This is a genomic window from Thioalkalivibrio sp. HK1 (genome assembly GCA_000583135.1).
Taxonomy (GTDB): Bacteria; Pseudomonadota; Gammaproteobacteria; order HK1; family HK1; genus HK1.
Map to the genome: position 1 here is coordinate 1 of JFBG01000001.1, position 57,671 is coordinate 57,671.

Below are 57,671 nucleotides of genomic sequence, written 5' to 3' on the forward strand. Positions count from 1 at the left end.
CATCTCGGTCTCGGCATCGGGCGGCGGCTATGACAACGCCACCGGCACGGTGAGCGTCTCCTTGTCGGATAACGATAGCGGAGGGACTTTGACCCTTCCGTCGGGTGCCGTGGCGCTTGCCGAGGGCGGCACCGCCACATTCGATGTGCAGTTGTCGGTGCAGCCCACCGGGGACGTGACGGTCACGCTGACCCAGCCGAGCAACGCCGACGTCAAGGTGGATACCGATCCATCGGTCAGCGGCGATCAGACGACGCTGACCTTCACGACCTCCAACTGGAACGAAGATCAAACGGTCACGGTCAGAGCGGCGGAGGACGGCGATACCGCCGACGAGAGCGCGAGCATCTCGGTGTCGGCATCGGGCGGCGGTTACGACAACGTCTCCGGTACGGTGAGCGTCTCCTTGACGGATAACGATGGGAGGAGTCTGACCCTTCCCTCCGATGCCGTTGCGGTCACCGAAGGCGGCACCGCAATCTTCGAGGTGAAACTGTCGTCGCAGCCGAGCGCGAATGTGACGGTCACCTTGACCCAGCCAAGCAATACCGACATCAGGGTGGATAGCAATATCGCAGCGAACGGCGATCAGACAACGCTGACCTTCACCACCTCCAACTGGAATACGGCTCAAGCGGTCGTGGTCAGGGCGGCCGAAGACGGCGATACCGCCGACGAGAGCGCGACCATCTCGGCGTCGGCAACGGGCGGCGGCTACGACAACATCACCGGTACGGTGAGCGTCTCCTTGACGGATAACGATACCGGTACCTTGTCCCTCCCGTCCGGCACTGTTTCGGTCACCGAGGGCGGCACCGCCAACTTCGATGTGAGGCTGTCGGCGCTACCGACCGGAACGGTCACGGTCACGCTGACCCAGCCGAGCAACACCGCCGTCAGAGTCGATACCGATCCATCGGCGAGCGGCGATCAGACGACGCTGACCTTCACCGCCGCCAACTGGAGCGTGGCTCGAGCGGTGACGGTCAGAGCGGCCGAGGACGGCGATATCTTGAACGAGAGCGCGAGCGTCTCCGTCTCGGCTTCGGGCGGCGGTTATGACAACACCACCGGCACGGTGCGCATCGATGTGACGGATAACGATTCGGGGAGCCTGACCCTCCCCTCGGCCGCCGTGAGCGTTGCCGAGGGCGGTACCGCCACCTTCGAGGTGAGTCTGGGGGCGAGGCCGAGCGGAAACGTCTCGGTAACCTTGACCCAGCCGAGCAACAGCGATGTGAGTGTGGACAAGACCCGGCTTACCTTCACGACCGGCGATTGGAATGCGGCGCAGACGGTGACGGTGAGTGCGGATCAAGACCCCGATGCCTCGAACGAGAGCGCGAGCATCTCGGTATCGGCATCGGGCGGTGGTTATAACGTCACAAACGGCCGCGTCAGCGTTTCCATCACGGACGACGACACGCCGGCCCTGTCCCTCGCATCGGGTTCGCTGAGCGTCACCGAGGGCGACAGCGCCACCTTCGGCGTGAAATTGGCGACCCTGCCGAGCGCGAGCGTTTCGGTGACGCTGACCCTGCCGAGCGGTACCGACCTGAGCGTGGACAAGACGACGCTCACCTTCAACAGCGGCAACTGGAATACGGCGCAGACGGTGACGGTGAGCGCCGGCGAAGACGACGATCTGGATCCCGATAGCGCCAGCATCGCCTTGTCGGCGACGGGCGGCGATTACGGCGATGCAAGCGCGAGCGTGAGCGTCAAGGTTGCGGACAACGACAGGGCGGATCTGACGGTCTCGCCGACCGCGTTCGATCTGACCGAAGGGGTGCAAGGCACCTTCACGGTACGGTTGACGCAGCAGCCGACCGGCGATGTCAGCGTGTCCTTGACCTTGCCGAGCGGTTCCGATGTGAGCGTGGACAAGACCTCGCTCACCTTCACCGACGACGATTGGGATACGGCGCAGACGGTGACGGTGAGCGCAGGCGAGGACGACGATGCTTGGGACGACGGCACGAGTGTCATCTCCTTGGCAGCCTCGGGCGGCGGCTACGACAATCTGAGCGAAAGCGTGAGCGTCGATGTGGCGGACGACGACGAAGAGTCACTGGTTCTTCCGCCGAGCGCGCTGAAGGTCAACGAGGGGTCGAGCGGACGCTTCGCGGTGAGCCTTGCGACCTTGCCGAGCGGCACCGTTTCGGTGACGCTCGCCCAGCCGAGCAACGCCGATGTGAGGGTGGATACCGACCCCGCCACCACCGGGGACCAGACCGGGCTGACCTTCACGAGTTCGAACTGGAACACCCCCCGATTGGTGACGGTGAGGGCGACCGACGACGACGACGCCTCGAACGAGAGCGCGCGCATCGCCCTGTCGGCCACCGGCGGCGGCTACGCGGGCAAGACCGGAGGCGTGGATGTCGATGTCGCCGATGACGATACCGAGGCCATGATCGTCGCCCCCGATCCGTTGAACATCACCGAGGGCGAGAGCGGCACCTTCACGGTGAGGCTGGCAACGCTGCCGAGCGGGGATGTGACGGTGACGGCGCGGCCGAGCGACAGCGAGGATATCTCGCTCGACAAGCGTTCGTTGGTCTTCACCGAAGCGAACTGGGATCAAGCGCAGTCCATCACCGTCAGGGCCCCCGAGGACGACGATATCGTCCGCGACGAACCGACCGTCGGGCTCACTGCCTCCGGTGGCGGCTACGACGGCGTGAGCGACACTTTGAACGTCGGCATCACGGATAACGATACCGCAGGGGTGACCGTCTCACCGGATGCGCTGCAGATCGTCGAGGGGGGCAGCGCCACCTTCACGGTGAAGTTGGCGAAGCAACCGAGCGAGAACGTGACGGTGAGCCTGACCCAGCCGAGCAATCCCGATGTGAGGGTGGACAAGATAGCCCTTGTCTTCACCCCTGCTACGTGGAATACGGTCCAAACGGTGAGGGTGAGCGCAAGCCAGGATATCGACAGGCTCGACGACGAGACGTCGATCGCCTATTCGGGCTCGGGGGAGGAGTACGGCGGGATTCGAGGCAGCGTGACGGTTCAGGTGCTCGACGACGATTCTTTGACCACGGCTCCGGGCGGCATTCAAAATACGATCGTCGTCGATCCCGGCTCGCTCGAGCTCGAAGAGGACTCGACGGGGTTGCTCCGGGTCAGGCTCGAGGGCATCCCCCCGACCTCGGATATCACCATGGTGTTGACGAACGACAACCCGGATATCACGCTTTCGCCGGGCTCTTTGACTTTCACGTCCTCGAATTGGAACCAAAATCAGAACATCTCCGTCAGCGCGGCCGCCGATGCGGATGCCGTCGACGATAGCGACACCATCACCTTGGCCGCCGCCGATTTCAATGCGCCGGTGATGAAAGTGAGCGTCAGCGTGAGAGACGACGACGAGCCCCTCGTACCCCCCGCACCGCCGCCCGTCGGCGTTCTGGGCACGATCGTCGTCAACCCCGGAACGCTGGTGCTCGGCGAAGGGACATCGAAGACCTTCACCGTCGGGCTTGACGGGAGAGCGCCGAGCGGGGCCGTGACCGTCTCGCTGAGCAAGACCAACGAGGATGTCACGATCACCCCGCAGTCGCTGACCTTCGATGCGTCGAATTGGGAGTCGCAGCAAACCGTCACCGTGGCCTTGGCGGTGGACGCCGATGCCGTGGGCGATAGCGACACCATCACCTTGACGGCGAGCGGTGGCGGCTACGAGGGAGCGACAAGCCGCCTTTCACTCGCAGGTATCGACAATCCGGGCACGATGACCATCACCCCCGGTCGGATCGAGTTGACCGAAGGCGGTGGCCCGGTCGCTTTCAACGTACGCCTCGGAGTGAGGCCGGTGGGCACGCAGGCGGTCATCGTATCGCTGACGAGTTCGAATCCGGGCATCGGGCTCGTTCCGCCCTCGCTGGTGTTCACCGCCGATGATTGGGATAGGGATCGAAGGGTGGAGGCCGCCGCCGCTGCGGGCAGCGACCGACAAGGCGGATTGGATATCATCGCCTTGACCGCCACCGGCGGGAACTATTCGAGCGTGAGCGGGACGATCTCGGTGTCGTATACCGAGGACACGCCGGAGACACCCCCCCGGGCGACGCTGCTGTCGCCGATCAGAGCGCAGGCGTTGGCGATGCCGCCGATGGTTTCGGGGGATCGCTTCGCCCTGTTCATCCATTGCAAACAGAGTGCTTCGTGCACGGTATTCCTCGATTGCGCAGCGCAAAGCGACGGTTCGCTCTTCCAAGGTTTGGTGCCGGGAGAGATACCGGGGTGGGGGACGATCATCTTGGATGCGAGGGATATCGAGACCCATACCGGCGGTTCGTGGTCCGGCAAGGGACGATTGGGATGCGCCCTTCGAAGCGTGGATCTGATCGACTCCCAGATCTGGTTGCGCTCGGGGGACGGGGTGTTGGTGAACAACAGCGCCTATATCCGCAGTCACGTGGAGGGTTCCGAGTATCGAGCGGATATCGAGTCGATCACCTCCCCGGATGGATTCGAGAAGTCGAATATCCGCATTCGCTGTACGGCGACGGGCGGGGAGCGCTGCACATCGACCCGATTCGCCTGCTACGAGGATGACGGAACCCTCCATGAGAGCGGGGCCTTCGAGATCGGCGCATCGACCGTGCGTCACCTGCAAAGCGTGGAACTGGCGCAGATGATCGGGCATCGCTGGCAGGGGATGGGGTTGTCGTGCGAGTTGCGCTCGGATGCTCCCTTCACGGTGCAGATATTGACCCGTACCGGGGGCGGCGGGGCGTTGGTGAACAACAGCGGCGGCGGCTAGACGAGGGACGGATTCGCAGTCCCCGATCCCCGCTCGGGTTCGTCGATCATCGAGATCGTCGAACAGGAAAAAGGCGGGTTCCCCGAGGGTTGTCCAAGGCCGCCGATGCCATGCTCGATGGAGAGTGAAAAACCACCGCCGGGGGATATCCGGCGGTGGCTTTTTCGTTAATCGAGGCAGTCTTTGCCTCGATCTTGCTGTCGAGGTCCGAATCGAGTCTCGGCCGGATCCGAGCAAGAGTCATCCCGTTCGATCGATCCTTTAAACACCGGTCATGGCGAGGATATCGCTATGCCGAGTGCCACGATATCCATCGACGATGCCGTCGGATGGGCGAATCCTCGAAACGATCCCAGGCGAGCGAGCCTCGATCGAGCATCCATCCGATCCCGCCATCGATCGCAGGGCAAGTCCCTCAAAGGATCGGCTCTTCCGGTAGGCGATTGACCAAGGCGCGTTGATAGAGGGGGTGGTTAAGGCTGCGTACTTCGTGCTCCACGCGAAAGAGGGGCTTGGCGTTGCGGCCAGAGCCGATATCGATGAAACGGAATTGCCAGGCGTTATCGATATCGGTGATAAGGCCGCGCTCGGCGAGTGCATGATAGGTACCGGAAAAATCGGCGATGTAGATTGCGAAATGATGGCCGTCGTATTCGTCTTCGATGGCTTGGGCTTGCTCGACGAAGATCAGTTGCTGTCCGGGGCCAGCGTTGATCGATGCCCGACCCTTTTCCGTGCGTCCCGGGGCTTTGAGGAACTTTCGGTAGAAGTGCTCGATCTTCGCCGCATCCCCTTGACGAACCGGCATCTCGAGGTAGACGAGAGCGGGGGAGGTCGGTCGCTTGCCGGAGATACAGGTGCCGGCGGCCCTACCCTTGGCATCGTCTCCGTGAATCCGAAATCGATTCCCCCAGGGACATCGCAGATCCAAGCGCTTGGGAGATTTCCTTTGCCATCGGAAGAGGCTGCCTTCGAGCTTGGGAGCGATGCGCCCCAAGCGTTTTTCCAGCGCATCGAGGCAAGGCAGACGAAGCCCGATGCACCCTCGCCAGCGTTGCGCATCGCCTTTGGGCAGGTGGAATTGATGACGGCCGCAGTTGACCCACATATTGTCGGTGCCCGCCATCAGATAGGGGTCTCGGGTCAGCCCGAGTCCGTCGATATAGAAATCGGTGGCGGTTTCCTGGTTCGGCACCGTGAGATTGACGTGCTCCAAGGAGACGATATTGCCCACATCTTGGGAAGCGGGATCGAATGGCATGGTGAGGGCCTCGGTTTGTTCGCGCATCGCTTTGCGCCGGTGTTGTCAAAGCCAGATTCGTCAAAGAATGAAACGTCGTCGGATGAGGATCGCCGCGACATAAAAACCGACGAAAGCGAACGCGATCAGAATCGCGATATGAAGGATCGGATTTTCGAGCGCAGCGCCGGTAACGATGGGGCGTACGAGGGCCACGGCGTGGGTCAAGGGCAAGACCTGTATCAGACCCTGCACGAATGCGGGCATCGACGAGATCGGATAGAACACCCCGCAAAGGATGAACATCGGGGTGATGAACAGCGTCATGTAATAGCTGAAATAGTCGTAGGAGGGAGCGGTGGCGGTAATCGCAAGGGCGAGCCCGGAGAAGGCGAGACCGATCAGCAGAAGGATCGGAATGCAAAGCAGGGCCTCGAATCCCGCAAAGGCCCCGATCAGCGTGGCCACGATCAACAAAGAAGCCCCGGCCATGCAGCCCTTCGTGGCGCACCAGAGCATTTCCCCGGCCACGATATCGTCGACCTCCACCGGGGTGGCGATGATGCCGTCGTAGGTCTTTTGCGGCACCATACGGGTATAGGCGGAATAGGTCGCCTCGTAGGAGGTTGACATCATGGTCGAGGAGGCGACGAGTCCCGAGGCGAAAAAACTCAAATATGAAATCCCGTCCATTCCCTCCATTCCGTCGATGAAGCGCCCGAGCCCGTAGCCGATGCCGATCAAGTAGAGCAATGGCTCCCCGAAATGAAAGACCAGGCTAGAGACGAACAAGCGCCGCCAAACCAGTGCGTTTCGCCGCCATACCGCAAAAGCGGCGGCCGGATGCAATCTCGGGATATGCCAACGGCGAGGGATCGAGCGACGAGGGATCGAGGTCGGATTCATGGTTCGGTTGGATATTCGTTCGAAGGATGCAAGGGGGTCGTGGCGATGCCATCGGCAATCGCCCCAAGATAGCGAACGCCCTTTTATTGCTCCGACAAGGGCACTGCTCGATATCTTTTTCGATCCTTGGTCTTTGCCGTCGCCTTGCGAGGATATCGATTCGGGACGAGTCGTCGTTTTCAGTATCGAGCCGGTCTCGAGTCGGTTTCGATCTAGTCTCGCAGCTCGCGACCGGTGAGATTGAGAAATACATCCTCCAAGTTGGCGGGGCGGTGCAGGTATTCGATCTCCGGATATCGAGGCAGATGCTCGAGCACGCGCTGTGGATGATGGGTATGGCAGTGCCAAGTCTCGTCGATACGCTCGATGCGGGCGTGGCGGGAGATCGCTTCGGGTAGGCCTGTGGGTTCGGCCGGCACATCGTCGGCGCTCGCTCGGTGGCCTGCGCCCCGTATTCTCAGCTCGATCACGCTCGGCTCGACCCTTTGGGCGATCAGCGTCTTTGGGGTGTCCTCGGCGAGAATCCGTCCTTGATCGACGATAGCCAAGCGATCGCATAGCCGCTCGGCCTCCTCCATATAGTGGGTGGTCAGCAAGATGGTCGAGCCTTTCTTGATCAGCTCGCGCAGCTTCGCCCAGATCAGATGGCGGACTTGGGGGTCCAATCCGGTGGTCGGCTCGTCGAGGATCAAGAGCTCGGGATCGTTGACCAATGCTCGGGCGATGACCAGCCGCCGCCGCATCCCTCCCGAGAGGGATTGGATGCGATCGGTGGCCCGTTCGTGCAGGGAAACGAATTCCAGCAGCGATTCGAGCCACGGTGTCAGGGGACGACGCGCCGGTTGCGGAAAATAGCCGGCGTAGATGCGCAGGTTTTCCATGACCGTGAAATCGGGGTCGAGGTTATCGTCTTGAGGAACGATTCCGATGCGGGCGCGCACGGATCGGGCGGCGGCGGGTACCGGCTCGCCGAGCACCTCCAAGGTCCCGGCATCCGGTAGGACATGGCCCAAAAGCATGCGAAGAAGCGTGGTCTTCCCGGCACCGTTGGGGCCGAGCAGCCCATAACAGCCGCCACGGGGCATATCCAGATCGAGATCGTCGATCACGGTCTTGGTGCCGAAACGCTTGAGGAGATTTCGCGCTCGCACCACCGAAGCGGCGGAGCCTCGCTCCGGTCGGCTATCGGATATCGTCATGCTGCAGATCTTGGTTCGGTCTCACGGACGAGGCCGGGAAGAGGTCAATAAGAGGGTGATGATACGTGTCGAATTCCGACAGGCCAATCTTTTCGCTCGCTTCGCGCTTCGCTTTACCATCTCGGCGCTCGCTTTGGCTTCGATGATCCGGATAGCCCGGCCTCGACGGATTCTCGGGCGGCCCATTCCCGGTCGCCGAAGATTTCCTCGATCCCCCGAATCCATTCGCGATGCGTAAGGGGCGTGGTGCAGATCCCGCGCAGATCGGCATAGAGGCTGCGAGAGATGGCCTCGTCCAACCCCGATCCGAGAAGGCGAGCGACGAAGGCGGTCGCATCGCCGACGGATCGACAACGCTCTTTGGCGCGCTCGCGCAGCGTCCTAGCCGATTCTTCCAATCCGACACCGGCGGCGACGATCGCGCACTCCGCCCCGGCCATCGGATCTGCGCTCATCGTCGATGCGCCCTCGAGCAGTCGCTCCACCCAAAGCGGCTGATCGAGATCGCGGGCGACGATGCGCGCAAGGCGAATCCTCTCTTGCGGGCCGCCGCCATCGGGGGATCTTCCCGCCGACATCCTTTCTTCCCATCCGGCGTAGAGTTCGCAGGCGATATCGATTCCCCGTGCCCGATCTTTCAATCGGGTCGATGCGAAGTGCCCGAGGGTCGCAAGGCCTTGGAGGCGAGCTACGTTCTCGGCCGCCCGCCGGATCAACGATAGGGTGCGCTCGTGATCGCCGAGATGACGATCGACGGCGGCGATCAGATCGAGGGCTTGACCCGGATCCGAGCCCTCTTCCCGCCAGCGATCCTCGGCCGCGCCGAGCAGTTTGTCGACATAGAAAGCATCGCCGATCCCCTCCATCACCTCGTCTGCGAGAAAGAGGAGATCGGGCAGCCCGCGGGCATTGCGCTCGCGCTCCAAGAAGGCGGTGTAAAGCGCTTGATTCGCCTCGCGCCGCTGCAACTTCTCCTCGATGCGAGCGACCCAAGGGGCATCGTCGGCAAAATCCGTCCGCACCCTTTTGGCTACATTTTGCATTTCGCCCAGACTTGCGACCCGCTCTTCCGCCTCCTGCAGGGATCGGCGGGCGAGGGCGCGCGCTTTTTCCGCCCCCTCCCCCTCGGACCGTTGTGCGATATCGCAGGCCAAAGCCACGATCGGAAGCAACTCATGGCTCCCCTTGGCCAGATCGACGGCCTTGGCCGCCGCTTCGAGGGCGAGGAGATGGTCGCTCAATTTTTCTTGGATCGATTCGGCAAGGCGAGCGAGCCCCGGTGAATCCCCGGCGCGATCGATGGCTTTGATCGCGGCGTTGCGGGCCTGTTCGGGATCGAGGGTTGCCAGCTCGCCTGCGATATTGGCCAGCTCCGAAGGATTCGATACGCGCTCGATGGCGCGCTCCAAGATCCCCTTGGCGAAGGTCGGCTCGTCGAGCGCGCTTGCGGCCTCGCTCGCCAACCGACAGATATCGCTCGCCGCCGTTGTGAGTTGCTCGATCTTGGCGTAGTAGCGTTTGGCCAGATCGGGGTTTTGCAGGGAGCGGGCGATCGTGCCCGCGATCTCCGACAATTTTTCCCGGTCGCTGATTTCTCCCAGCGCATTTTCGTAGGCGGCGGCCGCTCCCGCTTTATCGTCGTTGACTTCGAGCAGTCCGGCGGCGAGATCCAACTGCTCTTCGAAGGTCATGCAAAAGTCGCCGGCTTGCTCCATCAGCTCGCTTGCGCGCCCCGAGTCTTGGGCGAGATCGCGGTAGGCGGTGGCCAGCGCCACGAAATCCTTGGTGAATTGACAATCGATCTCCGCCTCGTCGAGCAGACGTCGGATCCACTCGCCATCGTCGAAGAGGGTATGAACGATGCCCGCAAAGGCGATCGTCGCTTGGAGGTCTTGGCAAAGACCGGCGCTGCCTTCGAGGAATTCGCGGGCCAATTCGACCTCTTTCGCCTCGTGCAGACAAGCGACGATCTCCCGCACGCCATCGAGGTCCTTGATCTCGCTGCGGATCTTGTCGAGGAGGCCATTTGCGAGATCGGTCCCTCCCTCGAGGGTGCGGGCAACACCGATTGCGGCGAGGGTTTCGCCCGTGGAGCTGGCATCGCGCAAGGCGATCTCGATATGTTCTCGGGCCTTGTCGGGATCGCCGCCTATCGGTCCGGCCAGGCTGCGGGCGAATGCAAGATGCTCTTGGGCATCGAAGAGCATCTCTTCGGCCTGATCGCGGATCTCGCAGGCGAACTCTCGATCGCCGATCTCGGCAACGGCGGTCTCGGCGACCCGGATATAGTCCAGCGGCATCTGACAAAGCGCTTCGGCTTGCCGGAAAAGATGCTTGGCATAGTCGATATCGGCGGGTTCGGCCGACGCTTTCTTTGCCAGCGATATGAAATCGTCGATCGATTGACAAGAGGCTTCCTCGCCTTCGATTCGCTCTTTGATGGCCATGAGATGAAGTCCGTTTTCGAATCGACGCTTTTTCGAAGGGTCGGTTTGGGAAGTCGCGGGGGGTAATCTTGCCAACGAGAGCGAAGGCGAGGAAAAAGCCTTCGTCTACCGCCGTCCACCGCAGGGGGGCGTGAGTGCCGATGGAGATCACTCCTCGTATTGTCGGCGCTGCAACTCCTCTCGCTGCTTTGCGATCTCATCCTCTCGTCTTGCCGCCCATGTTTCTTTTCGCTGCGCGATGCGTCGCTTGCGAGCCCCGTCCTTGACCGGGATGCTCATCTCGCCGAAGAGAATTTGCTGCAAGAAACGCATGCTGAAGGCGAGCAGTCGCTCCTCGTCGTCGGCCAGCGCATCGATCTCATCCGCATCGATATCGAAGATATCGCGAAAACTTCGAGCGCGAATGAAATCGCGGAAGCTGTCCAGATCGTAGCTGCACATATCGAAGAGCTGCAGACTTCGAGCGGAGGGGGCGCCGACCGTCGGTCCGCTCGAGCGTTTTTTCAGCACGATATCGCGCCATGCGCGATTATGGTCGTCATAAGGCTCGATGCCCTGTTCGGTGCGATATTCGGCGACGCTTCGGGTTTTCGCCTCCTCGTGCCCCAAGCAATGATCCTCTCGGACCACGAAGTAGATATCGTCGACGCTCGATTCATCCTTGCGTCGGACCCCCATATTCCCGAGGGCGTAATAGCGACAGGCGACCGGGCGATCTTCGTAGACGCTGCAGCCCGCATCGGTCAAAAAGGTGCATTCGGTGGTGCCCGGGCGGGTGCGCATCTTGAGCCCCGGCATCCCGTGAAAATCCATCTCGAAGGGGATGGTGTATCGGGTTACGAATTCCTTCGAATCCATATCCAAGCGGCGTTTGAGGCGCAGGATATCGTAAGGGGTCAAGGTGATATCGATATTCCGACAGCAGGCGTTGAAGCAGGCGATACCGGGATGGCAATTGAATCGGAATTCGCTTTCCAGCTGCAGTTCGGCGGGCTCGACCGGGCTGCTATGCGGTGGCGGTTGCCGATCGGGGACGGGGCGAGCGGAGGAAGGAGGGTCTAAGGGCATCTTAAGGATTCGCCGGGATATCAAGGAAAGGGGTCGGTGGGGGAGGCGTCGGTGGTTCTATCCTCGGTTGCGCTTGGAAGGGACGGGTGAGCCGATACGAGGGCTTGGTCCATCGGGGAAGATCGCCGGCGATCGATGCCTTCGACCAAGAGATCGAAGGCGTCGGTGGTTCTATCCTCGGTTGCGCTTGGAAGGGACGGGTGAGCCGATACGAGGGCTTGGTCCATCGGGGAAGATCGCCGGCGATCGATGCCTTCGACCAAGAGATCGAAGGCATCGACGTTCAACGATCCGGTCGGAAAAGAGAGCGGCGATGTCCGTTTTTCTTGGCCAAGATTCAAAGGCTTGGAAGAAAATCCGGACATCGCCGAAGACGGACCGGGCTTACCGCTCCGATCTCGAAGGGCGTCATTCCTTGACCAGCTGCTTCCAATCCACCTTTTTGAGGCTCCATTCGCCGGTGTCGCGATTGTAAGTGGAGTTGACGAAACAGCGCCAGTTGTCGTCGTCGAGATCGAGATGATCGGTGCGGTAGTAGTAGCCCGGATATCTCGTCTCCTCTCTGAACTGGATATGCTTCATGTGAGCGAAGGCGGCGAAGAGTCGGTGGTAATTCTCCCACGCTCGCAGCAGTTCGTGCAGATCCTTCGCCCGCATTTTCAGCGAATCCTCGCGCAGCATATCGAGTTTCTTCTCCGCCACTTTCAGCATCGCAGCGTTGGTCTGGTACATCGTCGAGACCCCGGCTACATATTCGTCCATCACTTTTTGCAGGCGGAACTGGAACATCTTCGGGGTGATGTAGTGGGGGTTGATATCGATCGCGGTGGTGTAGTCCTTGTGCTCCAAGAAGTTGCGCACCGGACGATAGATTTCCTGCACCAGATCGTCGACGCTACGCTCCATCTCCGGCTTCCAATCGCGATTGTCCATCGCGAACTTGACCAAGGCCTTGGCTGCGATCCGACCCTCGGTGAACGAGCCGCTCGAGAATTTATGCCCCGATGCCCCCACCCCGTCGCCGGCGCTGAACAAGCCCTTGACGGTGGTCATGCGGTTATAACCCCAGTGATAGTGCTCCGGGGTTCCCGGTACATCGTCGGGGCCGGAGCACCATATTCCGGCGCACCCTGCATGACTGCCCAAGAGGTAGGGCTCGGTGGGCATCAACTCCGACATTTCCTTATCCGGTTCGATATTCTCCCCCGCCCACACGCCGCACTGACCGATGGTCATGTCGAGGAAATCCTCCCATGCCTCGGCTTCCAAATGCTTGATCTCCCGCGGGGTCATATTGGCTGCGAGATTCTTCATGGCGGTGGGGGTATCCATGAAAATCGGCCCGCGCCCCTCTTTCATCTCATGCATCATCAGATGATTGCGCAGGCAGGTGCCCATCGCATGGCCTTTGACATATTTGCCGTAGCCGTTTTTTTGCAAAAGATCGGCGTTGCGGGTCTGGTAGTCCTCGCCTGCGGCATTCATCGCCTGGGCCTTGAAAAGGAGAAACCAAGCCCCGACCGGTCCGTAGCCGTCTTTGAAGCGGGCGGGCACGAAGCGGTTTTCCATCAAGGTCAGTTCCGCGCCGACCTCGGCCGCCATGGCGTAGGTCGAACCCGCATTCCACACCGGATACCAAGCCCGTCCGGTTCCCTCTCCGACCGAGCGCGGACGAAAGACATTGACCGCTCCGCCGGCGGCCATCAGGCAGCATTTGAAGCGATAGATATAGAGTTTGTGATCCCGCACGCTGAAACCCGCCGCTCCGGCGATTCGAGTGGGATCGTTCTTGTCGGTGACGAGGCGGATGATGAATACCCGCTCTTGGATATTTTCCAGCCCGAGCGATTTCTTGGCCGCTTCGGCGACGATCCACTTATAGGATTCGCCGTTGATCATGATTTGCCAGCGCCCGGAACGTACCGGTTTGCCGCCATCGGCCAAGGGTTTGCCTTCGTCTCCCGGCTGCTTCCAGATCGGGAGGCCCCATTTTTCGAAGTTATGCACCGAGTCGTCGACATGGCGGCCGACATCGAAGACCAAGTCCTCTCGCACGATCCCCATCAGATCCTGCCGGACATAGCGCACATAGTCGGAAGGATCGTTCTCGCCCATGTAGGTATTGATGGCCGAAAGCCCTTGGGCCACCGCTCCCGAGCGGTCCATCGCCGCCTTGTCCACCAACTTCACCTTGAGGTCGACTCCCTGCTTGCGAGCCTCTTCGATCCATTGCATGATCTCGAAACCCGCACCGCAAGCGGCCATGCCCCCGCCGATGAGCAGGATATCGACCTCCTCTTCGATAATCTCCGGATTACCGAAACCGTATTCTTCCGTCATTTTCCTCGCTCCTTATCGCAAGATTCGTGCGAAACCGAAAAAAAGCGCCTTCGACCACGATGGTCGATGAGCGCCCTTGTCTCGATTTCTCGCCCAAGCATCAGCTCTCGATGAACTGGCTCATATCGTACTGGTGGGTCTGTCTCGTGAACAGCAGGGAGTGGTTCTCGATTTCATCCATCACCGGTTCGGGCATATTCCCGTAGGGATCGGCGGATCCTTCGGGGGTGGTGCGGATCGGAAATTTGAAGCGCTTCATGGTCCCGTTGCGGAATTTGATGGACCACATGATCGAATCCGTCCCTCTAAGGGGCTGTACCGAGGCCCCCAAAGGAACGACATCGGCATAGTGGCGGACTTCGATTGCCTGCTGCGGGCAGATCTTGACGCAGGAATAGCACTCCCAGCATTGCTCCGGCTCTTGGTTCCAAGCCTTCATGGCATGGCCGGTTTCGGATCCGTCCATATCGAGTTTCATCAAATCGTGGGGACAGATATACATGCAAGCGGTCTTGTCCTGACCCTTGCAGCCATCGCATTTGTCGGTACGTACGTACGTAGGCATCGGGTTTCTCCTTGAAAATTCGATTCGGTGACCGGATCGGTCCACGCCTTCCAAGTCGGTGATCGTGATGCGGCGAGGCGAAAAGGGCCTTTTTCGAACGGGCGCGCAACGCAAAGATGCAAAGACGCAAAGACGATCTCAGGCACGATCACGATAGGGATCCGCAGATCCGAAGGCGAGTATAAGCATCCGAGCCCCGTCACGTCCTTAGATGATTCGATATGCCATAAACGTTTTTTATTCTTCGAAGGCTTGGGATGCACTCGTCGCTCATTACTTGAGCGCAAGGACGCCCGCTCGCCAGTCCCGGTCGCTCGCCCCCCCTTTTCGCTCTCGCCCCGAAAAGACCCCGGGCATGATCGCCGCATGAGCCTCGGAGCGTCTCGATCGCCCAAGTGGGCTACGAGGGCGCCCCCTTTGCGAATGGCTTGGCGAGTTGCCGTTAAAATCACCGGTACCGGAGCATCGAAAACCCTCGATACTCGAGCCTTCTTCAAGGTGGATGATGTATATCAGCAGGGTGAAACTCAAAAATTGGCGGAATTTCGTCGAGGTCGATGTGCCGCTGCGACGGCGACAATTCCTCGTCGGACCCAACGCCTCGGGCAAATCCAATTGCTTGGATGTATTTCGCTTCTTGCGCGATATCGCCAAGCCCGATGGCGGAGGACTTCAACGAGCGGTCAATAAACGAGGCGGGCTCTCGAAGATACGTTGTTTGAATGCGCATAGCAAGCGGGCATCCGAGGTTTTTATCGGTATCGAGATATCGCCAAACGATTCGGAATCGATCATGGATCGGCCTGAATGGATCTACGAAGTGGGCATCAAGCAATCCCGATCGGGCTCGGTTTTTATATCGAGCGAAAGGGTTGAAAAGAACGATCGCCCGCTATTGGAAAGACCGGATTCCTTGGATGAAGGCGATAAGGAGCGATTGCAGCAAACCCATCTGGAGCAGGTCAACAATAACAAGGATTTCAGAGAGATCTCCGATTTTCTGGGCAAGATCTCCTATATGCACTTGGTGCCTCAGCTGTTGCGCCACTTCGATGAAATCCAAGGCAATATCATGGAAGACGATCCCTTCGGCCAAGGGTTGCTGTATCGCTTGCAGCAGGCCAATAAGAAAAGCAGAGATGCCCGCCTGCGAAAGATCAGTGGTGTGATCAAGGTCGCCGTTCCCAATTTGGAGGAGATTCGCTTCGAGCAGGATCCCTTGGGCAAATATCACATCACCGGCAGCGATAACAATTGGCGACCGAGAAATGCCAAGCAATACGAGGATCAGCTATCCGACGGAACCTTGCGGCTGATCGGGTTGTTGTGGTCGCTGTTGGAAAATAATTCGGTGCTCTTGTTGGAAGAACCCGAGTTGTCGTTGCACTCGAGTGTCGTCGGCAATTTGGCCGGGCTCTTCCATAAAGCGCAAAAAGGAAAAAACCCGCGCCGGCAGCTTTTCATCAGCACCCATAGCGCGGAGTTGCTATCGGATTCGGGCATCGACGGCGGGGAAATTCTGGTATTGCAGCCCTCTCTTATCTCGGGCAAAGGGACGACGATCACTCCGAGCGTAGATATCAAGGGGATCAAGGCGCTGTTGAAGATCGGGGAGCCGGCGGGTCCGATCGTCATCCGGCGGACCGCACCCGAAAATCACCGGCAGACTTCTTTTTCCCTTTGACGGTCGATGCCGATGGGGATCGATTGAGCGAAGCGGTCGTCGGCAAGATATTTCGACAAAGTTACCGAGAAGTGATTTCAATGCCTGAAGAAGATCGAGGGCTCGCTATCAAAAAGCCCGATGGCGATCGGGTATTCGATCGGCTATTGGTGGCCTTGCGGGAGGTGGTGGGCGAGAGCGCCCGGGATCCGAGCGGGGGCGGATCGAAGATCGCGCTCTTGCATTCGCTGCTCGAACAACCCCTCGAACCGAAGTCCATCGAGGCCGCGCAGACCCCTTTGGTAGGGCAATGGCGGCGCCGGCTCGATGAATCGACACGGGATTGCGAGGGAGATCCCCTCGATCGATGCTTGGTCGAGGCTTTGATCGAGGCCTCGCCCGGGCTTCGCTGGATCGCCCCTTACGGTATCGGCGACGGGGCGGACGAGTTGTTTTTAGGATATACATCGACGCAGCTGATCGGCCCCGATATTGAGATGCGCAACTACCAAGCCCCTTTCCGGCATCCCGGAGGGTTGGCGATCTGGTTTTCCCTGCAGGCTCCTCATACCCTCTATCCCCGACATCGCCACAAGGCGCCGGAGATCTACCGCGTTCTTTCGGGGACTGCGAAGTGGCAGCAAGGAGATCGACTTTGGCGGATTCGCCGCCCCGGCGAATGGATCTTCCACCGAAGCCATGAGGGGCATGCGATGCAAACGGACATGGAGCCGCTGCTTGCGATGGCGGCATGGACCGACCATCTGGATGCTCCGATGTCGGTGCTCGATGCCTCGTCGAAGACTAAGATGGATGGCCAAGACCCAATGAAGGGCGGGCATCGGCGATGAGATGCGTCTTGACGATGCCGATGATGCCCCTGCCGGCTCCCATGTCGGCCCCCAAGTCGGCCATAAGGATCCACTTTTCGAGCCCGAAGCGCTCGGCTTGCCCTCAATACCGGCGGTGCGCCCTTTGAAAAGAGGCGATTTCAGTGAGTTGTCGTCATCGATGCTCGCTCTCGATCTCTTGGTGCCGGGTCTGCTCGGCCCCATCGGGCGCATCATCGAGGGAGAGGTCGGCCGCTTCGGCGGATCCGCAAGCGAGGATCGAAGCGCGGTGCAGGCCTTTTGCGCCGAGTTGGATGCGGGCGATCTGGATCGATTGCTCGATCGCTGCCGATATTCCAAGGACCTCGAAGACATCGGGGAAGACGAGCCGGAGCCATCTCTCGAATCGCGGATTTTCCGCACCCTCGGCTGGACGGCTCCGCGGGCAGGTCATGATTGGCCGGTGGCCGCCGTGACCGCCACGCTCGATCGTCCGAACCCGTCGAAGAGGCTCGAGGGCGAGGCCTTCGAAAGACAGGCCGCCGCCCGGCCTTTTCCCCAAGACCGAGACCAGACCGAAGGGAGGGATCGGGCATGGCTTCGCGCCGACCCCGTGCATCTGCTTGCGGGGGTCGGCGATCTGGTGCTAAGCGATCCTCGTTCGATGGATGCCGCCTCCCCCGATGCCCTCGATCGAGCCGAGGCCGACGCCCTCGCCCGAGTCATCAACGATGCCCTCGAACCCCAAGGCCCCTTCATCGTGGCCGCCGACCCCTTGCGCTGGTATATCGCGCTCGATGCCTTCCTTCGCATCGAGACCTCACCGCCGTCGACGGCCATCGGCAAAACGGTTTTTTCAAGACTTCCCCGAGGATCCGATGCCCCCTTTTGGCACGGATGGAGCAATCTGGTGCAGATGGCGTTGCACGAATGCCCGACCAATATCGCGCGTATCGAGCGCAAGAAGCTGCCGATCAACAGCCTTTGGCTATGGGGCGGCGGATATCTGCCGCCGGCGAACGAGATTCCGCCCAAGGAATTCGAGTGCGTATGGAGCGATGACGCCCTGGTTTGCGCCCTTGCCCGGTTGCCCGATGTGCGTGCGGACGTGCGTAGGAATGGGCGTGGGATCGAGCCCGATTCATCCGATCCGTCGCCTCCTCCCGCTCGGGTAGGCGAGGCGTCGGATATCGTTTGCCGCGCGGCTCCTTGCGATGCGGCCGACTGGTTGGTGCGAGCGAAAAGCGAGGGGACTCGCTCGGGAAGACATCTCATCGTGCACGATCGCCTTTTTTCGTGCGCAAAGCGAAGCGATCCGCAGCGATGGCGAGAGGGGATCGAGGATTTCAGTGCCAAGTGGGCCAAGCCCTTGTTCGATGAACTGCGCTTGGGAGCGCTCGATCGCTTGTCGATCATCGACGAATACGGTCACCGTTTCACCGCCACGGCTTCGTCGGCTTCTCAGCGCAGATGGTGGCCGGGGCAAAAGCGCGGCCTGGCGGGGGCGATGGTCGATGCCCTGTCCACGCATCGAGATCGAATCAATCCCCCCGACGGGGAGCGGATCGCCCGAAGGGCCGACCGGGATCGGAGCGATCGATGAAACGCAAAAGACGCATCGCCCGGCGCGAGCTAAGCGATCCGATGCCCGATTTCCTCCAAAACCACCACCCGGTCTTGCGTCGGGTGCTGTGCGCGCGGGCGGTGCGCTCGCAAAACGAGCTCGATCATTCGCTCAAACGCCTGCTCTCGCCGGATCGCCTGCTCGATATCGAACGCGCCGCGGCATTGCTGGACGAGGCCATCGACGCCGGTCGGCGGATCGTCGTCGTCGGCGATTACGATGCCGACGGCGCCACCGGTTGTGCCTTGGCGGTGCGGGCGCTGCGGCGCTTGGGCGCCGAGGATGTGCGTTTCGAAGTTCCCGATCGCTTGCGCCACGGCTACGGCCTTTCTGCCGGGATCGTCGATCGGGTGCATCGATGCCACGCCCCCGATCTCATCGTCACCGTCGATAACGGCATTTCGAGCATCGAAGGGGCGGCCAGGGCGAGGGCGCACGGCATCGACTTGTTGATCACCGACCATCATTTGCCGGGCGATCGCCTGCCCGAGGCGCAGGCGATCGTCAATCCCAATCGATCCGGCGATCCCTTTCCGAGCAAGCATCTGGCCGGAGTCGGGGTGATCTTCTACGTGATGTGCGCCCTTCGCACCCACCGTCGCCGCCGGAACCGAGAACCCGCCCCTCGGATGGACGGCCTTCTCGATCTCGTGGCCTTGGGCACGGTGGCCGATCTCGTTCCTTTGGACCATAACAATCGGATCTTGGTCGAGCAGGGGCTGAAAAGGATTCGCAAAGGAAGGGGATCATCGGCGGGGATCCGCGCCTTGTTGGAGGCGGGCAAGCGGTCGATCGAGCATGCATCGACCTCGGATCTGGGCTTTGCCGTGGGTCCTCGGCTGAACGCCGCCGGAAGGCTCGAGGATATGCGTATCGGGATCGAGTGCCTGCTGAGCGACGATGAAAACGAGGCCCGGCGAATGGCGGCCCGGCTGGATGCGATCAATCGGCAACGGCGGGAGTTGGATGCTCGCATGCAAGAAGATGCGCTCGAAGATCTGCTCGCCCTTTATGGCGATGCGCCCGTTCCCGAGGCGGCGATCTCCTTGTTCAAAGACGATTGGCATTCGGGGCTGATCGGCATCCTGGCTTCGAGGCTGAAAGAGCGGATTCATCGTCCGGTGGCGGCCTTCGCCCCGGATGCGGATCCGGATAGCCTGCGCGGGTCGGTGCGATCGATCCCCGGGGTGCATGTGCGCGATCTGTTGGCGGATGTCTCGGTGCGCAACCCCGGTCTCATCATGCGCTTCGGCGGGCATGCGATGGCGGCGGGGTTGACCATCGTCCGCTCGGGGCTGGAGCGTTTCCGGAGCGAGTTTGCGGACCATGCGAGCCAAGTGATGACCCCGGGGATGCGAGAGGCGGTCGTGGACAGCGACGGGGAGATCGCCGCCGCCGATCTGGGCCTCGATCTGGCGAGAAAGATCCGGGACATCGCCCCGTGGGGACAAAAATTCCCCGAGCCGATCTTCGACGGCATCTTCAAGATGACCGATCAAAGGCCGGTCGGCGCAGGCTCGCGGCACCGGCGGCTTCGCCTTCTACCGCCGGGCTCCGACCGAGCCCTCGATGCCATCGCCTTCAATCGCCCGGCGCCGATCCCCACCGATCCCCAAGGCATGATTCGCATCGCCTATCGCTTGGCCGTCAATCGCTTCCGGGGCTTGGAGCGGGCCGAACTGACCGTCGAGGAGATCGAGGAAGTCCCCGCCTCCTAGGGTTTTATCGACCGAACGATGAAGGGCGAGCGCCGCCAACCGAATTTCGATCGGCTTCGCCATCGGCGTGGATTTTCCCTCTGCGATATCGGTACTGCAAAAATCGGCATCGGAGGCTTCGCAGGCGATGCGCAAAACCCGCAGCCCGAGCGTTCACAAGCGCCGACGATCTTGTCCCCGCGGATGCCGCGCTTCAAGCCCCGGGATCCCTTCGGCGCAAGGAGCGACCGTCCTCGGGATCGAATAGATGGACCGATTCCTTTTCCAAGGCCGCCGCCAATCGCTCACCGGCTTTGACCGCGACTTGACCGGGCAGTTGCAAGGTCAAGGGCCCATCGCCCGGGGCCTTTGCATAGACGAAGGTCTCGCCGCCGAGTTGCTCGACGCTGCCGACCACGAGATCGAGATTGCCGCTGTCTCGGTCGAGGCGTAGATGATGGGCTCGAATGCCGAGCTGCGCAGGTCGCCCCGATGAGAGGTCGAATCGCTCCCGGGGCAGGGTGATGCGAGCCCCCCCGATGGAAACGAAAGCGGCGTCGTTGCCATCGCCCTCGATTCGACCGTCGAGGAAGTTCATCCGCGGCGAGCCGATGAAGCCGGCGACGAAGCGATTGGCGGGATCGTTGTACAAGTCCAGCGGGGCACCGAATTGCTCCAGCCGTCCCTCCCTCAAGACCGCGATCTTATCCGCCATCGTCATCGCCTCGATCTGGTCATGGGTCACATAGACCATCGTATTGCCGAGTCTTTCGTGCAAAGCGGAGATCTCGCCGCGCATCGTAACCCGCAGCTCGGCATCCAAATTCGAAAGCGGCTCGTCGAAGAGGAATATCCTCGGTTCGCGTACCACGGCGCGTCCGATCGCCACCCGTTGGCGTTGACCGCCCGAGAGTTGGCCCGGTTTGCGCGCCAAATAGTCGTCGATCTGCAGCATTTTGGCGGCGGCGATGACCCGCCGGTCGATTTCCGGGCGCGCAAGGTTCAGATTCTCGAGCCCGAAGGAGAGATTGTTGCGCACCGACATGTGGGGGTAAAGCGCATAAGACTGGAAGACCATGGCGAGCCCTCGGCGCGCGGCGGGGATCCGATTGACCACTTCTTCCTCGATGACGATCTCGCCGCCGCTGACGCTTTCGAGCCCGGCGATCATGCGCAGCAGGGTCGATTTGCCACAGCCCGATGGTCCGACGAAGACGCAGAATTCCCCCGCTTGAACGGTCAGGTCCATGCCGTGGATGACATCCACCGAATCGAAATTCTTGCGCACCTTGCGCAATTCGAGCCTGGCCACTTAAGGTCGCTCCCGATCAGCGGATCACTTCATGCCGGTATTGGCGATACCGGTGGTGATATAGCGTTGCAAGAAGACGAAGACCAGTGTGGTCGGGATCAGGCTGACCACGGTCATCGCCAAACGATAGTGCTCTTGGCTTAGGTGTTCGCCGCGGAATTCCAAGAGGCATAGCTGGATGGTGTAGGCCTCCTTGGTCGTCGAGATGGCGACCATGGGGATGATCAGATCGTTCCAGCGCCAGATGATCGACAGAATCGCCAACGCCGCGATCGCCGGCATGGCCAAGGGCAATACGATGCGCCAGTAGATCTTCCACTCCCCGGCGGCGTCCATGCGCGCGGCCTCGATCAGCTCGTCGGGAATCGTCAGCATATATTGGCGCAGCATGAACACCCCGGCGGGGGTCGCCGCCCCGGGAATGATCACCCCCCAGATGCTGCCCGACAACCCGGTGGCGTGGATGGCCTTGAATACCCCGACCAGCGTGATGGTCGCCGGAATCATCAAAGTGGTCAGGATGACCCCGAGGAAAAAGATCTGACCGCGAAAGCGATATTTGGACAGGGCGAACGCCGCCATCGAGTTGATCAGCAAGGTGATCAAGGTGGCGATGATCGTCACCAGCACCGAATTGGTGAGGCAAGTCGTGAAATCGACGTTGACGTTGTAGGCGCTGCCGCGCAAGGGATCGAGATAGTTCTCCCAAGCCGGCTGCACCCGTCTTTCGGCGATGACGGAATCGGCCGGCAGGCGAACCACCTTGCCGCCGTCGCCTTGCACCGCTCGCGCGGGCAGAAATTCCTGCCTCGTCGATAAATTCGGTACCGCCCAGCGTTGCATTTCCCCGGTCTCGGGGTGGGGGGCGCGCACCAGGACTTGCGAGACCAGCCGGTTCGCTCGGTAGGGTTCGACCCCGAGATATTCGCTCAGCAAGCGCACCCGCTCGGGGTCGAGCCCTTGCAAGGCGGCCTCGAGATCGTGGGCGTTTCGCGCGCTTGCGGTCATCGCGCCGTAGCGATTGAGCCAATCCGGTAGCCTAAGTTCGGCGATCAACGATCGAGCCTCGACGGCCACGCGATCCAAGTGGGATCGCAAGGCGTATCGCTCACGGCCTTCGAAGCGAGCGAGGAAAGCCTCGACATCGTGTCCTATCCGTTCGGCGTCATCGAGCCTGCGCCAGTTCAGCACCCAGTCGGGGAGATCGGGGATCACGAAAATCTCGCGTCCCTCGGGGCCGTTGACCGTTGCCCGGCCGACGCGCTGAAAATCCCCGGGGATCAACGAGATATCCTGTTTCTCGATCTGGAAGGCGGATTTGAGCGAATTCAACGCGATCCAGCTGACCGGCATGAAGATGATCGCAAAGCCCAGCCCGAGATAGGCGTAGGCCACCCAATCGGCCAGGTTCGGCCTTGCGAACCCTTGGCGCCGCGTCAAAAAACCCATCAGCCCGTTCATTGCCAGTTGCGGCGTCCCGATAGCGCGATTTGCCCCAAGGAGAGCAGGGCGAGGAAAACGGCGATGGCCAAGGATGCCGTGGCCGCGATACCCAGTCCGTGGGCCGTCGGCTGTCCGCGCAGGCCCGAAGTTTCGAAGATATAGGAAACGATGGAGATCCAGCCGACTTGCATCGCATAGAGCTCCTCGAAGGCTTGGAAGGCCTTGATCAACGACAGAACGGTCACCACCAGCAAGGTCGGCATCAGCAGCGGTAGCGTGATGCGCCATAGCATCCGCCAATCCGAGGTGCCATCCATTTGGGCCGCTTCGTAGAGATCTTTAGGTATCGCTTGGAGCCCGGCCAGCAGGATCAGCATATAAAAGCCCAAATGCGCCCATGTGTAGACGAAGACCGACCAGAACATGGTCCATGCGGGGTCGGTCAACCACTGGATGGGCTCGTCGATCCAGCCCCATTCGATCAGGGTCAAGGACAACACCCCTTGGCGCTTTAGGATCAGCGTCCACAGGAAGCCGACGACCACCGGGCTTAGCATGACGGGATAGAAGAAGACCGAGCGCCAAAAGCCGCGCCCGACGATCTTGCGATTGAGGACCAGCGCCGTCAACAACGCGAAGAACACCATGATCGGCACTTGGAAGACGACGAAGACCGCGGTATCCATGACCGAGCGGTAGAACTTGGCGACCTCGAGATTGCGCCCGGCGGTATCGGGATGGATATCCGAGAACAGCCGCGCCCAGTTGGCGGTGCCCGCCCAGTCCCGCTCGGAAAAAAGGATGCTTTGACCCTCGGTGGCGGAAAAGCCGATATTGATAAAAAAGGGAGCGAAGGTATAGATGCCGAATACGAGCAGATTAGGCAACAGAAAAAGATAGGGAAGCGGCCCGTGGCCTGCAAGCTTTTGCGCCAACTCGATGGGCCATCCCATGATCCCCATGAAGCGGGCACCGAAAGAACCGCGCGGCCGGGATACGATGATCCCGACCGCGCAGTAGGCTGCCGCTATCAAGGGCCAACCGGTTCCGGCGAAAGCCGCTTCGATGGCGGTGAACACCCCGACGGCGACCGATCATTCGGCGATCTTGGCGGCGACATCGGCATCGATCGCGCTCAAGCCTTCATCGAGCGTTATCTCACCGTTGATGACCTGCGTGAGGTAGTCGGGAACCACGCCGTAGATCACGAAGTTCTTGTGGTAGCCCTGAAAGGTGAAAGCCTGCGGCGTGGTCTCGGCGGCTTTGCCGATGGACGAGGCGTAGGTCGACAACGCCGAGGCGACCGCCGGAGAGGCATCTTGGTAGTCCACTCCCGAGTTTTGCAGGCCTTGGTGGGAGGTGATGGACTTGGTTCGAGCGGCATAAGCCTCGGCGTTCTCGGTGCGCGACATGTACTCGATGAATCCGGCGGCGGCTTGCGGGTATCGGGTCGATTTCAACGCGACGATGGCGGATCCGCCCGGCATCGCCCCGCAACCGCCCATGCCGCAAGGTGCGGGCACCACACGCCACTCGAAATCCTTGATGTTGTCGGAGTAGTTGCCGATCATCCACGAGCCCGACATGTGCATGGCGACCTTGCCCGATAGGAAGAGCGGGGCGGCATTGCGGTATTGGGTGCCTTGGCCTGCAGGCCAGCCCTCGGTCGGCATCAGGCCGTTTTTATGCCATGAGACGAATTTTTCCGCGAATTCGCGAAAGCCATCATCGACCAGGATCGGATTACCGCTCGCATCGAAGAATTTCGCACCGTGCGAGAAGGCGGGACCGGCCCAGCGATGGGTGGTACGGTCCATGGCCAGACCGGCATCCAAGCCCAATGCCTCCTTGACCTCCAGCAAAGCCGCGGCCCAGTCATCCCATGTCGCACCCTCGCCGGGCAGTTCGACCCCGGCATCGTCGAACATCGAGACATTGACGTAAGGGCCGGTGACGGTCAACTCCGTCATCCATCCATAAACCCCCATGTCCTCGCCCCCGGGCGCCCGGAACCAAGGCAGCGTGGCACTGTATTGTTTTTCGATCTCGGCGGTGTCGAAAAGAGGGCGTAGGTCGAGGTAGTACTTATTGAGCCCGCCCAAGTTGGTAACGCGGGCGAGATCCGGCGCGGCATCGGTTTGCAGCTGGTTTTCGAGTTGATCGCGGATGACCTCGTAGCCGACGCGCTCGGTGATCACGGTATGGCCGGATTCCTTCTCGTAGCCCTTGGCGAGGTCGGCGATGACATCGCATTCGTTCCCTTCCTGATAGCACAAAAATCTGATTTCATCGGCGCTCGCTTGGCCGGCGAAGGCAAGGCCGAGTGCCGCAAGCGCGGATTGCCACTTGGTAGCGGGTTTCATCGAGTTCCTCCTAAACGATTTCGTTGTCGGTCGACTTGTCGGTCGACGAGGGGTGAAGCGCCGGTCGCCGGCGGACTCGATCCGCAGCGACCGGAAGGGAGCGGGACTTTGTGGAATTTTCGCCCCGAATGAATTTTGCAACATCGGCAAAAGATAGTATCATTTATAAATCAATCCACACCGTTTCCCGGGTCATATCCCAATCTCAAAGCATCCATCGCACAGTGAACGAAGACGATCACCGTCGAATCGATAACGGCGAGACCATGCTCGGCCGCTTGCCCCTGCACGTGCAGGTCAGCGAGATGCTGGTGCGGGAAATCAAGGCCGGCCGCCTGCTCCATGGTGAAAAACTGGTTCCCGAGCGTCAGCTGGCCATCGATCTCGATATTTCGGTGGGGACATTGCGGCGGGCATTGTCCGACTTGGAGCAAAAAGGGTTTTTACGCCGCATCCAAGGCTCGGGGAATTATATCCACGATGCCGTCGACGGTGAGAATATCTACGCCTTTTTCCATCTTGAATTGTTGCGCGGAGGCGGATTGCCCACCGCTCGCGCCTTGAGCGCAACGCAGATGTCCAAGCCGCCCAATCTCCCGCCCTTCGGCACCGTCGACGAAGCCTTTCGTATCCGGCGTTTGCGTTATTTGGATGGCGTCGAGGCCGCGATCGAGGAGGTTTGGCTCGATGGCGCTTGCGCTTCGTCGTTGACGCTCAGGGATCTCGACGATTCGCTCTATCACTATTATCGCACCCGACTCGGGGTGGTGATCGGCCGGGTCACCGACATGGTCAGCATCGGCATGCCGCCGGCTTGGGCTCCGGTGGATTTCGGACTTAGCCGCGATCGCAATCGGGAATGGGGCTATGTCGAGCGGCGTTCCATCGATCAGCACGGTCGGGAGGTGGAATTCTCCCGCACGTGGTTCGATCCGGGTGCGATCCGCTATGTAGCCCGTTGGCGCTGAATCTATCGACTATCGACGCCGAACCTATCGACTCCATGACATCGCTTCGATATGCGATCGTCGGCTGCGGCATGATGGGCCACGAGCATATTCGCAATCTGCAGCTGATCGAAGGCTGCGAAGTGGCCGCGTTATTCGATACCGATTCGGCGATGGCGGCTTCGGCGCAGCGTTCGGCGCCGGTAGCTCGCCTTGCCGCCTCCCTCGACGATCTGCTCGAGATGGATGGCTTGGATGCCATCGTATTGGCCACCCCCAACTTTAGGCATGCCGAGCACCTTCGGCATATCGCATCGCGCCGAACGATCCCCTTGTTGGTCGAAAAGCCCTTGGTGACCGATCCCGGCGATCGAGAACTGATCGACGCCCTCGAGCGTGATTACGCAGCTCCCATCCAAGTGGCGATGGAATATCGCTATATGCCGCCTTTGCAGCGCTTCTTGGCCGAGGTCGAATCCATCACCGGCGGGATCCGCCACCTCTCGATCCGCGAGCACCGCTTTCCTTTCTTGAAAAAGGTCGATCACTGGAATCGCTTCAACGACCGCTCCGGGGGCACATTGGTGGAGAAATGCTGTCATTTCTTCGATCTCATGCGCCTGATGATCGGGGCCGAGCCCCGCCGGGTCATGGCCTCCGGTTGGCAAGCCGTCAATCACCTCGATGAAGCCTACGACGGTCGCACCCCCGATATCTGGGATGCCGCCTTCGCCATCGTCGAATTCGACGACGATACGCGGGCGATGCTCGATCTGTGCATGTTCGCCGAGGGTGCGGATTACCAAGAGGAGATCGTCGCCGTCGGACCGGCGGGGCGCATCGATTGTCTCGTTCCTTTCGCCCCGAGCCATTGGCCGAACGATTTGGGCGTGAGGCCGCAGCCGCGGGTCGTCATCCGCTCCCGCGATCGCCGAAAGCGCGAGGATATCCTCGTGCCCGTCGATGCCCGCTTGGACGATGCCGGCTCCCATCATGGCTCGACCTATTTCCAGCATCTCAAATTCCGCGATGTTCTGCTGGGTAAGCAAGCGCCCGAGGTCACCTTGCGCGATGGCTGGCGCGCGGTCGCCATCGGCATCGCGGCGCAGGAATCCTCGGCCACCGGGATGGCCGTGGAACCGCTCCTGTGAATCCTTCGTGAATCTTTGTCCATGCCCCCCCGTCCATGAATCCGCCGCCGAGGATTCTTTGCGTCGGCATCGCCGTGCTCGATCTGATCATGCGCGTCGAGGCGATGCCGCGGCGAGCGGATAAGTATCGCAGCCGCGATGCCGATCTCGTCGGTGGAGGGTGCGCGGCCAATGCCGCGGTGGCCATCGCCCGGCTCGGAGGGAGCGCGCATCTTGCGGGGTGTTTGGGGGACGACGGGATCGCCGACATGATCGAAAGCGATCTGATCGCCGAAGGGGTGGACTGCACGCGATTGCATCGCCTCGAAGGCCGGCGATCGTCGTTTTCCAGTATCTACATCGATTCGAGTGGTGAGCGTCAGATCGTCAACTTTCGCGATATTTGCGACGAGGAGTCGGCGAGCGAGGCCGGACGGGCGATGTCGATGGAGGGTTTCGATGCCATCTTGGCCGATACCCGCTGGCCCGCAGGGGCCGATCTCGCCATGCGCAAGGCGCGCCGCCTATCCATCCCCGGCATCCTCGATGCCGAGCCCCCCTTCGATGCCTGCCCGAGGGCGTTGGAGGATGCCGACCATGTTTTTTTCTCGCATCGAGGATTGCGAGCGTTCAGCCGTCTCGACGATACCGAGCGGGGGTTGGCATTCGCCGCCGAACGTATCGGGGGCATCGTCGGCGTTACCGAGGGCGCCGATGCCGTGCGCTGGATCGACGCTACGGGCCTGCATTGCCAAAACAGCCATCCGATCGATGCCGTCGATACCCTCGGCGCCGGCGATGCTTGGCATGGCGCCCTCGCCTTGGCATTGGCGCAGCAGGCTTGTTTGCGAGATGCCATCGTCTTTGCCAACGCTACGGCCGCGATCAAATGCACCCGCCCCGGCGGTCGCCGAGGATTGCCCTTTCGCGCCGAGGTCGAACGGTTCATGCAAGCGCCGGCGACGACGGCCGCCCCCTATTGATGTCCCTCTATTGATATCTCTCGATCGATGTCCCTCGACTCCCCTTGACCGGAAATCACGCCATGACTCGAACCATCGGGGTTCTCGCACTCGCCCGCCCCACATTCGATGTCGATTTCGCCCGCTCGCGCACCGAACTGGCCTTTCGGCGGCTCGATGCCACCGGCGAGCGAATCGTGGGTCCGCGGGAGTTGCTCTTCGATGCCGATGCCGCGTCAAAGGCCCTTCAATCGCTGCCCTTGGCGGATCTCGATCGATTGATCATCTTGCAGGTCACCTTCACCGACGCATCGATGACCACGAAGATCGCCACCGAAGTCGCCGCGCCCTTGGCGATCTGGGCCTTGCCCGAGCCCCGCATCGGCGGACGCTTGCGCCTCAACGCCTATTGCGGGCTCAACTTGGCGGCCCATGCCCTGCGCTTGGTCGACGCCGAGTTCTCCTACCTTTACGCCGACCCGTCGAGCGAGACTTGCGCGCACGATCTTGCGGCCTTGTTGGCGGGCGAGCGTCGGCGAGCGCCGGTCAAGGCCACGAAGCCGAGCGTCGACGCCTGCGATCGGGCCATCGCCGAGCGCGTCGTCGAGAGGTTGTCGACGATGCGCATCGCCCGCATCGGCGAGCATCCCGATGGCTTCCACACCTGCGCCTATAACGCCGATGCCTTGCGTTGCCTGACCGGCATCGAGGTCGATCGCCTCGATCTCGACGATCTCTTCGCCCGCGCCGAGCGGGTTCTCGATGACGATGTCGCCCGAACCCGATCGCTCGCCGCCTGTGAAATGGTCGGCCTCGATGATCTCGATCAGGACGAGCTCGATAAATCCCTGCGCTTGAAGAACGCCCTCGATGACTTGCATACCCAAGGCGGCTACGATGCCTTCGCCATTCGTTGTTGGCCGGAGACCTTCACCGAGTACGGTGGCGCCGTTTGCGGTCCGGTGGCGATGATGGGGGAGCGGCGCGTCCCTTGCGCTTGCGAGGCGGATGTCTTCGGGGCTCTGACCGGCCTGGTGCTGCAAGAGCTCGCCGGGGCTCCGGCTTTTCAGGTCGATTTGGTCGATGTCGATCGCCTCGACGGCACATCGGTGGTCTGGCATTGCGGTCAGGCACCGATTTCGATGGCCGACCCGCAAAGCGAACCGCGCGCCACCGTCCATACCAATCGCCGCAAACCCTTGCTCTACGAATTCGCCTTGAAGCCCGGCCGCGTCACCTTCGCCCGCTTTTCCCAATCCGAGGGCCGGATCCGCCTGATGATCGCCGGGGGCGAGATGCTAAGGCGTCCCAAAGCCTTCACCGGCACCTCGGGGGTGGTGGCTTACGACGCCCCCGTCGATCGCCTCGAGGCCACCATCATGGGCGCTGGCCTCGAGCATCACTCCAGTCTGGTCTACGGCGACTATCGAAGCCAGCTACGAGCGATCGCCGAACGACTGTCGATCGAAGTCATCGAAATTGCCTGAGCCTGCCCATCCCGACCGATCCGCAAAAGAGGATCCTCTCGATGATCATCGATCCGAGCCTTGCGATGCGTTTTCGTCGCCAAGGCTATCTCGTGCTGCCCGATGCCGTCGAGCCTTCGGCCTTGGCGATGTTGCGGCGGATCTGCGATACGCTGCTTACGGAACCGGCGGACGATGATCTCGGGGGGACGGCGCACGATATCGGCCGGGGCGAGGATCGCCGTTTCCTGCGTCATCGCCACCGCGACTTTCCGGCGTTGGCCAAGTTCGTCCTCGCCCCGTCGATGAAGGCTCTTGCCGCCCCATTGGTCGGGGATCGGCCTTGTCTGTTCAACGAGCAGTTCGTCGTCAAGGGACGAGATACCGGGGCCGCCTTCGGTTGGCACCAAGACAGCGGCTATGTCGGATTCGACCACGCTCCCTATCTCACGGTGTGGATCGCCCTCGATGATTGCGATGAATCCAACGGCACCCTTTACTTGTTAGCGCGCGATATCGATCGAGAAACATCGATCGAGCCTCATCGCTGGGATCCGGAGTCGAAGGAGCAGGTGGGCTATCACGGCGAGGAGCCGGGCATTCCGGTCATCGTGGATGCAGGTGCGATGGTGGTGTTTTCCTCGCTCACCATGCATCGCTCCGGATGCAATATCACCCCCGACCATCGCCGGGCCTATCTCGTGCAATACAGCGACGGTCCGCTCATCGATCCGAAGACGGAGCAGCCCAAACGCTTCGCCACTGCCTTATAGATTCGCCACTGCCTTATAGACAGGCATCGGACGGCTATCGATCGTTTGTCGTATTAAGACGACGATCCGAGCCGGCGAGAAAAATCGGCGAGCCGAGATATCAGGCATCGTGCGCTTCGTTCGGGCGCAGATCATCGATGCACCCTACGCTCTTCGGTGAGCCTGTTATCAGACCCCTAGGGGAAGCCTTGCGCTCTTTCGGGCGATCTCGCAAGGTGGCATTGATCCACCCCCGGCCGCCATCGCCACCGCTTGCAAGGGGCGATGCGGATGATGCAAGTGCCGACTCGGGATCGAAACACCCGTTTTTTCGCCGCATCAGCGCGTTTCCATCCGAATCCTTGCCCCAAGCCCGCTCGGGATCGCAGCTCTTGGCGGTTATCATTCCCGCTTCGCCGGTACTTGGGATCAAAGGCGGCGGGCAAGGGCGTGCCTTGTCGATTCGCCCTTCGATACCGCTTTTGTTCACCGATCGAACGCAGTCGTTCGAACACAATCGCTCGAACGCTCGATCGAATAACCGACATTCACAAGGAATCATCCCGTGGAGCAGAGCAACCCGATCCGTGCCCGGATCAAGGATATGCAAGGGCGAATGGAAACCCTGAGGGGGTATCTTTGACGTAGAGACTCGGCGCGAAAAACTCGAAGAGGCGAAGCGCGAGCTCGAATCCTCGGAGATCTGGAGCGATCCGGAAAAAGCCCGCGCTTTGGGCCGCGAGCGGGCGGATCACGAGCGTATCGTCGATACCTTCGACCGGCTCGATCATGGGTTGGACGATGCCTCGATGCTGCTCGACCTTGCCGAGGAGGAATCCGATCACCGGGCGGTCGCGGATATCGATGCCGATGTCATGGCTTTGGAGAAGCATCTTGCGGACTTGGAATTTCGCCGGATGTTCGCCGGGGAGATGGATGCCTCGAGCGCTTTCGTCGATGTCCAAGCCGGCTCCGGTGGCACCGAAGCCCAGGATTGGGCGGAAATGCTGCTTAGAATGTACCTTCGCTGGGGCGAGCGCCGCGGATTTCGCACCGAAATCATCGAAGCCTCCGCAGGCGAGGTCGCGGGGATCAAAAGCGCCACCGTGCGCTTCGACGGCGATCATGCTTATGGCTGGCTGCGCACCGAAAGCGGCGTTCATCGGCTGGTAAGAAAATCCCCCTTCGATTCCGGTAACCGTCGTCATACATCCTTCGCCGCGGTCTATGTCTCTCCGGAAGTGGATGACGATATCGATATCGATATCGACCCCGGCGATCTGCGCATCGATGTCTATAGAGCCAGCGGCGCCGGCGGTCAGCACGTCAACCGCACCGAATCGGCGGTGCGCATCACCCACTTGCCGACCAATGTGGTGGTGCAGTGCCAAAGCGATCGCTCCCAGCACAAGAACAAGGCCACCGCCATGAAGCAACTTCGGGCGCGGCTCTACGAGCGGGAGATGCAAAAGCGGCTCGAATCCCAAAAAGCGGTGGAGGATGACAAGGCGGATATCGGCTGGGGAAGCCAAATACGCTCTTACGTCCTTGACCAATCGAGGATCAAGGATCTTCGCACCGGGGTGGAAGTCGGAAATACCGGGGCCGTGCTCGACGGCGATATCGATCGATTCATCGAGGCGAGCCTCAAGGCGGGAGCGTAAAGATGAGTGGCCATGAGCATGACGAGCAATCCATTCAGCGCCGGGAAAAACTGGCGAAATGGCGCGAAGACGCCAAGGCCTACCCGAACGATTTCAGGCCCGATGCGAAGTTCGGCGATCTACAAAAGCGCTTTGCCGATGTCGATGCCGTCGCCTTGGAGGGCGAGGCGCACAGCGTTGCGGTCGCCGGCAGGATGATGACCCGTCGGATCATGGGGAAGGCGAGTTTCGCGAATCTGCGCGATGGCACCGACGCCATGCAGATCTACATTCGTCGGGACGATCTGCCCCAAGATCGATACGCCGAATTCAAGTCCTTCGATATTGGGGATATCATCGCCGTCGAAGGCACGGTCTTTCGCACCCGCACCGGCGAGCTCTCGATCAAGGCCCGAGACCTGCGCTTGCTGGTCAAATCGCTGCGCCCGCTGCCGGAAAAATACCACGGACTCTCCGATGTCGAGACCCGCTATCGTCAGCGCTATGTCGATCTCATCATCAACGAGCGTAGCCGAGAGGTTTTTCGCGCTCGTTCGAAGATCGTCGCTTGGATTCGTCAATTCTTCATCGAGCGCGATTTTCTCGAAGTCGAAACCCCGATGATGCATCCGATCCAAGGCGGGGCGGTCGCTCGCCCTTTCACCACCCACCATAACGCTCTGGATATGGACCTTTTTTTACGGGTTGCACCGGAGCTTTATCTCAAACGATTGACGGTCGGCGGATTCGAGCGGGTATTCGAGATCAATCGCAACTTTCGCAACGAGGGGATCTCCACCCAGCACAATCCGGAATTCACGATGCTGGAGTTTTATCAGGCTTATGTCGGCTACGAGGAAATCATGGTTTTGACCGAAGAGATCGTCGGCGGCGTTGCCAGGTCCGTTTGCGGCACCGGCACGATTTCCTACCAAGGCGAGACCTTGGAGCTCGATCCCCCCTATCATCGGATATCGATGGCCGATGCGATCTTGGATCGAAATCCCGAGTTGAGCGCCGCCGATCTCGATGACGAGGCGAAATTGCGAGCCTTTGCCGACGCCAAGGGAATTCACACCGAGAGCCATTACGGGCGCGGGAAGTTATGGCAGGAGATATTCGAAAAGACGGTCGAACACACTTTGCGCCGGCCGACCTTCATCACCGCCCATCCCATGGAGGTCTCTCCCCTATCTCGGGCGAACGATGAAGATCCCTTCATCACCGATCGCTTCGAACTCTTCATCGCCGGCCGCGAGATCGCCAACGGCTTCTCCGAGCTCAACGACCCCGAAGACCAAGCGGAGCGCTTTCGCCGCCAGGTCGAAACCAAGGAATCGGGCGATGACGAAGCCATGGCCTTCGACGACGACTACATCAAAGCCTTGGAATACGGACTCCCCCCGACCGGCGGACAAGGCCTCGGCATCGATCGACTGACGATGCTGCTGACCGACTCCCCTTCCATCCGAGACGTACTGCTCTTCCCCTGCCTGCGCCCGGAAGGCGGAGCGAAGAACCCGAACGATTAGCCCTTGATAAAAGCGAGCGATGGACGATGGCGAGAACCCTCGCCCGCTCCTGAAAAAAAGTATCATTCAAGCCGAATCGGACCGCCCGACATCGATATCGCCAATGACCGCCAAGCGAATTGCCCGAAAGGAGACTTCGAAAATGAGCCTGTTGACCGACCCCTCGCACCCCGGCGAAGTGCTGAGCGAACTCTATCTCGAACCGCTCGACATGAAAGCCACAACCCTCGCCGCTCATCTCGGCGTACCCCACCCCCGCATCGAGCGACTGCTCGAAGGCCAATCCACTCTCGACGCCGACATCGCCATCAGACTCGCCCGATTCTTCGGCACGACCCCGGAATACTGGCTGAACCTCCAACGCAACCGAGACCTCTCCCACGCCCGAAAGACAATCGATGTCTCGTCCATCAAACCCCTTGAGGCGGGTTGATTGACGTCCGCTTTTTGCTAGGCAAATAAAAAGACAGAAATCTAATCGGAAATACTTTGGGTTCTTTCTACCCATATTTCTTCTGAGAATAAATCATCTGCCATCATGATGATTTGTTTTTTGACTTTTTTAGTATATCTTCTAATAAATTCTTTAGTGATATAGCTGTATTTCCATCCAGAATATGTTGTTGTATTTGTTTTTTGTTGATAACAGCATTAAATTTGTCAATTAGGCATTTGAATACTGATTTGCCGCAAGCTGCTCTAAGGGGCTCATTTGATTGGAGTTCTTCCCATACATCGTTAATTTGCGGACTCCCGCCTTCTCCATTATAGATTTCTTGATTATGTGATCTTCTATGGCCAATGAATTTTTTGTTATCGGGTTTGTTATGTAACTCGATTGATTTATACAGATATTCAATTAAAGAATTAGAATCTGGAGTAAGGCTCTTTAAGAATTCAGGCAAGCAAAAATAGCTTTCTATATCAGAATAGTCGGTTATCCAAAGATGAATGTTATTTTCTTGGTAACGTCTTTTGAGAATTTCCATCTCAGATTTCGTCATCGCATCTCTGTCTCTATGAACGACAATTTCAAAAGAATTTCCTAATGTCTCTTTTAACTCCTTAGATTTTTTAGGCGTGGGTAGGTTTTTATATCCATTTCCAGGAAGAATAGCGGTAGAATTTTTTATCCTTTCGGGCCATTGCTCGAGGATTTTTCTAATGAAAAATAGATCTGTATCCTCGGAGAATAGAAGGATTTCTTTTCCAAAAACACCCCAACCAAGAGCCAATTCAATAGTGGATACATTGCTGGTTCTGATATTTCCACTTTCCATCCAATGCACCTTTGCATCCACTGGTGCGCCTCGTACGATGAATGGTGAGTGCGTAGCCATGATGACTTTAAAATCGGATTCTTTTGCAATATCGGCAAGTAAAGAAGGGATTTTCATTTTAATATCAGGATGTAAATGAATATCGGGTTCATCGATCAAAAGTATTTTTGGTTCAAATAAAAGAATATAACAGAATATCTGTATGATCTGCAGATATCCCATGCCAAGTAACTCAAGAGGCATTTCATGATTTTTGAAAGTTGCCCTTACAGATATAGTTAGATCAGTTTTATCGTTATGAGACACGTCGATCTTCATTTCCTCACCTATCAATTGAGAAATCCAATCTTGTAATTTATAAAGATATTTTCCATCCTTATTTTTGTTTTTCAAAAGAAGTAATGCGTTACGGAGATAAGTATTTGCGTGACCAAAGGAACAAGCTCTCAAAACCACTCTCTCTGAAAATTTTTCTTCTTCGTTTGGAATTCCAGTAATCCCTGGAATGTAAGCACTAAAAAATTCATTCTTTTTTCTGAAAATCGATATTATTTTATCTGATGTATTACAAACTACAGCAATCCCGGTATTTTTAGCCTGTTGGATAGTAATTTCTATTTTCTCTTCGTTGCTATTGCTAGGATCTAATAAAAGAAAATGTATATCAGACTTTTCTAAATTCTTACGGTTAGCCCATTTTTTATCGTGTCCAAGCTGCTCATATTCGTTAGTTGGAAGATAGTCGATTTGATCTGGATGCAGGATCTCTCTGGATGAAATGTTTTTAGTGGTTTGTCGAATCAAACAGACTGCAAAATGAATGGCCTGAAGAACGGATGATTTGCCACTTCCGTTGGTTCCAACAAGAATATTGAGATTTGCTAACTCAAGCTCGATCTTTTTCAGTTTCTTAAATTCTTTAACAACAACGCGATCAAATTGCATTATCTTTCCCCTAGCAATTGCCGAAAAAAAGATTTTTGACTTCGTCGAATATCAATCATAGCATAATTTCAAGGGTATACGTAGTGGGATTCTCAACGCAGGGCTTCCTACACCGACAGAGGTCTAAGGCGGATTCGGGTGATGCTTCCGGCGATCAGTCCCTCCTTGCGGCGGATTTGGGCTTTGATCGGTAGGACGTAGGAGCCGGATTTGCTGTCGGGGAAGATCGAGGTTCGCCAAATGCTTTCGCCTAGCATCACCTCGACTCTTACCGAACCGAAGCCTCGCCTTGGAGGTGTCAGAGATCTGATCTGGCTTGCGGCATCGTCCGGCAAGGTGATGAAATGCCAAGCCGCCGGGCCCGGCCATAGCCAAATCTCGGTGCTGAATTCCAATTCGATCGGATGCATGTCAGGAAAATCGTTTTTTTCGAACATATCGAGGTGGATAGATTCAAAAAAGTCCATCATGAACCGGATCGTCCGGCTTATCGGTCGATGCCGCTTTGGCTATTGTTGACCAGCGCGCCACCGCCGCCGGTGCGGGTCAGCACTTGGATGGTGAATTGCGCCGCCGAGCTGATTTCGCACGAAAGCCCCAATCCGGTCCAGCGATGGCCGATCATCGTTGAAAGTTCTCTTGATTGCAGGTGTCGGGTGGCTCCTCGATCGATCACCCTCAGGCTCGTTGTGTATTTCGTCCCCGAATCGTCGTAGCACCGGATGTTCGTATCGCTGCAATCCGAGATGGGGGAACTGCACCGGAGGCGGATATTCGATTCATCGGTGGAGTCGGGCGAAGGGATCGACTCGATATCCGCTCGGTGGATCCCCTTTTCATCGGGGATGCTTCGAATCAAGGCGCTGTTGTTGACCAGGACACCGTTTCCCGAGCGTGTCCAAACTTGCGAACCGATATTCCCGTTGCTGAGCAAAGCGCATCCTAGCCGACCCTTCCCCGACCATGAGCCCCCGATATATTTTTCGATATCCGCCGCCGTGAATGTCCGGGTGCTCATTGCGGGGATCGTCTTGGGGAGACTTCCTCGCATACCGATGCCGCCCTCTTGGGTGGAGCAATCGAAGGTCACCTCGCAAGGGGAATCCTGATTGCATCGCACGCGCAAGGTGGCGGAGTCTTTCGAGTCCGAAGGGGGCAAGGCGAGGGCTTGGGTCCTGACCCTTCCCGCAGCCCCGCCCACGATGATTTTTCTGGTGATGGTCGGCGTGCCGCCGGCGGAAAAGGTGATGGTGTAGAGGGTGTCGTAAGGGTCGTTGTTCCTGTCAGCGGTGACGGTGATGAATCGGGGCGAGTCGTAGTTGTCGGCGGTGAAGATCAACGAGGACGGGGAAAGGGTGATATCGAAAGGGTTCTTCGAGATCCTCACCGATACGCTCTCGGTCGGGGGGCTCGAGAGCCGCACGGAAAAGCCCCCTGCACCGCCTTGGGCGATGACGACGGGTCCGGTGGGGAAGACTTCGATGACTCCTTCCTCGTAGTCGTAGGGGGTTTTCCCTGTCGTTCCGGGATCGGTGGCATCGTTGTCGCTTACCAGCACCGATATCGTCACGGATGGGACGAGGGGGTCGGCGGGGGCGTCCAAGGTGATCGTGGCGTTCTCGTAATTCGTATCGTCATCCTCGGCGGCGGTGATCGAGACCGTCTGCGGGGAATTCCAGTTCGTATCCGAAAAGGCCAAGGTAGAGGGGGAGAGGGTCACGCCGGGGTGGTCGCTCGAAAGAGCGATCGACGTTTGCCCGGACGGGCGATTGTCGAGGGCGACCTCGAAGTCCCCCGAACCTCCCTCCACGACATCGAGCGCTTGCGATGAGATCACGACGATCCCCCAATCGTCATCGTCCACGATCACCGATTTCGTCTCGAGCGGGGCGTCGAATTTGCCGGAAACGGTGAGGGTGATATCGATGGATTCGTCATGCGTGTCGTCGTCATCGACGGCGGTGATGGTCACCGTTTGCGCGGTGTCGTAGTTCGAGGTGTTGAAGGTCAACGAGGTCGGCGAGACCCCGGCGGCCCCGGCGTCGCCGCTTCGCAAGTCCACGGTGACATCCCCGCTCGGTGCGGAATCGAGGGCGACGGTGAAGGTATCGAGCGAACCCTCGTCGAGGGTATGCCCACCGGGCGGGACAAGGGCGATCCTGCCGGAAGGGATATCGTCATCGTTCACGATGATTTGCTTGGTCAGATCGGATGCGGTGATACCGCCGACGGTGGAGATGGATAAAGCGATATTGACAACCTCGTTCGCATGATCGCCGTCTTGCACTGCGGTCACGGTGAGCGTTTGCACCATCGAGTGATTCCGATCGCCAAAGGTCAGCGATGACGGTGAGACCGTTACCGCACCCGTATCGCTGCTGACCACCGACACGGTGATATCGGTGGTCGGTGCGGTATCGAGGAAGACGCCGAAAATGCCGGTGCCGCCCTCGTCGAGGATGAGCGGATCCGATGGGGTCATGACGAGATTGCCGGGGGGAATGTCGTCATCGTCGATATTGATCGTCATGGTGTCATTCGCGCTAAGACCACCGGAGACGGATAGGACGATGGTGATTTTCTCGTCCCCATAGTCGCTGTCTTGTACTGCGGTGATGGTCACCGTTTTCGCCGTGTCGTAGTTCGACGAATCGAAGTTCAAGGATGTCGGCGAGATCGTCACCGCCCCGTTATCGTTGCCGGTGATGGATACGACGGTCGGATTGCTCGGTTCGGTATCGAGAGCGACGGTGAAGGTGCCGGTATCGCCCTCGTCGATATCGAGGGTGGAGGGGGTCACGGTGAGAGCGCCCGAGGGCGCATCGTCATCGTCGATGGAGGCGGTCACGGTCGCATCGGGGGCGGCGATTCCACCGGAAGCGGATAAGGTGATGTCGACGCTTTCATTATCGTTGTCGCTATCTTGTACCGAGGTAATGGTCACTATTTGCTCGGTATCGTAATTCGATGCGTCGAAGTTCATCGAGGCCGGCGAGATCGTCACCGCCCCGGTATCGCCGCTTGATATCGATACGGTGACGGGCTGATTCGGCGCGGTATCGAACATGACGGTAAACGTGCCGGTGTTGCCCTCGAAAAGATCGACCGTGGAAGGAGTCAGGGTGAAATTGCCCGGCGGGGTGTCGTCATCGGTCACGGAGATTCGTTTGGTCGCATCGGGGGCATCGATACCGTCGGTGGCGGATAGAGTGATGGCGGCATTTTCATGTGCGTAATCGCTATCTTGCACCCCGGTGACGGTCACCGTCCTCGCCGTCCCGTAGTTGGCGGGAGTGAAGGTCAGCGAGGCGGGGCTGACCGAAACGGCTCCGGTATCGCCGCTCGTCAGCGATACGGTAACCGCCCGGGCCGGTTGGGTATCGAGCGCAACGGTAAAGGTGCCGGTATCGCCTTCGTCGATGGCGAGCGTGCCGGATGGAGATACGGTGATATTGCCGGGGGGACCGTCGTTATCGGTCACTGAGACGCTCTTGGTGGTATCGGGTGCAACGAGACCGCCGGCGGAGATGGAAAAGGTGATGTCGACACTCTCGTTGGCATAATCGCTATCTTGCACCGTGGTGACGGTCACTGTTTGCGCCGTGGAGTGGTTCAACAGGTCGAAGACCAGTGATGACGGTGAGACCCTTAGCGCGCCCGGATCGCCGCTGACGATCGATACCGTGGTTTGGGATGTGGACGGCGCGCGACTGAGGCTCACGTTGAAACTGCCGCTCGCGCCGCCTTCGACGAGGGAGAGATCGGACGGGGTCACGTTGATAGTGCCCGCAGGGTAGTCGTTGGCGGTGACTTGCAGGCTGCGTTCGAATTCGACGATGCCGCCGGTGACGGAGAAGGTCAGGGTATCGGTCTCGTCCTGCGTATCGTCATCCGCAGGCGCGGTGACCGTGATCGTCTGCCAAGTCGAATAGTTCGAAGTGGTGAAGGTCAAAGAGGTTTTGTCGTAGGTGATGTTCGCACTGCTACCGGAAGCGCTCGTAATGGTAACCGTCACGTCCGAGCTTGGCTTCCCGCCGAGGCGGACGTCGAAACCGACCGACTGCCCCTCGCCGACGGAGATGGTGCTATCGGAGAACTCCAAATCCTCCGTCGGAAGCCTTGGAGGGATGATGAAATCGACACCGTCGGTTTTCGAGCCGCAGGTCAAGTTGAAGATGGAACACGAATCATAGCCGGATGCGCGTTGTCTGGCCGCATCGGCCCATTCAAGACAAGATCTGGTGGGAAACTTCGTGATTTGGTACGTAAGATTGCCGCCACTGACGACATTGATAATTGGATTCGTTGCGCAACGTTTCGGGTTATTTCCCAACTGCTGGGATTGTCGTCTGAATACTCTTACAAGTTCGCTGCAGGTAACCGGATACCGGTGGAAAGAATGGGTTGAACCGCTAGGCGTCGTCCCGATGCATTGATGTGCAGGCCCGGGAGGCGTTTGAGCGTTGGCATGGCCAAGGACTCCCAAGAGCATCGATAACCAGAGGAAAAGGTAAAGGAAATTCCGCTTTCTCATGAATGGCTTGCCGGGGAGTGGAAGAGGTATTCGAGTGAAGATGGGGGGCTTCATTCGTTCACTCCTCCTGGATGAGTGATGGGTGTTCTCGAAGCAGCGTGGGCAATCGGATAATGGCCGCCGTCGTCCCTCGCTTTCGAAGACGATCGACGTTTTGCTTGGTTGAACCGAAAAAACATCACCCCATGGGTACCGATGACTCGATGCCACCGACCTGCCCTGCCCAAGCAGTCCGAGTCACCTGTAAGGATATCGCATCGCCGCCGATTGCGAAAGATCCGCAAATCACGAGACCTTGCGAAAAATCGGCATGACTCATGCGTCATCGCATCTGCAAGCCCAAGCACGGATGGGTTTTCGCAAGAGGTCGGGGGGAGTCGATATTGCACTCATATAGCGAGCGTGAGACGCATTCGGGCATCTTTCGCTCTCGATCAAGCCCCGGGCGGAGGTCTTTCTCACTCGGTGGTGGCGGGATTTTTCGAAAAATCGGCGATGGCCTTCAAAAACACATCGGCATAGAGAAGGGCTTTGTGCTCGCCCACTCCATGTACAGTCAAAAATTCCTCGCGATTGGTCGGTTGGCGCGCCGCCATATCCTCCAAACTGGCGTTGCTGAACACCACATAAGCCGGCTTCCCGATCTCAGCCGCGATCTTGGTGCGCAAGGTGCGCAGGCACTCGTAAAGCGGTTCGTTGGGCGGGCCGGCTATCGTCCTTTGGGCGCTCACCTTGACCTTCCTTTGTTCCTCTTGCCGCAGGCGAACGGTGTCGGGGCTCACCAAGTCGACCCTTTTACCGTCGAAGAGCACCGGCCGACTCAGCGGGGTGAGCTTGAGGGTATGGTTGTCCTTGTAGTCGAGTTCGAGTAGGCCGAGTTGGATCAACTGCTGTATGAACAGCTGCCAAGCGAAGTTCGTGTGTTGACGACCGACCCCGAAGGTTTTGATCTTGTCAAAACCCTGCTCGGTGACGCCAGGTGTGCGAGAGCCTTTCAATAGATCGATGAGGGTAGTGATGCTGCATCGTTCTTTGGTGCGGATGACGGCCGAGAGCGCCATTTGGGCCACCGTCGTGCCGTCCATATAGCTCGGCGGGTTGCGGCATACATCGCAATTGCCGCAGGTCTCGTCTTGGATCTCGCTGAAATAGCCTAAGAGGATTTTCCGGCGGCATACTTGGGCCTCGGCAAAATCCTGAATGCGCTTGATCTTGGCCTGTTGAATCTCGCGATAGCCGTCATCGACGATATCTTCCAAAAAGCCCAGTTGGGTTTGCACATCGCGGTAGCTATAGAACAGCACCGTTTCCGCCGGCAGGCCATCGCGGCCGGCCCGACCGATTTCCTGATAGTAGCTTTCGAGGTTGCCGGGCATATTCCAGTGCACGACGAAGCGCACATCGGCCTTGTCGATGCCCATGCCGAAGGCGATGGTGGCGCATACGATAGGGCATTCACCTTGGATAAAGGCGCTTTGCACCCGGTTGCGCGTTTCGGTATCGAGACCGGCGTGGTAGGCCTGTGCATCGAAGCCGTGCGCTTGCAGTTTTTCGGCCAAGTGTTCGGTGCCGTTGCGGCTTTGGCAATAGATGATGCCGCTGTGCCCCGGGTAGCGGCGCACCAAGGGCAGGAATTGCTCCCACTTCTTGCGCCCGGGCAGCACCGTCATCGATAGATTGGGTCGATCGAAAGAAGCCACGAACAAGGCGGGGTCGACAAGTCCCAGCGATTCGCCGATATCGGCCCGCACCGCTTTGTCGGCGGTGGCGGTCAGCGCCATTACCGGCGTTTCGGGAAAGTGTTCCTTGATGGCACGAAGGCGCTGATATTCGGGCCTGAAATGATGCCCCCAGCTGCTCACGCAATGCGCCTCGTCCACGGCGAACATGCCGATATCGAGCGTGGCCAGATAGGACAGGCAGCCGCCCGAGAACAGCCGCTCCGGTGATAGATAGAGCAGATCGGTCTCGCCGTTGAACAGCCCTTGCGTCACCGCATCGAATTCGTCCAAGGTCAGGCTCGAGTTGAGGCATGATGCGGCGATGCCGTTGGCGCGCAGGGCATCGACCTGATCTTTCATCAAGGCGATGAGCGGCGAGATCACCACCGTGAGTCCGGTCCGCACCACGGCGGGCAGTTGGTAGCAGATGGATTTACCGCCGCCGGTCGGCATGAGCACCACCGCATCCCGGCCGCTCAAAGCGTGCTCGATGATTTCGAGTTGGAGGGGGCGGAAAGAGTCGTAGCCGAAATGCTGCCTTAGCGCACGGAGCAAGTCGGATTCGCTATGAGACGTTTGCATGATGGCCTTCGATAAGCGAAAAAAGGGATGCGTTTGAAACAATCGACTCCTTGGAGCCTTCGGGGCGCCTGGCCGATCGTCGATGCTTCGAGCCTCGATCATCGACGAGATAGCGCCGAAGAATGCCGACTCATGGACTTGGACTACCGATCGGCCCATTTTATTCACCGCCGATTCCCATCGACATGAGTCGCCGACCTGCATCCCCCATAGACTCCTTGGCCCACCGGCTTGCGGCTTGCCGATGATATCGGATAAGGCCGCCGGAGTTCGTTGCTCCGATCCGATCCCCCGACCCATTGCGCGGATCGAACCTTGCCCTCTTTGTGTGATGATCGAAGCGGTCGATCAACTCATCGATATGGATGTCAACCAGATCGGGATCGCTCGTTTTCGCTTGCAGCGCTTGCGTGCTATCCGGCCACTTGATCACGATGCTATTCGGCGTCTTCTTCCACCGACCTCTCCCTTCGGCGGTGAATTGCATCTCGGATGATCCGATCCATCGCCGCCGGCGATACAACGATACCTTCGAGCCGATTCGAAGATGCCGTGCTCTCGATCATGGCGATTTGCTGCAATCGTTCGAGCACAGCAGGCTTTTGCCGCCGATACAACGCCTGCTTGCCACGGGTCATCTCGTGATTGCCAAGCCTATCGAGAATATCGGGTTTGAGGGAATGCATCGCGATCGCCCTACTATCATGCCCTTCGATCAATGAACCATAACGGAAGGGCCGGTTGCGGATCCAAGCGGGCATTTCCGCATCGCCGGCCGATGATCGCCCGCGCTAATCGATATCGAAGATTTTCAGAACCTCGTCCCCGAAATGATTGATGGCCTTGACGGCGATGCGGCCGCTCGATGGTTTTTCGAAGGGGCGACTGATCGTTGTATAAAGCGTTTGCCAAGCGTCTTGATCGATTTCCGACTTCAGGGTCGTTTTGAGGCGTTTGAAAGGATCGGGTCCTCCACCTGAAAAATAAGCATGGCGGACGAAAAAGGCTTCGTCGTTATAGTCCGTATCGACGAACCAACATGCAATATCGTCGGCTCCGCTCGCTTTGACATCTCCCGTCGTGGGATCGAATATATCGACACCCTTGATCTCCACTTGGTATCGATCATCGTCCATCGTGCGCAGTTCGATATCGGGTTCGCCGAAAACGACGAATAGATTGCCGGATTTACCGGTTTTCAGCCGATTGGCCATGTGGAGATCATTGTTCATGCGAGCCCGCAAGACAGGAAGTTTGCCGATATTGATCAGTTCCTCGTCGGCGTGGGCTTCGAAGGCAAAGCCCAACACCACCAGAACATCGAAATAATCCGCAGCCTCGCGGGCGGCTTGTACCATGAGGCTTCTGGTTACGGTTCCATATTCGGGACCGATGCAGATCGCCGCCTTGCGCTCTTTGCCGCTTTCGCTATACCGACCATCGAATTGGATATGGCGGCCCTTGGCCCAAGGTTCCAAGGAAGAAAACTCCATGCGTTCGCCTTTCTTGGTATTTTGCACCCCGGCTTTACGCAAGTTTTCGTAGATGATATCGATGAATTTGGTCTCGCCCTCTTCCTCGGATTTCGGGCGCAGGCGCCGACTGCGACGAGGTGTCGGATAACGACCTTCTTCCTCGGCGACGGCGTCGATGGCTTCCAATATCGCTTCGTCATCGGCATCGGTGGGCAAGATGCGATGCGGCGAAAGGCTTTCGACGGTGAAAGGACCGGTAACGCGCACCACGTTCTTTTGCACATAAGGACGGTCGTAGAGGTATTCCGTAGCGGCGTTGCGGCTGATGGAGTCGTCGATTTCTTGCTGCCTGGCAATGCGTGCTTGCCAATATTTATCGTGTATCTCCTTGATTTTCTTGCCGATTTTTTCGTGGGGGGGGGGGGGTAGTTAAATCGCGGGGTACCTCCCACTCTTCATAAGACTGCCCGGTGGCCGAATTGAATGCGTTGCGCAAGGGTTCCAATACCTCTTGCCAGCGCTCCCAGATCGTATCGATTTCGGCATTGTTGGCAATCGAACCGAGGGTGATATGCGGCACGCGCTCGTAGACAAAGCCATTGCGTATATTCCCACCATAGACTTCCTTGATGTCGGTCTTGCCGGTGATCGACGATTCTTTCAGCGCACCCTCATGACTATCGGCCAGCAGATAATAGGGGAAGTGACTGCCGATTAGACGTGCTCGGGCGAGGGCGAGCGAAACCCGACTGGTATCGATCGTGATCCAACGTCTCCCCCATTGCTCGGCGACATACGCAGTGGTGCCGGAGCCACAGGTCGGATCCAGCACGAGATCCCCGGGGTCGGTGGTCATCAAGATGCATCGCTGAACGATGAGCGGTCGGGTTTCGACTACGTAGATCTGATCTCCGGCGAAACCGGCGGTATCGGTCCAAACATCCCCGATGCGTTTGACAGGATAATCGTCTATATAAAGTCGATATCGCAATTTTTTTCCTTGGGCACTAACTCGATTCGCTTTGACGATACGATGCATTCCATCGGGATAATTTACTTGCCAATGTCGATTTGATTTGGGGTTGAAAGTATCTCCACAAAAATCAAAAGGAGTGGGAACGGAAGCGGCACCGGAGCTTTCCAATGATACATATTGAAAGATCCTACCTTCTATTTTATCTGACGATAGATGCCATAAGATGTTTCTAAATTTTTATAGAAATTATCCTGTGTCTTCTCTTCGAATAAAGGTCTGAATTTGCAACTTTCTATATTCTTTGCATACCAGATGAGAATATCACCGGTACGGCCAAGAAATTTGGAAGTAAGGCTACCGGTTTTTGAGAAGAATATCTGACGAATGAAATTACGATTTCCGAAGACTTCATCCAATAAGGATCTCACTAAATGGCAATTCTTATCACTGATTTGCAGAAACAATGAACCACTTTCAGCCAATAATTCTCGACAAACAGTAAGCCGATCCCGAAGATAGGGAAGGTAAGAAGAAATGTTATTGTCCCATGCGTCTCGGAAAGCCTGAATCGTCTCCGGTTCACGAGATAGATCTCGGTCGCTCACGGAACGCGATTTTGTACTGACTTGCCAGTTAGATCCAAAATTGATCCCATAAGGCGGATCGAAATAAATGCACTGCACCTGCCCTCTCAGCCCCTCTTTCTCCGCCAGAGAGTTCATCACCAAAAGGCTATCGCCCAAGATCATGCGATTGGTCCACCTCCGATCATGCTGATAGAACTCGATGCGATCCTCCGGATCGAGTTCGTCTTCCCAATCGGCAAAAAGATCGATCGTTCCCTCATCTCGATCCCGTTTGTTCTTTGCGGCCATACGCTTGATATCGTCGACGATAACCTTCGGTTGGATATGTTCTTGCACGTAGATCGGAACGGCGTCGACGCGAAGCGGCTCACGATCTTCCTCGTCCTTGCCTTTCCACACCAACTGCGGATCGAGATCCGGGTTGCGAGCATAGAGCTCCGGATTTTCATCGGGGTTGTTTTTACGAGGATAATCCACCTGCACGGGTTCTCGCTCATCGTTCGGCACCAAACCCTCCATTTCCGCCGTCGGGATATGACGCTTCGTCTCTCGATCGTGAACGAGCGCTTCGATCTCGGTATTCTTGCCCTTCTTCGCTTTGCGTGCCATGTTCTTTTTCCTTGATTGCGATCAGTTCGGTTGATTTGCTTGTCGACCGGAGCCCCAAGAGAACCCCGCAAGTATTTCTCGAGCATCTTGCATATTCATGATTTCAACGAATTGCCATCGCCCCCATCGTCCATCACCATTCACCGAAGGGATCCAGCGGCGATTCATCGTATCCGCCTTGACTCGCGCCCGGTCGTCCTTTTTCCCTTTGATTTCGATCACCAAATTGAGCAGGTCTTCATCGCCATGCCCGTCATCGATGTGCGCGATGAAATCCGGCTCGTAAAGATGATCCTTCTTTTGGTAGGTATAAGGCACTTCGAACCCCAAGCCATCATTGCGCACATAACTCTTGACATGCACATCACTTTCCAGAATTAGACAGAAATCTATTTCCCAATCGCTATCGCAAACCGCGATATTGACATGGCACTTATTCGCATTCGTATCATGGCGTCGTTTTCTGGAGGTCATGAAATCGACACTATGGCTAGTTCCTTCGGGGGTGAATTGATCGATGATAGGGATATAGGATTCCGGTTTATCCTCTTTATGCGGTGCACAAGCGCGGTGGATGCGTTCCGCCGCTTTGACGGCGAAGGGCTTCCATAAGAGATATTGAGCGAACGTACCGCCCAAGCAGGTCAGATAGTCATTCATCCAGCGGCGCGTGATGGGGATCAAATCCCGATAAAGCAAAGGCGGGGTTTCATGATTCTCATTCTGCCGGGTAAATAGCCTCGCCGTTTCCGCCGTCAGATAAAAGACGACTTCGTTGATACGGTGCTGTTTCAAATCATCCAGCGTCATCATGATCCCTTCGCCGACGATGCCTCTTTGCTCGGTGCGAGGTGGCGCATCCTCCGGCGAGATGGTCAAACGCGAATTTTCATCGAATCTGGCGATGAGTCTTTCATCGGGAGTCTTGATCGAATACCCCCGAACTCGAGGAAAGGAGATCGCTGAACGAGCGCGATCATCCATCGCCCGGACTCGATGCGGTTTATTGGGAGGCTGCGGAGATGGAACCTTCGTGCCCTTCGCAAAAGCAAAGGGAACACCGAAAACATCGGCATATTCCGGGCGAAAAAGACCCTTGTGCTCGCCTTCCGTCTCCAGTTCGTAGGAGAAGCGACGAAGTCCTCGGCCGACCACCTGCTCGCAAAGCAGTTGGGTGCCGAAAGCCCGTATCCCCAAGATATGCGTGACATTATTCGTATCCCAGCCTTCCGTCAGCATCGAAACCGATACGACACAGCGCACTTGCTCGCCCAATCTATCTTTCTTGCCGACGGTATTCATGACTTCTCGCAAGAGATCTTCATCGGTCAGTTTCGATACATCCCGATCGGGAAAGCGTTGGCGATATTCTCTTTTGAATAGATCGATCTCCTTTGCCGCCGCTCTTTTGAATTCATCGTTCATCGCCTCGCCGCTATCGAGCTGCTCGCTATCGATCAAGAGCGTATGCAGATGCGATAACGGCTGACCGTCATCTCCGATATTGCTAAATAGCGGCAGTTTGCCCCGTTTCCAGATACCATCTACATTCGGCAATTCGTAGCCGGCGATATAGTCGTGAACGAGTTTCGAGGTGCTCGTATTATTGCAAACGATGATAAAAACGGGAGGTACGTCGATCCCTTGTTTCTCCCAAGCCTTATAGGTTTTCTCGTAATGACTGTAAAGGGAGGCGATTGCCCCGAGAAGGGTGGAGGGAAGATCATCGGGATTCATATTCCCTTGTTTCGAGCGTCCCTTCTTCGGCAAATCCTTGCTTACATGACGATAGATATTGCGATAGACCGGCATTTTATCGCTTGTCATCGCGCCATCATCGATCGGAACCCGAGGGAGTTTCACGATGCCGCATTCGATCGCATCCATCAAAGCGAAATCGGATACCACCCACGGAAAAAGTCGACCCTCGGGATAGCCCGAGCCACGCAAGAAAAAAGGAGTGGCGGATAGATCATAAACGCATTTCAGACCGATCTTGTTTCCCAAGGCCTCGATGCCATTGATCCAAAGCCGCGCCGCCTCGGTATTCTTTTTGACCTCTTCTTTTTCCTCCGGGGTCGAGGGTTTTTCTTCTTCGGTCTTTCCGCCGGTATCGACTTTATGGCGATAACAATGATGCGCCTCGTCATTGATGACGATCACATCCTTCGAGCGCAGTAGTTCCTTGCACGCTCGCTCCAGCATCTGACCTTCCGTCTCTTTCGTTTCGATATCTTTATCGGAATGACCCTTGAGGATATCCCGGGTTCCCTTGGGTAAATGGTAGATTTCACGCTTGCGAAAGACATGATAATTCGTAATCACGATACGCGCTTGTTTGATATCTTGTGAAAACTCGGTCGGAATCAGCCCCCGTCCGACATAATAATTCTCCGGATCCGAAGGAAGCAATACACGCAAGCGGTCTTTGATCGTGATCCCCGGGGCGATAATCAGGAAGTTCCTCGAAAAACGCGTCGATGCGGGATAGCGCACTTTGTTGATCGTATGATAGGCAATCATCATCGCCATGACCGTGGTTTTCCCCGAACCTGTCGCCATCTTCGATGCATAACGAAGCAGGCTCGGATTCGCTTCTTCGTTGGCAAGCCTCAACTCTTCGAGGATTTGCTTGCCTTCGTCGGTCTTATTCGCAATTTCATTGAGCCAGATCAGCGTTTCTGCGGCTTCGACCTGACAGAAAAAGGGTCGGGGTGTGGTTTTTCCTTCTCTCCACTGAGCAAGTAATTTTCTGGTCACATCAGTGATGTCGGTTCGATCTTCTTCCAGCGATTTCAGTCGCCATTTATCCACCAAAACTCTGATGCGATTGATGATCGGATTTTCTTTGGTTTCCTCTTCGATATTGAGGAAGGCTTGGTCGGCATCGATTTGTTTTCTTCTTTGAGCCGCCGGAATCGGCACCAAATGAAAACTCCCCCGACGCCCGAGGTTGACGGCCCCGGTCGGCTGACCCTCATCGTTCAGCTGCCAATGCTTTTTCGGAGGATCGTAGGGCGAATTCAAGATAGGATTGTTATCGAACATTTTTAATTTTCTCCCGACGGAGCATCGGTTTTTTTTGATGATCCAAGTTGTATCGCTGCTTCCCGAGTCTAATGAATCAACGGTCGTTCGATTGAAAATCGGCTGCATTCTATCCGTTTTCGATGTGATTGGAAAGGGGCTTCTCGGGTTCTTTGATCAATACCTCTGCTGGAATGCCGAGATGTGCATTGAGCGCCCGGATCATTTCCAAGGTGAGAGGGCGCTTTTTGGAGAGGATGTCGGAGACCTGTTCGCCGCTCCCGATAAAGGCCTCGAGATCGGCGGGCGTCAGATTCTGTTGCTCCATACGAAACAAGATCGCCTCGATCGGATCGGGCATAGGAATAGGATGATGATCCTGCTCGTAAGCCTCGACCAATGTCGTGAGAATATCCAACTCATCAAGCGATTCTTGATCCTCCGATTTCATCAGGTCACTGATGCGTTTGAGCGCTCGATCGTAGTCGAACTCGCTTTTGATAGGCTTGATCGCTTCCATGTCGAATCTCCTCGATGTCGATTTCCTTTCGCTTCGAATAGGATTCGTAAAGACCGATAAGGGTGATTATTGACTTGAGCCCTTTGATGATTATATAAGCGGCAACTAATTCCTTGCAAAATATGGATGAAAAAGATCTCAAGAAAATCGCCTCCGGTCTATTTCAAATTGTAGACGGTACCATGCACTTGAGGAACAAGAAAAGTGCGGCGCATACTGCTTCTCTTTATGTGCTGGAGTTGATGGAAAAGGGATAGGTGCTTCATCTTCGTCAAATCCGGGAAATTCCGAACTCCTCGCAGATGGCTTGGCCGTGGGCGTCGAGTTCGGGGGCATCGGGGCCAGAAGGAGCTCTTTGGCCGTCCAAGCGGATGGGGGTGCGAAGGTGGCGAAGGGATGTGGTGGTGTTTTCGGGGTCGGGTAGCAGCATTTCAAGGGCTTTTCCGGCTTCGGTTCGGAGCATCTCTTTCCAGTTCAGGATGCGGGCGCACCAGATATCGTGTTTTATCAGCAGGCTCTCCCACTGTTCGGCGCTTTTGGTTTTGAAGGCGCTTCGAAGGATTGCGTGGATTTCGTTTCGATGGGTGAATCCCGCGTTGGATCCCGAGGCGAAGCGCGGATCCTCTTGCAGGCCGAGGAGGTTGACCAGTTTATCCAACGGGGTCATGGCGAGGGCGAGGTGGCCTCGTGCCGTTTCGAAAACGCCGTAGGGTGCGGGGAGGTATCCGTGCGCGGAGCCTTTTTGGGCGCGTTCGGGGGGGATTTCGTCGTTGTTCAGGTAGGTGGTGAGGAATTCGAACTGCAGATCGATCAGCGCTTCGAGGAGGCTGGTTTCGACGAGGGCGCCTTGTCCGGTGCGCTCTTTGCGGAACAATGCGCCCAAGAGTCCTTGTGCGAGGTTCGCACCGGCGCTGATATCGGCGATGGGCAGGCCGATGGGGACCGGACCCTGATCGGCATTGCCGCTGAGCCATACGATCCCCGATCGGGCCTGTACCAAGAGGTCTTGCCCGGGAAGGTCGGCCCATTGCCCGCTATCGCCATAGCCGGAGATCGAGCCGTAGATGATATCGGGCTTGATGGCTTTGACTTGTTCGTAGCCGAGACCGAGCCGGTCGATGACGCCCGGTCTGAAATTCTGAATCACGAGATCGGCATGGGTGATCAGCGTTCGGGCCGCTGCAAGACCTTGGGGTGATTTGAGATCCAGCGCGATGCTTTCCTTGCCGCGGTTGATCGCATGAAACAGGGTCGATTCGCCGTGGATCTTCGTATCCGAGAGGTAGATATGCCGACATAAATCCCCGGCCTTCGGATTTTCGACCTTGATGACCCGCGCCCCCATATCGAGCAGCTTGAGCGAGGCATAAGGCCCGGCCAAGAACTGGCTGAAATCGACGATCCGAATCCCTTCGAGCGGCGGTGTCATTTCTTTGAAGGGCCTTTTGCGTCGATGGGTGTTTTCAAGGTGGGGCTCAGGGTGTGGAACGAGTGTGTGGAACTAGCCTATGGCTTGGGCGTTATCGGTGTTATCCGAGAGGGCGGGCGTTTCGGGTCGGGGGGATGGCCGGTGTTGCGATCGGAGAGGCTCCTCGGGAGCGGGATATCGACCGCTTCGAAACCCCAAGCCTCGATGCGGGCATCCCTCGCTCGTCACTCTTCGCCGGCGGCGAAGGACTTCAGGATGGTTCGGGTATGCAGTCCCAAGGCCGGGGCGCCCTCGCCCTTGCCCAAGTTCCGGCCATCGATGCGGATCGGGCAGCGTGTGGTGTAAGCCTCATCCCCCGATGCGCTGCGGATGGTTTGTACGGCATCGAGGGCTTCGAAGCCATCGCTTGCGATGAAGTCCGGCCAGTCGAGCACCGGAGCGCACCAGACGCCGGCGGGTTCGAGGATTCCCAGCCACTCATCGGTGGTTCGGGTGGCGAGGATGCCAGCGATGACGGCTTTGATGTCGTTCCTGTCGCAAAAGGCGCGTTCCTGGCCGAAAGCGTCGATCTCGGGTGCTTGAAGAAGCCTTGCCAGTTCGCTCAAAGGAGTCATGGCGATGGCCAGATATCCGCTCACCGTCTTGTAGATGCCATAGGGTGCGGGCTGATAAGGGTTGGCGTTGCCGATCCGATGCCGCTGTGGTTGACGCTTGGCATCGTTGAGAAAGCAGGTGAATTGCTCGAAGGTCAGATCCAAAGCCGCCGATAGCAGGCTGACCTCGACCAAAGCGCCCTTGCCGGTGATACCTCGGCGCAAAAGGCAGGCCAATATCCCCTGAACGAGGTTTCCCGCGGTGGCGACATCGAGCATGGCAAAGCCCGTGGGGATCGGACCGTCGTCGGCATTGCCGTTGAGCCAGGCGATTCCCGATAGCGCCTGCACCAGCAGATCCTGCCCCGGTTTGTCGCGCCACGGCCCCTCGTTGCCGTAGCCGGAGACCGTTCCGTAGACCAGACGGGGATTGATCTTGCGTACCGCCGGGTAGTCGAGCCCGATCCGCTCCATCACCCCGGGGCGAAAATTGTGGATCATCACATCGGCGCTCGCTATCAGCCTGCGGATCTTTTCCAAGTCGGCGGGCTCTTTCAGATCCGCAGCCACGCTCTTCTTGCCGCGGTTGAAGGTGTGGAATACCAAACTGTCGCCTTCGAGGATCTGCTCGTTGACCACCATGGATCGACACGAATCCCCCCCTTGCGGGCGCTCGATCTTGATCACCTCGGCCCCGAGGTCGGCCAAGCGCAAGGCCGCGACCGGCCCGGCCAGGAATTGCGCGAAGTCGAGCACCCGCAATCCGGACAGCGGCGGGATCGTGGCGGTATCCGTCATGCGTGAATCCCTTGTCGGTTCAAGATGAAAGGGCTCTTAGGAAGGGGCTTTTTTCGAGGTTGAACCCCAACGCTCGGGAAAGCTCGATCCCGCCCGATCGAATGATCGCCAAGCACTCTTCGCAGGTGACGGTGGCGTCGATCCGGGCAATGAACCCCGAAGTGATCGCCGCGCAGACGCCCCGGCTGTCGAATACCGGAACGCAGAGGTTTTGCACTCCCTCGATCATCGTGCTCCGGGTATCTTCGTATCCGTCCTGACGGATACGGTCCAGGCGATTGCGCAGTCGCTCGCGCTTAGGGGGTTGTCGTCTCGCCAGATAGCGCTCTTGCTTGTCGGCATCGGAAAACGCCAAGATCACATGCCCCGAGCTGGTCTGCTCTATCGGAAAAAGCGCTCCGGTGCGCACCGAATACCCCGCCGGCCTCGGGCTTTGAATCGAGGTGAGCACGAGGATGTTTTCTCGATTCAAGGCCCCCAAGTGGCAAGATTGCTCGGTGCGCGCAGCGATGTGTTCGAGGATCGGCAAGGCGGCGTGGATCAAACGTTCGGTGGGATCGTGTCGGTGGGAGAGCTCGAACAGTCGCAAGGTCAGCCCATAACGATTCGTATCGGGATCCTGACGCAGGTATTCACGATCGGCAAGGTAGACGACGATGCGGTAGATTTCGCCGATCGTTCGATCCAAAGCGTCGCCGATTTCGTTGATCGTCAATCCGTTCGGTGAATCCGCAAGTAATTCCAGTACATCCAAGGCTTTTTCCACGGCGGGAACCGACGGCTTGGTCTTTTTCATATCGAAAGCCCGCGTTTTTTTCGAGCGTGCATATCAATCCTTTCCTTCCCGTGCGGATTTGAGTCGGTCCTGCTCGATCTTGGCCAAGCATAGAGACATCAACTCGTTTTCATTGCGCAGGCCTTGGGCAGTGCTCGAATCCATCGCCCCTCGGACCGCGGCCTTGACGGCCTGTGTGGCAACGCTGGAATGGGCGGCGATCCGTTGCGCCCATTGCCTGGCAACGGTCAGTTCCTCGCCCTCGTCCACAAGCCATTCGACCATGCCGAAGCGATCGGCATCGATGGCCGAGAAGCGCTCCCCGGTCAATAGAATCTGCATCGCTTTCCCGTAGCCGCACATCCTTGTGAGGTGCTGTGCCGCCCCGCCGGCACCGTTCCAGCCGAGGCGGACTTCCGGGGCGGCGAAGACCGCGGACCTTGCGACCACCCGAAGATCGCAGGCCAGCGCGATCTCCAGTCCGCCGCCCAAGGCCCATCCCTTGACCGCGGCGATCGCCGGGGGACGCAGAGCCAAGAGAGGGGGAATGTAGTCGTTGCGATTTCGCCAAGCCCAGAAGTCCTCGTAGTCATCGAGGGCTCGAAGGTCGGAGCCTGCGCAGAAGGCGCGCTCCCCGGCCCCCCGAACGATCACCACATGACAGGCGGAGGTCTCGTTGGCTCTTGCGCAGCACTGACCGATCTCGAGATACATCCTAGGGGTCAGCGCATTGTGCTTGGCGGGACGGTCAAGCACGATCTCGCCCACATTGCCCTCGATCTCGAAGCGAACCCGGCCGTCGATTTCGCCGTTCATGCCGATCTCACTTGAATTGCAGGTCGGGCAGCCAAAGCGAGAGCTGCGGGATGTAGGTCAGCACGATGAGCATGGCGAAGAGCACGATGTAAAAGGGTATGCAGGCCTTGATGAATCGGGCTATCGATACCCCGGTGATCGAACAGGCGGTGAACATCAGCGTACCGAGCGGCGGGGTGATGCCCGCGATGGTCAGGTTGAAGACCATCACGATGCCGAAGTGAACCGGATCGATCCCCACTTGTTCGATCACCGGAACGAGGATCGGAGTCAGCAGGATGAGCGCCGCCGACCCTTCGATGAACATGCCCACGAGGATCAGCAGCAGGTTGATCAGGATGAGCAGCGAATAGGGGTTCGTGGTGAGGTTCAGCATCTCCTGGGCCACGACGGCCGGGATGCGCTCCCAAGTCATGTAAAAGCCATAGGCGCCGGCGGCGCAGATCACGAGAAGGATCACGGAGGTGGCTTGTACCGTTTGCTCCAAGATCGGCCGGATATGTTTGGGCTTGAGCTCGCCGTGGACGATGCCGACGATGGTGGCGAATAAAACGGCCATCGCCCCGGCCTCGGTGGGGGTGAAGAACCCCAATCGGATCCCGGCAACGATGCCCACCGGCACCAGCAGAGCCAAAAACGCCCCGACAAACGCCCTTCCGCGCTCGGCCCAAGGCATGGGCTTTTCGAAGGCGGGTTCGAGCCCGGCGCGGCGCGATTGAATCGCGACCGTAGCCATCATCGCCATGCAAATGAGCACTCCGGGGACGATACCCGCCAAAAACAGCTTGCCGATCGAGACATTCCCCATGAAGCCGTAGAGGATCAGCCCGATCCCCGGGGGAATGATCACCGAGATGATCGAGGATGAAGCGGTCACGGCGGTTGAAAAGGCCGGATCGTAGCCCCGCCGCGTCATTTCGGGGACCAGCACTTTGGATTGCATGGCGGTGTCGGCGTTTGCCGATCCCGATACCCCTCCGAGCAGGGTCGAAAGAAGAATATTGACCTGCGCCAGTCCCCCTTTCCAGTGTCCGGTCATGGCTTGGGCAAAGGACATCATCCTCGAAGTGATGCCCGCATGGTTCATGACCACCCCGGTCATGATGAAAAGCGGTATCGCAAGCAGCGGAAAGGAATGGGTAACGGCCACCATGCGTTGCACGAAGATCTCGGGTGGGACCGTTCCGGAAATCAAGAAGAAGGAAAGAGCGGCGATGCCGATGGCCAGCGCCACCGGGATCCCGATGCCGATGCAAGCAAGCAAGATGAAAACGGGGGCGAAGGTCACAGGGCTTCATCCGAGGCTCGGGCTTTTTCGGGATCGGCAAAGCCCGGCCGATCCAGCAATCGAAGAAGCGAGGTTATCGACATCCCGGCAAAACAGATGAAGGTGGCGAGGTAGACATAGGAAAAGGGAATGTCGAGGACCGGCGATGGGCGGCTCGCTCCTTTGAGCATCATCGAAAAACTTAGGTAAGTGACGAAGGCCAAAAAGGCGAATACGATGCCATCGCCGATCTTCGAAACGATCGTGCGCAGCTTGCAAGGTAGGAGGTCGGTGAGCAAGGTGACCTTGATATGACGATGGCTGCGCCATGCCGTCATCGCGCCGATGAAGACCACCCAAGTGAACAAGATGCCCGAAAGTTCGGTGGTCCACACCGCCGGACGTTCGGTGATATAGCGGGTGAGCACGCCCCATAGCACCGATCCGGTGAGCAGGATCAGGGCGAAAAACGATACGACGTTCTCCGCCCGGCGCACCCAGTCTCCGATTGTGCCCATTGCTTCCTCTGCATTTTTCCTCTGCGGCCCGTTGCGTGGCCCGAACCCTTTTCGGGCTCGGGCCGGCTCGCCGGGATCCCTAGGTATCAGCGATCGAGAATCGAGCGGACTCGATCATGAAGCCCCTTCGACCAATCGGGGAATTTGGTGTAGACATCGGCGGTGGCGGCTTGGAAGGCCGCGACATCGACATCGCGATTGAAAGTGACGCCCTCGGCTTCGAGCTTGGCAATCCATTCCTCTTGGCTATCGAGCATCAAGTTTGTCATGAAGCCTCCGGTGGCGATGGCCTCCTCGTTCATGATCGCTCGAATATCGCCCGGCATCGAGGCGAAGACCGCAGCGTTCATCATCAGCCCGGTGAAGCCTTTGAAGTGACCGGTCAGCGAGATGACCTTCTTGGTTTCGTGTAGTTTGGCACCGTAGATCGAGGGCAAGGGCGCTTCGGCGCCATCGACCACCCCGGTCGACAACGCCGAATAGACCTCCGCCCATGCAACTTGGGTCGGACGCGCGCCCATCGCTTGGAAGGTCTCGACCCACATGATGTTCGGCGGGGTGCGAAAGGTCATGCCCGCGGTATCCGCCGGGCTCGAAATCGGCTTGTCCGAGAGCATGTGACGGGAGCCGAAGAGCCAGTTGAGCGATAGCAGCTCGATGCTCGATTCGCGGCGCAGGCGATCTTTGAGATCGGCGTAGAGGTCGGAATCGACGATCTTTTGGAAGTCGCGCGGATCGTCCATCAGATAAGGACCGCCGAGCACCCCGAAATCCGGCACGAAATCGCTGAGATAGCCGGGATCGGAGATGGTGATGATCGGTGCCCCGGCGCGCACCTGTTCGAAGACCTCGGGATTCGAGCCGAGCTGGGCATTCGGGAATATCTCGATATCGACGCGGCCCTCGGTGCGGGCCTCGACATTCTTCACGAACTCCTCCATCGCGGCTTGGAGCGGCTCTTTATCCGACGTCACATGCGCCAAACGGAAGGTGAAGTCGGCGGCGTTCGCCACCAGCGGTAAGGCGATCAGAGCGATCATCGCCGCCATCAAGCGGCGGACACGGCCAAAGTGAGATGACATTTCCCCCTCCTCGTTCTCGTTGCGTTCCTTACAGGTGGCGTAGTCGGGTATCGACTACGAATCGGAGCGATAAAATGTAGCGCAGAACTTTCATATTTCAAAGTTATTTTTATACTTGAAAATTTATCCGTTATCGAGAGACTATCAAGGCAGCGCTCGAAAAGGGGGAATGTCATCGTGAGACTCAAGGGCATGACATGGGACCATCCGCGCGGATACGAGCCGGTCGTC

The 57,671-nt window shown here is 58.3% G+C and carries 45 protein-coding genes (1 of these 45 running past the window's edge); 15 read left to right on the forward strand and 30 right to left on the reverse strand.

Features of this window, described 5'->3' with window-relative positions:
* On the forward strand, positions 1-4,777 hold a 4,777-nt coding region (locus BF99_RS23180; protein ID WP_025769221.1), incomplete at its 5' end, for a beta strand repeat-containing protein.
* A gap of 415 nt (positions 4,778-5,192) precedes the next feature.
* On the opposite strand, the gene BF99_RS0100020 is transcribed toward BF99_RS23180, so the two are convergent.
* The 8 genes from BF99_RS0100020 to aprB all read right to left on the reverse strand — a co-directional run bounded on the left by BF99_RS0100020 (position 5,193) and on the right by aprB (position 14,542).
* The gene (locus tag BF99_RS0100020; RefSeq protein WP_051482715.1) at positions 5,193-6,065 is read right to left on the reverse strand and encodes a glyoxalase/bleomycin resistance/dioxygenase family protein; all 873 of its coding nucleotides are present in this window, start codon (positions 6,063-6,065) and stop codon (positions 5,193-5,195) included.
* Between the two features lie 33 nt (positions 6,066-6,098).
* On the reverse strand, positions 6,099-6,923 hold the full coding sequence (locus BF99_RS0100025; protein ID WP_051482716.1) for an ABC transporter permease: 825 nt from the start codon (positions 6,921-6,923) through the stop codon (positions 6,099-6,101).
* Between the two features lie 212 nt (positions 6,924-7,135).
* Complete coding sequence (locus BF99_RS0100035; protein WP_025769226.1) at positions 7,136-8,122, reverse strand: ATP-binding cassette domain-containing protein; 987 nt, start codon at positions 8,120-8,122, stop codon at positions 7,136-7,138.
* Between the two features lie 113 nt (positions 8,123-8,235).
* Positions 8,236-10,569, reverse strand: coding sequence for a hypothetical protein (locus BF99_RS0100040; RefSeq protein ID WP_025769227.1), 2,334 nt, complete (start codon positions 10,567-10,569; stop codon positions 8,236-8,238).
* A gap of 147 nt (positions 10,570-10,716) precedes the next feature.
* Complete coding sequence (locus BF99_RS0100045; RefSeq protein ID WP_025769228.1) at positions 10,717-11,637, reverse strand: YkgJ family cysteine cluster protein; 921 nt, start codon at positions 11,635-11,637, stop codon at positions 10,717-10,719.
* Between the two features lie 20 nt (positions 11,638-11,657).
* The gene (locus tag BF99_RS22705; protein WP_156013088.1) at positions 11,658-11,864 is read right to left on the reverse strand and encodes a hypothetical protein; all 207 of its coding nucleotides are present in this window, start codon (positions 11,862-11,864) and stop codon (positions 11,658-11,660) included.
* A gap of 181 nt (positions 11,865-12,045) precedes the next feature.
* The gene (aprA, locus tag BF99_RS0100055; RefSeq protein WP_025769230.1) at positions 12,046-13,977 is read right to left on the reverse strand and encodes an adenylyl-sulfate reductase subunit alpha; all 1,932 of its coding nucleotides are present in this window, start codon (positions 13,975-13,977) and stop codon (positions 12,046-12,048) included.
* Between the two features lie 100 nt (positions 13,978-14,077).
* Complete coding sequence (gene aprB / locus BF99_RS0100065) at positions 14,078-14,542, reverse strand: adenylyl-sulfate reductase subunit beta (protein ID WP_025769231.1); 465 nt, start codon at positions 14,540-14,542, stop codon at positions 14,078-14,080.
* A 505-nt stretch (positions 14,543-15,047) separates the two neighbouring features.
* Here aprB and BF99_RS0100075 point away from each other — a divergent pair.
* From BF99_RS0100075 to recJ, 4 genes are all read left to right on the forward strand, one after another.
* Positions 15,048-16,226 carry an AAA family ATPase gene (locus BF99_RS0100075; protein ID WP_025769232.1) on the forward strand — a complete coding sequence of 393 codons (1,179 nt, stop codon included), beginning with the start codon at positions 15,048-15,050 and terminating at the stop codon, positions 16,224-16,226.
* A gap of 80 nt (positions 16,227-16,306) precedes the next feature.
* On the forward strand, positions 16,307-17,056 hold the full coding sequence (locus BF99_RS21670) for a dimethylsulfonioproprionate lyase family protein (protein WP_156013089.1): 750 nt from the start codon (positions 16,307-16,309) through the stop codon (positions 17,054-17,056).
* A 1-nt stretch (position 17,057) separates the two neighbouring features.
* Complete coding sequence (locus BF99_RS0100085; protein WP_025769234.1) at positions 17,058-18,638, forward strand: hypothetical protein; 1,581 nt, start codon at positions 17,058-17,060, stop codon at positions 18,636-18,638.
* Entirely contained in the window at positions 18,635-20,377 is a 1,743-nt protein-coding gene (gene recJ / locus BF99_RS0100090) for a single-stranded-DNA-specific exonuclease RecJ (protein WP_025769235.1), read from the forward strand. Before BF99_RS0100085 ends, recJ begins: the two co-directional genes overlap by 4 nt.
* Before the next feature lie 193 nt (positions 20,378-20,570).
* Here the strand turns inward: recJ and BF99_RS0100095 are convergent, their stop codons facing one another.
* The 4 genes from BF99_RS0100095 to BF99_RS0100110 are packed head-to-tail and all read right to left on the reverse strand — an operon-like array spanning position 20,571 to position 25,474.
* Positions 20,571-21,668: an ABC transporter ATP-binding protein gene (locus BF99_RS0100095; protein WP_025769236.1), complete on the reverse strand. Its 1,098-nt coding sequence runs from the start codon at positions 21,666-21,668 to the stop codon at positions 20,571-20,573.
* A 24-nt stretch (positions 21,669-21,692) separates the two neighbouring features.
* The gene (locus tag BF99_RS0100100; protein ID WP_025769237.1) at positions 21,693-23,129 is read right to left on the reverse strand and encodes a carbohydrate ABC transporter permease; all 1,437 of its coding nucleotides are present in this window, start codon (positions 23,127-23,129) and stop codon (positions 21,693-21,695) included.
* Complete coding sequence (locus tag BF99_RS0100105; RefSeq protein WP_025769238.1) at positions 23,126-24,190, reverse strand: carbohydrate ABC transporter permease; 1,065 nt, start codon at positions 24,188-24,190, stop codon at positions 23,126-23,128. Before BF99_RS0100105 ends, BF99_RS0100100 begins: the two co-directional genes overlap by 4 nt.
* A 15-nt stretch (positions 24,191-24,205) precedes the next feature.
* Positions 24,206-25,474, reverse strand: coding sequence for an ABC transporter substrate-binding protein (locus BF99_RS0100110; protein WP_025769239.1), 1,269 nt, complete (start codon positions 25,472-25,474; stop codon positions 24,206-24,208).
* 224 nt (positions 25,475-25,698) lie between these two features.
* Here BF99_RS0100110 and BF99_RS0100115 point away from each other — a divergent pair, with 224 nt between their 5' ends.
* From BF99_RS0100115 to BF99_RS0100135, 5 genes are all read left to right on the forward strand, one after another.
* Positions 25,699-26,442, forward strand: coding sequence for a GntR family transcriptional regulator (locus BF99_RS0100115; RefSeq protein ID WP_197018971.1), 744 nt, complete (start codon positions 25,699-25,701; stop codon positions 26,440-26,442).
* A gap of 35 nt (positions 26,443-26,477) precedes the next feature.
* Entirely contained in the window at positions 26,478-27,572 is a 1,095-nt protein-coding gene (locus BF99_RS0100120) for a Gfo/Idh/MocA family protein (protein ID WP_025769241.1), read from the forward strand.
* Between the two features lie 35 nt (positions 27,573-27,607).
* The gene (locus BF99_RS0100125) at positions 27,608-28,534 is read left to right on the forward strand and encodes a PfkB family carbohydrate kinase (RefSeq protein WP_025769242.1); all 927 of its coding nucleotides are present in this window, start codon (positions 27,608-27,610) and stop codon (positions 28,532-28,534) included.
* A gap of 62 nt (positions 28,535-28,596) precedes the next feature.
* The gene (locus tag BF99_RS0100130; RefSeq protein WP_038096656.1) at positions 28,597-30,000 is read left to right on the forward strand and encodes an L-fucose/L-arabinose isomerase family protein; all 1,404 of its coding nucleotides are present in this window, start codon (positions 28,597-28,599) and stop codon (positions 29,998-30,000) included.
* Between the two features lie 41 nt (positions 30,001-30,041).
* Complete coding sequence (locus tag BF99_RS0100135; protein WP_025769244.1) at positions 30,042-30,752, forward strand: phytanoyl-CoA dioxygenase family protein; 711 nt, start codon at positions 30,042-30,044, stop codon at positions 30,750-30,752.
* Positions 30,753-30,852: 100 nt separating this feature from the next.
* On the opposite strand, the gene BF99_RS22710 is transcribed toward BF99_RS0100135, so the two are convergent.
* Entirely contained in the window at positions 30,853-31,137 is a 285-nt protein-coding gene (locus tag BF99_RS22710; RefSeq protein ID WP_156013090.1) for a hypothetical protein, read from the reverse strand.
* A 198-nt stretch (positions 31,138-31,335) separates the two neighbouring features.
* On the opposite strand from BF99_RS22710, the gene prfB reads away from it, so the two are divergent.
* From prfB to BF99_RS0100160, 3 genes are all read left to right on the forward strand, one after another.
* A protein-coding gene (gene prfB / locus BF99_RS22300) for a peptide chain release factor 2 (protein ID WP_373604452.1) occupies positions 31,336-32,395 on the forward strand; the annotation gives its coding sequence in 2 pieces (ribosomal slippage) (positions 31,336-31,371 and positions 31,373-32,395; 1,059 coding nt in all).
* A gap of 2 nt (positions 32,396-32,397) precedes the next feature.
* Positions 32,398-33,906 carry a lysine--tRNA ligase gene (gene lysS, locus BF99_RS0100155; protein WP_025769247.1) on the forward strand — a complete coding sequence of 503 codons (1,509 nt, stop codon included), beginning with the start codon at positions 32,398-32,400 and terminating at the stop codon, positions 33,904-33,906.
* Between the two features lie 142 nt (positions 33,907-34,048).
* Positions 34,049-34,339: a HigA family addiction module antitoxin gene (locus BF99_RS0100160; protein WP_025769248.1), complete on the forward strand. Its 291-nt coding sequence runs from the start codon at positions 34,049-34,051 to the stop codon at positions 34,337-34,339.
* A gap of 103 nt (positions 34,340-34,442) precedes the next feature.
* Here the strand turns inward: BF99_RS0100160 and BF99_RS0100165 are convergent, their stop codons facing one another.
* The 10 genes from BF99_RS0100165 to BF99_RS0100210 form a co-directional block, all read right to left on the reverse strand.
* Entirely contained in the window at positions 34,443-36,131 is a 1,689-nt protein-coding gene (locus BF99_RS0100165; protein ID WP_025769249.1) for an ATP-dependent nuclease, read from the reverse strand.
* A 107-nt stretch (positions 36,132-36,238) separates the two neighbouring features.
* The gene (locus tag BF99_RS0100170) at positions 36,239-36,541 is read right to left on the reverse strand and encodes a DUF1905 domain-containing protein (RefSeq protein WP_051482722.1); all 303 of its coding nucleotides are present in this window, start codon (positions 36,539-36,541) and stop codon (positions 36,239-36,241) included.
* A 77-nt stretch (positions 36,542-36,618) separates the two neighbouring features.
* The gene (locus BF99_RS0100175) at positions 36,619-40,464 is read right to left on the reverse strand and encodes a beta strand repeat-containing protein (RefSeq protein ID WP_156013092.1); all 3,846 of its coding nucleotides are present in this window, start codon (positions 40,462-40,464) and stop codon (positions 36,619-36,621) included.
* A gap of 659 nt (positions 40,465-41,123) precedes the next feature.
* A complete protein-coding gene (gene recQ, locus BF99_RS0100180; RefSeq protein WP_025769252.1) occupies positions 41,124-42,968 on the reverse strand; it encodes a DNA helicase RecQ in 1,845 nt (614 codons plus the stop codon).
* 437 nt (positions 42,969-43,405) lie between these two features.
* On the reverse strand, positions 43,406-43,654 hold the full coding sequence (locus BF99_RS23185) for a hypothetical protein (protein WP_197018972.1): 249 nt from the start codon (positions 43,652-43,654) through the stop codon (positions 43,406-43,408).
* A 105-nt stretch (positions 43,655-43,759) separates the two neighbouring features.
* Positions 43,760-44,725 (reverse strand): hypothetical protein, encoded by a 966-nt coding sequence (locus BF99_RS23190; RefSeq protein WP_025769254.1) that lies wholly within the window; start codon positions 44,723-44,725, stop codon positions 43,760-43,762.
* Between the two features lie 91 nt (positions 44,726-44,816).
* The gene (locus BF99_RS23195) at positions 44,817-45,434 is read right to left on the reverse strand and encodes a DNA methyltransferase (protein ID WP_231471260.1); all 618 of its coding nucleotides are present in this window, start codon (positions 45,432-45,434) and stop codon (positions 44,817-44,819) included.
* Positions 45,435-45,613: 179 nt separating this feature from the next.
* On the reverse strand, positions 45,614-46,615 hold the full coding sequence (locus BF99_RS23200) for a DNA methyltransferase (RefSeq protein ID WP_025769256.1): 1,002 nt from the start codon (positions 46,613-46,615) through the stop codon (positions 45,614-45,616).
* A 21-nt stretch (positions 46,616-46,636) separates the two neighbouring features.
* The gene (locus tag BF99_RS0100205; protein ID WP_197018973.1) at positions 46,637-49,642 is read right to left on the reverse strand and encodes a BPTD_3080 family restriction endonuclease; all 3,006 of its coding nucleotides are present in this window, start codon (positions 49,640-49,642) and stop codon (positions 46,637-46,639) included.
* Between the two features lie 130 nt (positions 49,643-49,772).
* On the reverse strand, positions 49,773-50,162 hold the full coding sequence (locus BF99_RS0100210) for a helix-turn-helix domain-containing protein (protein ID WP_025769258.1): 390 nt from the start codon (positions 50,160-50,162) through the stop codon (positions 49,773-49,775).
* Positions 50,163-50,284: 122 nt separating this feature from the next.
* Between BF99_RS0100210 and BF99_RS22305 the strand changes: the two genes are divergently transcribed.
* The gene (locus tag BF99_RS22305; RefSeq protein WP_081758985.1) at positions 50,285-50,419 is read left to right on the forward strand and encodes an abortive infection family protein; all 135 of its coding nucleotides are present in this window, start codon (positions 50,285-50,287) and stop codon (positions 50,417-50,419) included.
* Between the two features lie 14 nt (positions 50,420-50,433).
* Here the strand turns inward: BF99_RS22305 and BF99_RS0100220 are convergent, their stop codons facing one another.
* From BF99_RS0100220 to BF99_RS0100250, 7 genes are all read right to left on the reverse strand, one after another.
* Positions 50,434-51,591, reverse strand: a complete 1,158-nt coding sequence (locus BF99_RS0100220; RefSeq protein ID WP_025769259.1) for a CaiB/BaiF CoA transferase family protein — start codon at positions 51,589-51,591, stop codon at positions 50,434-50,436.
* Positions 51,592-51,815: 224 nt separating this feature from the next.
* Positions 51,816-52,982: a CaiB/BaiF CoA transferase family protein gene (locus BF99_RS0100225; RefSeq protein WP_025769260.1), complete on the reverse strand. Its 1,167-nt coding sequence runs from the start codon at positions 52,980-52,982 to the stop codon at positions 51,816-51,818.
* Positions 52,983-53,001: 19 nt separating this feature from the next.
* Positions 53,002-53,778, reverse strand: a complete 777-nt coding sequence (locus tag BF99_RS19820; protein ID WP_051482719.1) for an IclR family transcriptional regulator — start codon at positions 53,776-53,778, stop codon at positions 53,002-53,004.
* 33 nt (positions 53,779-53,811) lie between these two features.
* A complete protein-coding gene (locus tag BF99_RS19825) occupies positions 53,812-54,573 on the reverse strand; it encodes an enoyl-CoA hydratase/isomerase family protein (RefSeq protein WP_051482720.1) in 762 nt (253 codons plus the stop codon).
* Positions 54,574-54,580: 7 nt separating this feature from the next.
* Positions 54,581-55,861 (reverse strand): TRAP transporter large permease, encoded by a 1,281-nt coding sequence (locus BF99_RS0100240; RefSeq protein ID WP_025769261.1) that lies wholly within the window; start codon positions 55,859-55,861, stop codon positions 54,581-54,583.
* Positions 55,858-56,358, reverse strand: a complete 501-nt coding sequence (locus BF99_RS21680; RefSeq protein WP_081758986.1) for a TRAP transporter small permease — start codon at positions 56,356-56,358, stop codon at positions 55,858-55,860. Before BF99_RS21680 ends, BF99_RS0100240 begins: the two co-directional genes overlap by 4 nt.
* An 86-nt stretch (positions 56,359-56,444) precedes the next feature.
* The gene (locus BF99_RS0100250; protein WP_025769263.1) at positions 56,445-57,440 is read right to left on the reverse strand and encodes a C4-dicarboxylate TRAP transporter substrate-binding protein; all 996 of its coding nucleotides are present in this window, start codon (positions 57,438-57,440) and stop codon (positions 56,445-56,447) included.
* A gap of 177 nt (positions 57,441-57,617) precedes the next feature.
* Here BF99_RS0100250 and BF99_RS0100255 point away from each other — a divergent pair, with 177 nt between their 5' ends.
* On the forward strand, positions 57,618-57,671 hold the 5' end (the start) of the coding sequence (locus BF99_RS0100255; RefSeq protein ID WP_156013093.1) for a hypothetical protein. Its footprint extends 1,059 nt past the window's final position; 54 of the gene's 1,113 nt are visible here — the first part of the coding sequence; the start codon lies at positions 57,618-57,620; its stop codon lies off the right edge, out of view.

Excerpts from the sequence above, each read along its gene's own strand:
- recJ (WP_025769235.1), top strand. The coding sequence starts at position 18,635 with ATGAAACGCAAAAGACGCATCGCCCGGCGCGAGCTAAGCGATCCGATG.
- BF99_RS0100170 (WP_051482722.1), bottom strand. The coding sequence starts at position 36,541 with ATGCATCCGATCGAATTGGAATTCAGCACCGAGATTTGGCTATGGCCG.
- BF99_RS0100125 (WP_025769242.1), top strand. The coding sequence starts at position 27,608 with ATGAATCCGCCGCCGAGGATTCTTTGCGTCGGCATCGCCGTGCTCGAT.
- BF99_RS0100210 (WP_025769258.1), bottom strand. The coding sequence starts at position 50,162 with ATGGAAGCGATCAAGCCTATCAAAAGCGAGTTCGACTACGATCGAGCG.
- BF99_RS0100020 (WP_051482715.1), bottom strand. The coding sequence starts at position 6,065 with ATGCGCGAACAAACCGAGGCCCTCACCATGCCATTCGATCCCGCTTCC.
- BF99_RS0100165 (WP_025769249.1), bottom strand. The coding sequence starts at position 36,131 with ATGCAATTTGATCGCGTTGTTGTTAAAGAATTTAAGAAACTGAAAAAG.
- aprB (WP_025769231.1), bottom strand. The coding sequence starts at position 14,542 with ATGCCTACGTACGTACGTACCGACAAATGCGATGGCTGCAAGGGTCAG.
- BF99_RS0100045 (WP_025769228.1), bottom strand. The coding sequence starts at position 11,637 with ATGCCCTTAGACCCTCCTTCCTCCGCTCGCCCCGTCCCCGATCGGCAA.
- aprA (WP_025769230.1), bottom strand. The coding sequence starts at position 13,977 with ATGACGGAAGAATACGGTTTCGGTAATCCGGAGATTATCGAAGAGGAG.
- BF99_RS21680 (WP_081758986.1), bottom strand. The coding sequence starts at position 56,358 with ATGGGCACAATCGGAGACTGGGTGCGCCGGGCGGAGAACGTCGTATCG.
- BF99_RS22710 (WP_156013090.1), bottom strand. The coding sequence starts at position 31,137 with ATGATAACCGCCAAGAGCTGCGATCCCGAGCGGGCTTGGGGCAAGGAT.
- BF99_RS22305 (WP_081758985.1), top strand. The coding sequence starts at position 50,285 with ATGGATGAAAAAGATCTCAAGAAAATCGCCTCCGGTCTATTTCAAATT.
- BF99_RS0100100 (WP_025769237.1), bottom strand. The coding sequence starts at position 23,129 with ATGAACGGGCTGATGGGTTTTTTGACGCGGCGCCAAGGGTTCGCAAGG.
- BF99_RS0100220 (WP_025769259.1), bottom strand. The coding sequence starts at position 51,591 with ATGACACCGCCGCTCGAAGGGATTCGGATCGTCGATTTCAGCCAGTTC.
- BF99_RS0100120 (WP_025769241.1), top strand. The coding sequence starts at position 26,478 with ATGACATCGCTTCGATATGCGATCGTCGGCTGCGGCATGATGGGCCAC.
- BF99_RS0100035 (WP_025769226.1), bottom strand. The coding sequence starts at position 8,122 with ATGACGATATCCGATAGCCGACCGGAGCGAGGCTCCGCCGCTTCGGTG.
- BF99_RS19825 (WP_051482720.1), bottom strand. The coding sequence starts at position 54,573 with ATGAACGGCGAAATCGACGGCCGGGTTCGCTTCGAGATCGAGGGCAAT.
- BF99_RS0100110 (WP_025769239.1), bottom strand. The coding sequence starts at position 25,474 with ATGAAACCCGCTACCAAGTGGCAATCCGCGCTTGCGGCACTCGGCCTT.
- lysS (WP_025769247.1), top strand. The coding sequence starts at position 32,398 with ATGAGTGGCCATGAGCATGACGAGCAATCCATTCAGCGCCGGGAAAAA.
- BF99_RS22705 (WP_156013088.1), bottom strand. The coding sequence starts at position 11,864 with ATGGACCAAGCCCTCGTATCGGCTCACCCGTCCCTTCCAAGCGCAACC.
- BF99_RS0100225 (WP_025769260.1), bottom strand. The coding sequence starts at position 52,982 with ATGACGGATACCGCCACGATCCCGCCGCTGTCCGGATTGCGGGTGCTC.
- BF99_RS0100085 (WP_025769234.1), top strand. The coding sequence starts at position 17,058 with ATGCGTCTTGACGATGCCGATGATGCCCCTGCCGGCTCCCATGTCGGC.
- BF99_RS23200 (WP_025769256.1), bottom strand. The coding sequence starts at position 46,615 with ATGGCACGCAAAGCGAAGAAGGGCAAGAATACCGAGATCGAAGCGCTC.
- BF99_RS0100160 (WP_025769248.1), top strand. The coding sequence starts at position 34,049 with ATGAGCCTGTTGACCGACCCCTCGCACCCCGGCGAAGTGCTGAGCGAA.
- recQ (WP_025769252.1), bottom strand. The coding sequence starts at position 42,968 with ATGCAAACGTCTCATAGCGAATCCGACTTGCTCCGTGCGCTAAGGCAG.
- BF99_RS23185 (WP_197018972.1), bottom strand. The coding sequence starts at position 43,654 with ATGCATTCCCTCAAACCCGATATTCTCGATAGGCTTGGCAATCACGAG.
- BF99_RS19820 (WP_051482719.1), bottom strand. The coding sequence starts at position 53,778 with ATGAAAAAGACCAAGCCGTCGGTTCCCGCCGTGGAAAAAGCCTTGGAT.
- BF99_RS0100025 (WP_051482716.1), bottom strand. The coding sequence starts at position 6,923 with ATGAATCCGACCTCGATCCCTCGTCGCTCGATCCCTCGCCGTTGGCAT.
- BF99_RS0100250 (WP_025769263.1), bottom strand. The coding sequence starts at position 57,440 with ATGTCATCTCACTTTGGCCGTGTCCGCCGCTTGATGGCGGCGATGATC.
- BF99_RS0100130 (WP_038096656.1), top strand. The coding sequence starts at position 28,597 with ATGACTCGAACCATCGGGGTTCTCGCACTCGCCCGCCCCACATTCGAT.
- BF99_RS0100040 (WP_025769227.1), bottom strand. The coding sequence starts at position 10,569 with ATGGCCATCAAAGAGCGAATCGAAGGCGAGGAAGCCTCTTGTCAATCG.
- BF99_RS0100135 (WP_025769244.1), top strand. The coding sequence starts at position 30,042 with ATGATCATCGATCCGAGCCTTGCGATGCGTTTTCGTCGCCAAGGCTAT.
- BF99_RS21670 (WP_156013089.1), top strand. The coding sequence starts at position 16,307 with ATGCCTGAAGAAGATCGAGGGCTCGCTATCAAAAAGCCCGATGGCGAT.
- BF99_RS0100075 (WP_025769232.1), top strand. The coding sequence starts at position 15,048 with ATGTATATCAGCAGGGTGAAACTCAAAAATTGGCGGAATTTCGTCGAG.